We start from the raw sequence: 57671 nt of genomic DNA, 5'->3' as shown, positions 1-57671 counted from the left end.
TGATTACTTCGGCTGCAGATACGTTTTCTTCTGGGTGCAATTCTGTTGGAATACCACGGCCGTCATCGCTCACAGACACAGAACTATCTTCATGGATAGTTACAATGATGTCATTACAGTGACCAGCTAGCGCTTCATCAATAGAGTTATCTACCACCTCAAAAACCATGTGGTGCAGACCGGTACCATCATCCGTGTCGCCAATGTACATTCCAGGACGCTTACGTACCGCATCCAGACCCTTCAGTACTTTAATACTCGATGAATCGTAATTATCTGACATAGTTACTCTCTGACTAATTATCCTTGCTCTATTTTGCCATGTTCCACATGAAACATCCTGCTATTTTCGTCATGCATATCTGCAATCTGATCAGCGGTAATAGAGCTTACAAAAACTTGAGCCTGGGTCGCCTTTAAACACTCAGCAAGACGTGCTCGGCGTTGGCTATCTAATTCGGAAGCGAAGTCATCTATCAAATAGATGCACTGCTTACCTGTCATTTGAGTGAGGTGTTGCCCTTGTGCTACTCGTAGCGCGCACACCATCAACTTCAATTGACCTCGTGACAAGACATCTTCCACTGGAGTGCCGTTCACTTTTATCTTCAGATCCGCTTTGTTTGGCCCACTAAAGGTGTAACCAAGCTGCTGATCCCTTTCAAAATTCTTTTCTAATATATCGGCGTACGGGGTGTCTTTGTCCCAGCCACGATAGTAGTTAATCTTTATCTCAAACTCAGGAAGGAAGGTCGCACAGATTTCTTCGGCGACTTCTTTGAGCTGATCAACGTAGGTGGCACGCCACTGACTGATGCTTTCTGCTAAACGGGCCAATTCTTGGTCCCAATAGCTCAGCTCTCGATAGTGCGTTGCCGTTTTCAATAAGGCGTTTCGCTGCTTATTGAGGCGCTTTACCCTGCCCCACGCATCATAAAAGCCCGACTCACTGTGGAAGACTCCCCAATCAATGAATGCTCGGCGATGCTTAGGTCCATCGGTTAGTAAATCAAACCCTTCAGGGTGAATCAACTGCAAAGGTAAGACTTGAGCTAACTGAGCCAACTTTTGCCCAGTTTGACCGCTTATTTTAACCTCTGTCGTGCCATCGCGCTGCTTATTAATGCCAATTGGCAGCTCAAATTGATCCGAGGTCATAAAACGGCCATGTACAAACAGCTCACTACACTCGTTTTGTATGATACGACCGGTAAGTGAACTCTTGAATGAGCGACCATGTCCGAGCAGATACACAGCTTCAAGGACACTGGTTTTGCCGCTTCCGTTAGCCCCTATAAGAAAGTTAAAGCCTGATGACGGTTGAATGTCACAGGCTTCAATATTTCTAAACTGCTTAACGATTAAGCGCGATAAAGGCATAACGTCTTCATATTAATCTTCAATCACGACTCGGTAGGTCAACATAGGGCTGCTTATAAGCGAATTGGCATAACAACGTACATCGCGCTGTCATCTTGTGCGTTCTCGATAAGAGCACTCGCATTGGCGTCTGACATTGAGATGCGAACCTGTTCACAACGCAGTGTGTTCAGAACATCCAATACGTAGCTTACGTTGAAGCCAATCTCTAGCGCGTCACCGTCGAAGTTAACATCGAGTACTTCTTCTGCTTCTTCTTGCTCTGGGTTGTTCGCGGTAATGCGCATCTCGCTATCCGCAAGGTTAACGCGAACACCACGGAATTTTTCATTCGATAGAATCGCAGCACGAGAAAATGCTGAACGTAATTCATCACAGCCAGCTTCAAGTGTCTTGGTGGTATTTTGCGGCATTACGCGGCGATAATCAGGGAAACGACCATCAACCAGCTTAGAAGTGAAGACATAGTTGTTCACTTCAGCTCGCACGTTAGAGTTACCAATTTGCAGTGTTACTGGCTGTTCAGGTGCATCCAATAGCTTCACTAGCTCTTGAACACCTTTACGAGGAACAATGATCTGCTTCTGAGCAAAATCCGCACCCAGTTGTGCTTGAGATACTGCCATACGGTGACCATCGGTCGCCACGCTGCGCAGGATAGAGCCTTCAATCTCAAACAACATACCGTTGAGGTAATAACGAACATCTTGGTTCGCCATTGAGAATTGTGTTTTCTCGATAAGACCGCGAAGTTCAGCTTGTGTCACTGACACTTCAACTTCACTGCTCCAGTCTTCAATATTTGGAAAATCTGCCGCAGGTAATGTTGCTAAAGAAAAGCGGCTACGACCAGAGCGAACCTGAATACGGTCACCATCCAATACCACAGTGATCACTGAGTTATCTGGCAATCCACGGCAGATATCTAGGAATTTACGTGAAGGTACGGTAATGCTGCCCGCTTCGAAATCACCTTCAAGCGTTACACGGCTGATCAGTTCAACTTCTAGATCCGTCGCTGTCATCGACAACACGTTATCTTCTACTTTAATCAGTAGGTTTCCTAGAATTGGAAGCGTTGGCCTGCCACCGAGTGCGCCAGATACTTGTTGTAATGGCTTAATCAGGTGACTACGTTCAATGGTAAATTTCATATCTTGCTCTTACGGTCTAAATGGCACTGCGTAATAGTACGTGGCCAAGATTCTGCTTATTAAGGTTAAGAATACTGTGTATTAAGAAGAAAGGGTACGAATCAAGTTCGAATAATCTTCTTTAATGTCGTGGCTCTCTTCACGCAGCTGAGCAATCTTACGACAAGCATGTAGTACCGTCGTGTGGTCACGACCACCGAATGCATCGCCAATCTCAGGCAAGCTGTGGTTTGTTAGCTCTTTCGCCAGTGCCATCGCCAATTGACGTGGACGAGCAACAGAACGAGAACGACGCTTAGACAATAGATCAGCGACTTTGATTTTGTAGTACTCGGCTACTGTCTTTTGAATGTTATCAATAGTGACCAGTTTTTCTTGCAGTGCAAGTAGGTCACGCAGTGCTTCACGCACGAAGTCGATCGTGATCGGGCGGCCAGTGAAGTTTGCATTCGCAATAACACGGTTCAATGCGCCTTCCAGTTCACGAACGTTAGAGCGTAGACGCTTGGCAATAAAGAACGCCACTTCATCCGCAAGGTGAATTTGGTGGTCTTCGGCTTTCTTCATCAAGATCGCAACACGTGTCTCAAGCTCTGGTGGCTCAATCGCTACCGTCAAACCCCAGCCGAAACGAGATTTAAGACGATCTTCTACCCCGTTGATCTCTTTTGGATAACGGTCAGACGTTAGGATGATCTGTTGATTGCCTTCAAGCAGCGCGTTAAAGGTATGGAAGAACTCTTCTTGAGAACGCTCTTTATTAGCAAAGAATTGGATGTCATCGATAAGCAATGCATCAACACTACGGTAGTAGCGCTTAAATTCTTCGATCGCGTTGTTTTGCAGAGCCTTTACCATATCCTGAACAAAACGCTCTGAGTGCATGTAAACCACTTTCGCATTCGGCTTATTATCAACAATGGCGTTACCCACCGCATGCAACAAGTGCGTTTTACCTAAACCAGTGCCGCCGTATAGGAACAACGGGTTGTAGGCTGTACCTGGGTTATCAGAAACCTGACGTGCCGCAGCCAAACCGAGTTGGTTCGACTTACCTTCAACAAAGTTATTGAACTTATGTTTTGGGTTCACGTTTGAGCGGTGATTCAAGTCAACCGCGACAGGCTCTTCATCACGCCAGATATTATGGACAGGTTTGCGAGCTTGTAATTGCGCAGGTGCTGATGACTCAGCGGCCACATCAGCTGCAGTGCGAGTCTGAGTTGGTGTCGGTGTCGCAGGCTTTGGTGCAATCACACGCTTGCTTCCCACTTCAAAATGAAGATGTGGGATATCGTTACCGCAATATTCTTGCAGCAGACGGTTAATGCTATTTAGATACTTATCACGAACCCAATCGAGTACGAAACGGTTCGGTGCAAATAGAGTTAGAGTATTGTCATTGAGTTCCGCTTGTAACGGACGAACCCACATACTGAATTCTGTAGCTGGTAACTCTTCTTGAAGCTGTTGCAAACACTGCAACCAAAGCGAAGATGACACGGTGCCCTCACTCTATTTAAAGTAATATGAAATGACCGCTAATTTTACCTGTTGATAAGTCAGATCACCAGCAATTGATCACAGATCCAGTGAATAAGATCCAAGTTATTCACAATAAATTTGTAATTTATCGGTGGATCCACACATCTTGCCCCTAATTTACTCACACAATGATCCACTTATGCCCGGATCCTTGCTAGTTATCCCCAAATCGGGAATTCAATCTGGTTATGGTTAATAACATCTGGTTATTTATTCTAGTGAGCATTTTCCCAGTAACATCCAAACCCATAAATATAAGGAGTTACCAAATGAATAACTGGATTAAGGCTGCAATTGCGGCTATCGCACTCTCTGCTGCTACTGTTCAAGCTGCGACTGAAGTTAAAGTCGGCATGTCTGGTCGCTATTTCCCGTTTACGTTCGTTAAACAAGACCAGCTACAGGGTTTTGAAGTGGATTTATGGGATGAGATCGGTAAGCGTAACGATTACAAGGTTGAATACGTAACGGCAAACTTCTCTGGTCTGTTTGGTCTTCTTGAAACGGGTCGCATCGATACCATTTCAAACCAAATTACAATGACGGATGCACGTAAAGCGAAATACCTATTCGCAGACCCATACGTAGTAGACGGCGCACAAATTACCGTTCGTAAAGGTAATGACAGCATTAAAGGCATCGAAGACCTTGATGGCAAGACGGTTGCGGTAAACCTAGGCTCAAACTTTGAACAACTGCTTCGCAGCTACGACAAAGATGGCAAGATCAATGTAAAAACCTACGATACAGGTATTGAACATGACGTGGCACTGGGTCGTGCCGATGCATTCGTAATGGATCGCCTATCAGCACTAGAGCTTATCAAGAAGACAGGTCTACCATTACAACTAGCAGGTCAGCCATTCGAAACAATTGAAAACGCTTGGCCTTTCGTCGACAACGATAACGGCAAAAAACTGCAAGCAGAAGTAAATGAAGCATTAGCAGCAATGCGCGCAGATGGTACGCTAGAAAGTATCTCTCAGAAATGGTTTGGTGCGGACATTACTCAGAAGTAATTACTCACTTTCTCCATTCAAGGCCCACTGCTTTATACAGCGGTGGGCTTTTTGCTTTTGTGCACTGATTAAAAAACCTGATACAACAGTACTTACATATAGAACAACACTGCCAATAAAAATACGAGATAGATTATGGGATTTGACTTTAATTACATGCTAGAGCTGTTGCCAATACTACTGAAGTATTTAGGCACCACGATGGAGATGGCGACCTGGGGCTTGTTCTTTGCTCTGATCCTGTCTCTGATACTGGCGAATATTCGTGTATTCAAAATCCCAGTGCTCGACCAACTGAGCCAGCTGTACATTAGCTTCTTCCGAGGCACACCACTGTTGGTGCAGCTGTTCCTCCTTTATTACGGCTTACCACAAGTCTTCCCGTGGATGGTTGGGTTGGATGCCTTCAGCGCCGCTGTGATTGGCTTAACCCTGCACTTTGCCGCGTATATGGCAGAAAGTATTCGTGCCGCGATTATCGGTATTGATCGCAGCCAGATGGAAGCCAGCCTTTCGGTCGGTATGACAACCAGCCAAGCGATGCGCCGAGTGATCTTACCGCAAGCAACTCGCGTGGCACTGCCGTCGTTGATGAACTACTTCATCGATATGATCAAGTCGACTTCACTTGCCTTCACCCTAGGTGTCGCCGAAATCATGGCTAAAGCTCAGATGGAGGCTTCTTCAAGTTTCCGCTTCTTCGAGGCTTTCTTAGCAGTCGCACTGATTTACTGGGGCGTGGTGGTTATCCTCACTCGTATTCAAATTTGGGCCGAAGTGAAACTGAATAAGGCGTATGTACGATGATCAAATTACAAAGTATCCACAAGCAGTTTGGTGACACCGAAGTTTTGAAAGGGATCGACCTAGAAATCAAACAAGGTGAGATAATTGTCATCATAGGTTCAAGTGGTACGGGTAAATCTACCCTACTGCGTTGTGTGAATTTTCTAGAGCAAGCCGATCAAGGCACGATTTCGATTGATGATATCAAGGTTGATACTCAGAAACACACTAAGGCAGAGGTGCTTGCACTGCGTCGTAAGACCGGTTTTGTGTTCCAAAACTATGCACTGTTCGCTCACCAAACCGCGAGACAGAATATTGCTGAAGGTTTAATTACCGTTCGTGGTTGGAAAAAACAGCAAGCCCATGAAAAAGCACAACAAATACTTGATGATATTGGCTTAGGTGACAAAGGTGATAGCTACCCAGCCGCGCTCTCTGGTGGCCAGCAACAACGGGTGGGTATTGGCCGTGCAATGGCACTACAACCCGAGCTTTTACTGTTTGATGAGCCGACTTCAGCGCTCGATCCTGAGTGGGTTGGCGAAGTGCTTAACCTAATGAAAAAACTGGCAAATCAGCATCAAACCATGCTGGTGGTTACCCATGAAATGCAGTTCGCGAGAGAGGTCGCAGACCGAGTGATCTTCATGGCTGACGGTCATATTATCGAGCAGGGATCTCCACAGGATATTTTTGGTAATCCACAGGATCCTAAATTAAAAAAATTCTTAAATAAGGTTGGGATCGACTAAGGATCCTTGTGATTTTAGTTATTCTACGTATAATCCCCCGACCGGAATTTTAGTTAACCCAATCATTGACACTTTTTGTGACAGTGATTACAATTCCGCCTCTTTGTTGAGAGGCGTCGGTTTTCCTTTCTTATATAAAGAAGAGAAAAAATGCCCACGCCGGGTTTAACAAAAACCTAAAACTACTGATCAGTAAGGTAATTACAATGAAACGCACTTTTCAACCTACAGTTCTAAAGCGTAAGCGTACTCACGGTTTCCGTGCTCGCATGGCTACTAAGAACGGTCGCGCAACAATCAATGCACGTCGTGCAAAAGGCCGTAAGCGTCTTTCTAAGTAATCTTTGATTATTTTGAATAAGCTAGCCTTCGGTCGGGAGTTACGCTTGTTAACTCCCGAACATTATCAAAATGTCTTCAAGCAAGCTCATCGAGCTGGCTCCCCTCATTTCACCATCATTGCCCGAAATAACTCTCTTTCAAATCCTCGTCTTGGATTAGCCGTTCCGAAAAAGCAGATTAAAACCGCCGTGGGTCGTAACCGATTCAAGCGTCTTACTCGTGAAAGCTTTCGTAACACTCAACACAAACTTCCTAACAAAGATTTTGTTGTAATCGCTAAGAAGAGCGCGCAAGATTTAAGCAATGAAGAAATGTTCAAGCTACTCGACAAATTATGGCTTCGCCTGTCTCGCCCTTCGCGTGGATAGCGCTAATACCCATCTATTTTTATAGATGGTTTATTAGTCCACTCATCGGCCCACGCTGCCGATTTACTCCAACCTGCTCTTTATATGCGATAGAAGCGTTGAAAGCTCACGGTTTTGTAAAAGGGTGTTGGTTATCAGGCAAACGTCTATTAAAATGCCATCCTTTGAACGAAGGGGGCTTTGACCCCGTTCCACCAGTCCAAAAACAAGACAGAGATAAATAACGATGGATTCTCAACGTAATATCCTGTTAATCGCATTGGCTTTGGTTTCTTTCCTACTGTTCCAACAATGGAACGTAGCTCAGAATCCAGCACCACAAGCGGTTGAGCAGGCACAATCTGGCAGCACCCTACCAGCGCCATCTTATGCAGATGATCTAGACCCGGCTCCTGGTCAAGTTGCTTCTTCTGCTAAAACTATCACAGTAACAACTGATGTACTGACTCTGTCAATTGATACGGTTGGTGGTGATGTCGTTAAAGCAAACCTAAACGATTACTCTGCTGAGTTCGATTCTGAAGATACGTTTGTTCTTCTTAAAAACGAACCAGGTCACCAATTTATCGCACAAAGCGGTCTAGTGGGTCCTCAAGGTATCGATTTAAGCAGCACAAACCGCCCAAGCTACACAGTTTCAGCAGACAGCTTCACGCTTGCTGATGGTCAGGATGAACTACGCATCCCGATGACTTACCAAGCGAACGGCCTTGATTACACGAAAACATTCATCCTTAAGCGTGGCAGCTACGCAATGGATGTTGAATACGATGTAGTCAACAACTCTGGTAACAACGCGACATTCGGCATGTACGCTCACCTGCGTCAGAACGTAATGGATGACGGCGGTAGCCTAACAATGCCAACTTACCGTGGTGGTGCTTACTCTACGGAAGATACGCGTTACAAAAAATACAGCTTCGACGACATGCAAGATCGCAACCTGTCTCTTAACCTAGCAAACGGTCAAGGTTGGGCAGCGATGATTCAGCACTACTTTGCAAGTGCATGGATCCCACGCGACGAAGCAGGCAGCAACCTTTACACTCGTGTAATTGGTAACCTTGGCGACATCGGTGTTCGCATGCCGAACAAAACCATCGCTACTGGCGACGAAGCAAACTTCAAAGCAACGCTTTGGGTTGGTCCTAAACTTCAAGACCAAATGGCTGCTGTTGCACCTAACCTAGACCTAGTAGTTGACTACGGTTGGTTATGGTTCATTGCTAAACCACTTCATACTCTGCTTTCGTTCATTCAAGGCATCGTTGTGAACTGGGGTCTGGCAATCATCTGTCTAACTTTCATCGTTCGTGGTGCTATGTACCCACTAACGAAAGCTCAGTACACGTCTATGGCGAAAATGCGTATGCTTCAGCCTAAGCTGACTGCAATGCGTGAGCGTATCGGCGACGACCGTCAACGCATGAGCCAAGAAATGATGGAGCTTTACAAGAAAGAGAAAGTAAACCCACTAGGTGGCTGTTTACCTATCCTTCTGCAAATGCCTATCTTCATTTCGCTATACTGGGCACTAATGGAGTCTGTTGAACTGCGTCACTCACCGTTCTTCGGTTGGATTACTGACCTTTCAGCACAAGACCCATACTACATCTTGCCACTTCTGATGGGTGCTTCAATGTTCCTAATCCAGAAGATGAGCCCGACAACTGTAACGGATCCAATGCAGCAGAAGATCATGACCTTTATGCCGGTTATGTTCACATTCTTCTTCCTGTTCTTCCCTTCAGGTCTGGTTCTATACTGGCTAGTATCGAACATCGTAACTCTGATTCAGCAAACGCTTATCTACCGCGCGCTGGAAAAGAAAGGCTTACATTCTAAGTAAGTTCGATAATAGAAAGAGACAAAGAAAGGCGACCAAAAGGTCGCCTTTTTGTTTTTAGCTGATTACAATTCAGCTAATTGATTAATCGTGAGCGCCCCTTTTTGGCTTTCACATGCTAGCAGGCACAACTATGACTACAGATACGATTGTTGCTCAAGCGACTGCACCCGGCCGTGGCGGCGTCGGTATTATTCGCGTTTCAGGCCCACAAGCAGCCCAAGTTGCGCTTGAAGTTACCGGCAAAGTACTGAAACCACGTTACGCTGAGTACACCCCTTTTAAATCTCACGATGGTTTAGAGCTAGACCAAGGCATCGCGCTTTACTTTCCTAACCCGCACTCGTTTACCGGTGAAGACGTTTTAGAGCTGCAAGGCCACGGTGGTCCTGTGGTAATGGATATGCTCATCAAGCGCATCCTCGCTATTCCAGGGCTACGCGCAGCACGCCCAGGTGAGTTCTCGGAGCGTGCCTTCTTGAACGACAAGATGGATTTAACCCAAGCAGAAGCGATTGCTGACCTCATTGATGCCAGTTCAGAAGAAGCGGCGAAATCAGCTCTGCAATCGTTACAAGGCGAGTTTTCAAAACGCATTAATACGCTGGTGGATTCTCTGATTCACTTACGCATCTATGTTGAAGCCGCTATCGACTTCCCAGAAGAAGAGATTGATTTCCTTGCTGACGGTAAAGTAAGTGCTGACTTACAAGCTATCATCGACAACCTCGAAGCGGTTCGCCAAGAAGCCAATCAAGGTGCCATCATGCGTGAAGGTATGAAGGTGGTGATTGCAGGTCGTCCTAATGCCGGTAAGTCGAGCTTACTGAATGCATTATCGGGTAAAGACTCCGCGATTGTGACTGATATTGCAGGTACAACCCGTGATGTACTTCGTGAACATATCCATATTGATGGTATGCCACTGCACATTATTGATACCGCAGGCCTGCGTGAAGCCTCGGATGAAGTCGAAAAAATCGGTATTGAACGCGCTTGGGAAGAAATTGCTCAAGCCGATCGCGTTTTATTTATGGTCGATGGCACCACTACCGATGCAACCGACCCGAAAGATATCTGGCCAGATTTCGTTGATCGTCTGCCGAATAACATCGGAATGACCGTGATTCGTAACAAAGCCGATCAAACCGGTGAAGATCTCGGGATTTGCCATGTTAATGATCCAACTCTGATTCGACTATCAGCAAAGACGGGACAAGGCGTTGATGCACTACGTAATCACTTAAAAGATTGCATGGGCTTTGCTGGTGGCAATGAAGGTGGCTTCATGGCACGTCGTCGCCACTTAGATGCCCTAGAACGCGCATCTGAGCATCTAGATATTGGCCAGCAACAGCTCGAAGGCTATATGGCAGGGGAAATCTTGGCAGAAGAACTGCGTATAACGCAGCAACACCTTAACGAGATTACTGGTGAATTCAGTTCCGATGACCTACTCGGCCGTATCTTCACCTCTTTCTGTATTGGTAAATAACCTTTAAAGGCCGGCTCATGCTGGCCTTTTTCTTTAGTAAGGACAGCTTAATGATCCACATTATTACAGGCAGCACCTTAGGTGGTGCAGAGTACGTTGGCGATCACCTTAATGATCTTCTTGAAGAGCAAGGCCACGAGATCACCCTTCATAATCAGCCTGAATTCGATGATATTCCCCAACAAGGCTTTTGGTTGCTGGTGACTTCAACTCATGGTGCGGGTGAATTTCCAGATAATATTAAGCCGTTTATCGACGCATTGACCCAGCAATCTCCAGATTTAAGCCCGGTTCGCTTTGCTGTCGTGGCGCTTGGTGATTCGAGTTACGATACCTTCTGTTTGGCGGGAAAATCAGTCCACAGCCAGATGAAAGAGCTCGGTGCTCAGCCTATTTCTGACTGTTTTACCATCGATGTATTGGAAACTCCGGTACCAGAAGACGCAGCAGAAGCTTGGTTCAACGATCATAGCGACCAGTTTTAACCTCTCTCCTCTCTCAAAAAGCGGCTTATGCCGCTTTTTTTGTCTCTGAACATCGTGATTGTGAATAACTTTTTTTCAAAAACATCGAAAATTAGCGATCTATTTTCAATTTCTGCTGTGGATAAGATCATACATATACGGTGATTAACCTATAGTTATCCAAATAACAAGTTTTAGGCTAATTTCCTCCTGTGAATAAGTAGCCATTTTGATCCCAGTTAATCCTCATCCTGATCAAAGTTAGATCACATCATTTGATCCAAAAAAGATCCATGATCTCGTTGATCATTTCCGACTTATCCACAGATACCCTCGATCCTAATAATAGATCTAATAAAAGATCTCCTTAAAGATCTTATCTATATTAATTAAAAACAGCTTTTTCGAAAAATCCCAAAAACGTTTTCTCAGGCTATGAAAACAGGTAGAATATCGCTCCTTTTTATCAATCTAGAAAACGTTTGAATACCTGAGGTCGGTTCATGCTTTATCACGAAAAATTTGACGTCATCGTTGTTGGTGGTGGCCATGCAGGAACGGAAGCCGCACTCGCATCTGCACGTACTGGTCAAAGTACGTTATTACTTACTCATAATATCGATACACTAGGACAAATGTCTTGTAACCCAGCCATTGGCGGGATCGGTAAGGGCCACTTGGTAAAAGAGGTCGATGCAATGGGTGGATTAATGGCGCAAGCTATTGATCATGCAGGTATTCAGTTCAGAACATTGAACGCATCAAAAGGCCCTGCGGTTCGTGCTACTCGTGCACAAGCTGACCGCGCACTGTACAAAGCCTTTGTTCGTAACGTTCTTGAAAACACGCCAAACCTGACTTTGTTCCAACAGTCGGTTGATGACTTGATCGTTGAGCAGGATCAAGTGGTAGGTGTGGTAACGCAGATGGGCCTTAAGTTCCGCGCAAGCGCTGTGGTTCTGACTGTGGGCACATTCCTAGGCGGCAAGATCCATATTGGTATGGAAAGTTCTTCAGGTGGCCGTGCTGGTGATCCACCATCGATCGCACTGGCTGACCGTCTTCGTGATCTTCCATTCCGAGTTGATCGCCTGAAAACAGGTACTCCTCCTCGTATCGATGCGCGTAGCGTTGATTTTTCTGAGCTTGAGGTTCAGCACGGTGATAACCCGACGCCTGTTTTCTCGTTCATGGGCAGCCGAGCTCAACAACCTCGTCAAATTCCATGTTACATCACGCATACCAATGAAAATACGCATGACGTAATTCGTGCCAACCTTGATCGCAGCCCTATGTACGCGGGTGTGATTGAAGGCATTGGCCCTCGTTACTGCCCTTCGATTGAAGACAAAGTAATGCGTTTTGCTGACAAGAACAGTCACCAAATTTTTATTGAGCCAGAAGGTCTAACGACTCACGAGCTATACCCGAATGGTATCTCTACCAGTCTGCCGTTTGATGTACAGGTTCAAATTGTTCGTTCGATGAAGGGCTTTGAAAATGCTCATATCGTTCGCCCTGGCTATGCGATTGAGTACGATTTCTTTGATCCTCGCGACCTTAAGCTGACTTACGAAACTAAGTTTATCAAAGGTCTATTCTTTGCGGGTCAAATCAACGGTACCACTGGCTATGAAGAAGCGGCTGCACAAGGCTTGATGGCCGGTCTGAATGCAAGTTTGTTTACTCAAGGCAAAGAAGGCTGGAGTCCACGTCGTGACCAAGCTTACATGGGCGTGCTTATCGACGACCTATCTACCATGGGTACCAAAGAACCTTACCGCATGTTTACGTCTCGCGCGGAATACCGTCTGCTGCTTCGTGAAGACAACGCCGATATCCGCTTGACTGAAAAGTCGCGTGAACTTGGCCTTGTTGATGACGCTCGTTGGGCTCGTTTCAACGAGAAGATGGAAAACATGGAGAAGGAGCGTCAACGTCTGAAAGAGACTTGGATTAATCCAAAATCTGAAGATATTGATCAACTGAACCAAATTCTGAAAACACCAATGTCTCGTGAAGCGAGCGGTGAAGATCTTCTTCGTCGCCCTGAAATGACTTATTCACAGTTAACCGCATTGGATCGTTTTGGTCCTGCACTGGAAGATCAACAAGCGTCTGAGCAAGTTGAGATCCAAGTGAAGTACGATGGTTACATTCAGCGTCAACAAGACGAAATTGAAAAATCACTGCGTCATGAAAACACCAAACTGCCTGCTGATATCGATTACAGCAAGGTAAAAGGACTTTCTAACGAAGTGGTTCTTAAACTAACGACAGCTAAGCCTGACTCAATTGGTATTGCTTCGCGAATTTCAGGTATCACACCTGCAGCAATCTCAATTCTGTTGGTTTACTTGAAAAAACACGGCCTGTTGAAAAAAGGTGAGGAAGCATAATGAGCGCATTACGCGAAAAACTGGATCACCTTATTGGCCAGACTGAACTTGAAGTATCTGAAAAACAACGTGGCCAGTTGGTTGGCTACGTTGAGTTACTGAACAAGTGGAACAAAGCTTATAACCTAACATCAGTTCGTGACCCACAAGAAATGATGGTGAAACATATCTTAGATAGCATCATTGTTAGCACTCACTTACAAGGTAAGCGCTTTATCGATGTGGGTACGGGACCTGGTCTTCCTGGGATTCCGCTCTCAATCATGAATCCAGACTGCGAGTTTTACTTGCTAGACAGCCTAGGTAAGCGTATTCGTTTTATCAAACAGGTGATTCATGAGCTGGGTATCGACAACGTGGTACCGGTTCAAAGTCGCGTTGAAGAATTTCAACCAGAAGAAAAGTTTGATGCAGTGCTCAGTCGTGCATTTGCGTCAATGACAGACATGGTAGAGTGGTGTCACCATTTACCTAAAGAGCAATCCGGTGTATTTTTGGCTCTTAAGGGACAACATCCTAGAGACGAAATCGACCTGTTACCTGAATGGTGTTCAGTGACAGACATTAAAGCTTTGCAAGTGCCAGAGCTTGATGGAGAGCGTCATCTAGTTACTTTATCGCGTCAGGGATAATCAGCGAGGCCATAGTGGGTAGAATCGTAGCAATTGCCAACCAGAAGGGTGGCGTAGGAAAAACAACAACTTGCATTAATTTAGCAGCATCAATGGCGGCAACAAAACGCAAGATATTGGTTGTTGACCTCGATCCTCAAGGTAATGCCACTATGGCGAGCGGTGTCGACAAGTATCAAGTTGAAGCAACAGCTTACGATTTGTTGGTTGAAGACACCCCATTTGATGAGGTGGTTTGCCGGAGTACATCTGGCAATTATGACCTCATCGCCGCGAACGGTGATGTTACTGCGGCAGAAATCAAGCTGATGGAAGTGTTTGCTCGTGAAGTTCGTTTAAAAAATGCACTCGAACCCATTCGTAATAACTATGATTTCATCTTTATTGATTGCCCGCCCTCATTAAACCTTCTTACAATCAACGCGATGGCTGCGGCCGACTCCGTATTGGTTCCTATGCAATGTGAATACTTTGCTTTGGAAGGTTTGACTGCATTGATGGATACCATCAGTAAGCTAGCGGCTGTTGTAAACGAGAACCTGAAGATCGAAGGTCTTCTGCGTACTATGTACGATCCTCGCAACCGCTTATCGAACGAAGTATCTGATCAACTCAAAAAACACTTTGGTAGCAAAGTCTACCGAACTGTGATCCCTAGAAATGTGCGTCTGGCAGAAGCCCCGAGTCACGGCAAGCCAGCAATGTACTACGACAAATATTCCGCAGGAGCTAAGGCTTACCTTGCTCTTGCTGGCGAAATGTTGCGTCGTGAAGAAGTCCCAGTATAGGTCCAACCAAAGGAATTCGCTCAATGTCTAAGCGTGGTTTAGGAAAAGGGCTAGATGCATTGCTTGCAACTAGCTCATTGGCTCGTGAAAAACAGCAAGTTGCTTCTCATAGTCAGGCGTTGTCGGCTGATGGTGAGCTTATTGAACTGGCTGTTGGTTGCTTGAAGCCTGGTGTATATCAACCGCGTAAGGATATTGCGCCGGAAGCGCTAGAAGAGTTAGCGGCATCTATACAATCTCAAGGCATTATCCAACCGATCGTTGTACGCCCTTTAGCGCACGACCAATTTGAGATTATTGCTGGTGAACGTCGTTGGAGAGCGGCTCGTCAAGCTGGTCTTAAACAAGTTCCATGCTTGATCAAGAGAGTAGAAGACAAGGCCGCGATTGCGATGGCATTGATCGAGAACATTCAACGTGAAGATCTGAATGTTATCGAAGAATCACAAGCGCTAGAGCGCTTGCAGAACGAGTTTTTACTGACACATCAGCAGGTCGCCGATGTGATTGGTAAATCCAGAGCTACCGTTAGTAACTTATTACGTCTAAATCAGCTCGAAAATGAAGTAAAAGGTTTAGTTTCCAGTAAACAACTAGAAATGGGGCATGCTAGAGCACTGCTTGCGCTTGAAGGTGTTACCCAGGTTGAGGCAGCGAATACCGCAGCAACCAAAAAAATGACCGTGCGTCAAACTGAGCAACTTGTCAAAAAGTGCTTAAAACCAGACGTTGAAGCGGAATCGAAGCCCGAAGACACTGAGGCCATCGAACTTTCACGAAGACTCACGGAAAAATTGCAAGCAAACGTTTCAGTTACTCGTTCTGTTAGCGGTAAGTCAAAAGTGACAATTACTCTTGATGAGCCTCACAAATTAGAGCAACTTATTGCTAAACTAGAGTACTAAATGAGATAATTGATTTAGGTCAATTATGTAATAAACAAGTAATTTCTTACAAAAGTTGTCGGTTTGTATACAGAAATGTAAATGATTGCTGCATTCTTATTGCAATCAATTTGGCTGAACGTATAATTTTCGCCAATTTCTCAGCACGCTTTTAAGCGAGTGGTAAAGTGGGCTTAAAGAGGAACGAATACATGGTAGCGGCGTTAGCAAGACCAGGACGAGTGCTTGCAAAGCAAATGTTATTGATCGAGCTTAGCGCGGTTATATTAGTGGCGATAGGGTTAGGTTTAGCTGTTAATCCTGATTGGGGTTTTGCTGCATTGGTTGGTGGCGGTATTTTTGTCATCGCGAATGTGGTTTTTTGTGTGTGTGCTTTCCTATTTTGTGGAGCTCGCGCAACTAAGTTAGTTGCGGCGTCGTTCTATGCAGGTGAAGCACTAAAGATCCTTATCACAGTTCTACTATTCTCTATTGTCTACATGTATATGCAGGTGGAATTAATTCCCCTCAAACTGACCTATTTACTGGTTCTAGGTATTAATATCTTTGCGCCAGTGCTTTTCATTAACAATAAAAAATAGGATGAGTTATGGCTGCGCCAACAGCATCCGGATACATTGAACACCATTTACAAAACCTTTCTTTAGCTAAGTTTGGTCTTGTAGAGGAGACAAGTTTCTGGAACGTACATATAGACAGTCTGTTTTTTTCGGTGTTGACAGGGATGTTATTCCTTTGGGTTTTTCGCTCAGTCGCTAAGAAAGCAACAGTAGGTGTACCTGGTAAGCTTCAGTGTTTTGTTGAAATGGTAGTGGAATTCGTTGGCGACAACGTTAAAGAAACTTTCCATGGTCGCAACCCTCTGATTGCCCCACTAGCACTGACTATATTCTGCTGGATTATCATTATGAACTTGATGGACTTAGTGCCTATCGATTTCTTACCATATCCTGCAGAGCATTGGCTAGGTATCCCTTACTTGAAAGTGGTTCCTACAGCTGATGTAAATATAACCATGGCAATGGCTTTGGGTGTTTTTGCTCTGATGATCTACTACAGCATCAAAGTGAAAGGCCTAGGCGGATTTGCTAAAGAATTGGCACTGCATCCATTTAATCACCCAATCATGATCCCATTTAACTTGGTACTTGAGGTAATTTCGTTATTAGCGAAGCCACTATCTCTAGGTATGCGTTTATTTGGTAATATGTTTGCGGGTGAGGTGGTGTTTATTCTTATCGCGGCAATGCTACCGTGGTACTTACAATGGGTAGGTGCACTACCTTGGGCTATCTTCCATATCTTAGTTATATTGATTCAAGCGTTTGTTTTCATGATGTTGACAATCGTTTACTTATCAATGGCTCATGAAGATAGTGATCACTAAAAAATTTTTAAGCTTTATTCTAACTATTAATGTTAATCGGAGAACGTAAATGGAAACTGTACTAAGTTTTTCAGCAATCGCTGTTGCTATTATTGTTGGTCTTTGTGCCGTAGGTACTGCAATTGGTTTTGCTATTCTTGGTGGTAAATTCCTAGAAGGCGCTGCGCGTCAACCTGAAATGGCTCCAATGCTACAAGTTAAGATGTTCATCATCGCTGGTCTACTGGATGCTGTTCCAATGATCGGTATCGTAATCGCACTACTATTCACGTTTGCTAACCCATTTGTTGGTCAACTAGCAGGCTAATTAACTCTTTAATAGTTAATTAAATTTTTGTAGTTGATTCTTAACGAGGGGTAGCTGTTGTGAATATGAACGCAACTCTGCTAGGTCAAGCAATTGCTTTTTCACTGTTTGTTTGGTTCTGCATGAAATATGTATGGCCACCAATCATGCAAGCAATTGAAGAACGTCAGAAAAAAATTGCTGACGGTCTTGTAGCCGCTGAACGCGCTGCTAAAGACTTGAACCTGGCACAAGCCAACGCTTCTGAGCAAATGAAAGAAGCAAAGCGCACTGCAACTGAGGTTATTGATCAGGCAAACAAACGTAAAGCTCAAATTATTGATGAAGCACGCGAAGAAGCTCAGGCAGAACGCCAGAAAATCTTAGCGCAAGCTGAAGCAGAAATTGAAGCAGAGCGTACACGTGCCCGTGATGACCTGCGCAAACAAGTCGCAACTCTGGCTATAGCTGGTGCTGAGAAAATCCTTGAGCGTACAATCGATAAAGATGTACACGATGATCTTCTTAACAACATTACTGCAAAACTTTAAAGCAAGGGGCTGTATATGTCTGATTTGACTACAATCGCACGCCCCTATGCTAAAGCAGCGTTTGACTTTGCGGTAGATAAAGGTGAGCTAGACCAATGGGGTCAAATGCTTACTTTTGCTGCCGAAGTGGCACAAAATGATGATGTTCACAATTTATTAAGCGGCTCTATGACTGCTGAAAAATTAGCTGAAGTATTCATTGTAATTTGTGGCGAACAATTTGATGAATTCGGCCAGAACTTAATTAAAGTGATGGCAGAGAATGGCCGCTTAATGGCTTTTCCTGATGTTTGTAAAGAGTTCTTTATACTCAAAAAAGAGTATGAGAAAGAGATCGACGTTGAAGTTACTTCAGCTGTTGAACTTTCTGAAGAACAACGCACAAGCATTATCAGCAAATTGGAACTGCGCCTTGCGCGCAAAGTTCAGCTGAATTGCAGTATAGATGAGACTCTACTTAGTGGAGTTATTATTCGAGCCGGAGACCTAGTCATCGATAACTCAGCGCGCAGTCGTTTAGACCGCCTGAGCGATGCATTGCAGTCTTAATGGGGATTGGAGCATGCAACTTAATTCCACTGAAATTAGCGATCTAATTAAACAACGTATTGAATCTTTCGACGTTGTTAGTGAAGCTCGCAATGAAGGTACTATCGTTTCTGTAAGCGATGGCATCCTTAGCATCCACGGCCTAGCGGACGTGATGCAAGGTGAAATGATCGAACTACCGGGTGGCCGTTACGCTCTAGCACTGAACTTGAACCGTGATTCGGTTGGTGCTGTTGTAATGGGCCCGTATGCTGACCTACAGGAAGGCATGAAAGTTACAGGTACTGGTCGTATTCTAGAAGTACCAGTAGGTCCTGAAATGCTTGGTCGTGTTGTAAACACGCTAGGTGAGCCAATTGATGGTAAAGGTCCAATCGAAGCTAAATTGACTTCGCCTGTAGAAATTATCGCACCAGGTGTAATCGACCGTAAATCGGTAGATCAACCTGTTCAAACTGGTTACAAGTCTGTTGACTCAATGATCCCTATCGGTCGTGGTCAACGTGAACTAGTAATCGGTGACCGTCAGACTGGTAAAACAGCAATGGCGATCGATGCGATTATTAACCAAAAAGATTCTGGTATTTTCTCTATCTACGTAGCTATCGGCCAAAAAGCGTCGACTATTGCTAACGTAGTTCGCAAACTAGAAGAGCACGGCGCACTAGCAAACACTGTTGTTGTTGTTGCATCGGCTTCTGAATCTGCAGCGCTGCAATACCTTGCACCGTATGCTGGTTGTGCGATGGGCGAATACTTCCGTGATCGCGGTGAAGATGCACTGATTGTTTATGATGACCTATCTAAGCAAGCTGTAGCTTACCGTCAAATCTCGCTACTACTTAAGCGTCCACCAGGTCGTGAAGCGTTCCCAGGTGATGTTTTCTACCTTCACTCTCGTCTACTAGAGCGTGCTGCTCGTGTAAGCGAACACTACGTAGAAGAATTCACTAAAGGCGAAGTGAAAGGCAAGACGGGTTCTTTAACTGCTCTTCCTATCATCGAAACGCAAGCTGGTGACGTATCTGCATTCGTACCGACGAACGTAATCTCGATTACCGATGGTCAGATCTTCCTACAAACTGAGCTATTCAACGCGGGCGTACGTCCAGCTGTTGACCCTGGTATCTCAGTTTCTCGTGTAGGTGGTTCGGCGCAGACTAAAATCATCAAGAAGCTATCTGGCGGTATCCGTACTGCTCTAGCTCAATACCGTGAACTTGCAGCATTTGCTCAGTTCTCTTCGGATCTTGATGAAGCGACTAAGAAGCAGCTAGACCACGGTCAAAAAGTTACAGAACTGATGAAGCAGAAGCAATACGCTCCTATGTCTGTATTTGACCAAGCTCTAGTAATCTTCGCTGCAGAGCGTGGATACCTTCAAGACGTTGAACTTTCTAAAGTTCTAGACTTTGAAGCTGCTTTACTGTCGTTTGCTCGTGGTCAATATGCCGATCTAGCAACACAGATCGACACAACGGGTGCTTTCAATAAAGAAATCGAAGCTGAGCTGAAGAAGCTTGTTGACGATTTCAAGGCAACCCAGACCTGGTAATTGGTAGGTGGTCTTAGGGCCACCTCATACCATTAACGGAGAGTAACGATGGCCGGCGCAAAAGAGATACGTAATAAAATCGGTAGTGTTAAAAGCACACAGAAGATTACGAAAGCAATGGAAATGGTAGCAGCTTCAAAAATGCGTCGTTCTCAAGACGCAATGGAAGCTACTCGTCCATATGCAGAAACAATGCGTAAAGTGATCGGTCATTTGGCTAATGGTAGCCTCGAGTATAAGCATCCTTATCTTGAGGAACGTGAAGCCAAACGTGTTGGTTACATCATCGTTTCTACAGACCGTGGTCTTTGTGGTGGTTTGAACATTAACTTGTTCAAAAAAGCCATGAACGACATGAAAGATTGGTCTGAGAAAGGTGCTGACGTTGAACTTGCAATTGTAGGTTCAAAAGCGACAGCATTTTTCAACAACAGCGGCGCGAAAGTAGCAGCTCAAGTTTCTGGTCTGGGCGATCGCCCAAGCCTTGAAGACTTGATTGGCTCTGTAAGCGTTATGCTGAAGAAATATGATGAAGGCGAATTGGATCGCCTGTTCGTAGTGTTCAACAAGTTTGAAAACACTATGGTACAAGAACCAACGATCGATCAATTACTTCCTTTGCCTAAATCAGACAGCGAAGACATGAAACGCGATCATGCTTGGGACTACATTTATGAGCCTGAGCCAAAACCACTACTAGATGCACTACTGGTTCGCTACGTCGAATCTCAAGTATATCAAGGTGTGGTCGAGAACCTTGCTTGTGAGCAAGCGGCTCGAATGATTGCTATGAAATCAGCAACAGATAACGCTGGTGACATTATTGATGACTTAGAACTTGTGTACAACAAAGCGCGTCAAGCGGCAATTACACAAGAACTTTCTGAGATCGTTTCAGGCGCAGCTGCGGTTTAAGCTTAGGTAAAACTAAATAGTTAGAGGATTAACGATGGCTACAGGTAAGATCGTACAGATCATCGGTGCGGTAGTCGACGTAGAGTTCCCACAGGGTGAAGTACCTCGTGTATACGACGCTCTGAATGTTAATGAAGTACAAGAACGTCTAGTTCTTGAAGTTCAGCAACAACTTGGCGGTGGCGTAGTTCGCGCAATCGTAATGGGTAGCTCTGATGGTTTACGTCGTGGTTTGACAGTTGAAAATACTGGCGCTCCAATCTCAGTACCAGTAGGTACTAAGACATTGGGTCGTATCATGAATGTCCTAGGTGACGCGATTGATGAGTGTGGCGAGATTGGTGCTGAAGAGCATTACGCCATTCACCGTGAAGCTCCAAGCTACGAAGAGCAGTCTAACGAGACAGCTCTTCTAGAAACTGGTGTTAAAGTAATCGACTTGATTTGTCCATTCGCTAAGGGTGGTAAAATCGGTCTATTCGGTGGTGCTGGTGTAGGTAAGACCGTTAACATGATGGAACTTATCAACAACATCGCACTTCAACACTCAGGCCTATCTGTATTTGCAGGTGTAGGTGAGCGTACTCGTGAAGGTAACGATTTCTACTTTGAGATGCAGGAAGCAGGTGTTGTAAACATCGAAAAACCTGAAGAATCAAAAGTAGCGATGGTTTACGGTCAGATGAACGAGCCACCAGGTAACCGTCTACGTGTTGCCCTGACTGGCCTAACAATGGCAGAGCGCTTCCGTGACGAAGGTCGTGACGTTCTACTGTTCGTTGATAACATCTACCGTTACACACTAGCAGGTACTGAAGTATCAGCACTTCTAGGTCGTATGCCTTCTGCGGTAGGTTACCAACCTACACTGGCTGAAGAAATGGGTGTTCTACAAGAGCGTATCACGTCAACTAAAGCTGGTTCTATCACGTCTGTACAGGCGGTATACGTACCTGCGGATGACTTGACTGACCCGTCTCCAGCAACAACGTTCGCTCACTTGGATGCAACGGTTGTACTTAACCGTAACATCGCATCTATGGGTCTATACCCTGCGATCGACCCGCTAGATTCTACTTCACGTCAACTGGATCCATTGGTAGTTGGACAAGAGCACTACGACATCGCTCGTGGCGTTCAGTCTACTCTTCAGCGCTATAAAGAGCTGAAAGATATCATTGCTATCCTAGGTATGGACGAGCTATCTGAAGAAGATAAGCAAGTTGTATCTCGTGCTCGTAAGATTGAGAAGTTCCTAACTCAGCCTTACCACGTAGCGGAAGTATTTACAGGTGACCCAGGCATTTACGTACCTCTTAAAGAGACTCTACGTGGCTTCCAAGGTCTTCTATCTGGTGAATACGATGACATTCCAGAGCAAGCGTTCATGTACTGTGGTGCAATTGACGAAGCTATCGAGAATGCTAAGAAGCTATAAGGCTAACTAGGAGGCGATATGGCAGCAATAACCTTTCACCTAGACGTTGTAAGTGCAGAGAAACAAATTTTCTCAGGCCTTGTTGAGACGTTTCAGGTGACCGGTAGTGAGGGTGAACTTGGTATTTTCCATGGTCACTGTCCACTGCTGACCGCTATCAAGCCTGGCATGGTGCGTATTGTTAAGCAGCACGGCCACGAAGAAATAATTTATGTTTCTGGTGGTATGGTAGAAGTTCAGCCTGGTACAGCAACTGTACTGGCTGATACAGCTATCCGTGGTGAAGAGCTAGACGCAGCAAAGGCGGAAGAAGCTAAGCGCAAGGCTGTGGAGAATATCCAAAATCAGCATGGCGACATAGACTTCGCACAAGCGGCCGGTGAACTGGCTAAAGCCATTGCTCAGTTACGAGTTATCGAACTGACAAAACAGCGTCGTTAATCTTTTTAAGATTACAGACTCTGAGATAAAGGCGACCTAAGGGTCGCCTTTTTGCATTTTTAGATTCTCAAAAATGCTTCTTTTACGTATCACTACCGGTTAAATGGTTATTGCGATTTAATTTTTTGCCCAAAAACGGTTACAATATCGGCTTAATAAAAATAACGTTGGATAGGTTTACAATGAAGTTTAGCGCGGTAATTCTCGCGGCGGGCAAAGGCACTCGCATGTATTCAAACACACCAAAGGTTCTGCACACACTTGCGGGTAAGCCAATGGTGAAACATGTTATCGATACATGTAATGGTCTAGGCGCTCAAAACATCAACCTGGTTTACGGCCACGGTGGTGATCAGATGAAGGCTACCTTAGCTGAAGAATCTGTAAACTGGGCACTGCAAGCTGAACAGCTCGGCACAGGTCACGCTGTGGATCAAGCATCTGCACATTTCGCTGATGATGAAAAAGTATTGGTGCTCTACGGTGATGTTCCACTAATCTCACCTGAAACCATTGAAAACCTATTAGACGCTCAACCAAACGGTGGCATCGCGCTACTTACTGTCGTGTTAGACAACCCGATGGGCTACGGACGTATTATTCGTCGTAATGGCCCTGTTGTGGCTATCGTTGAACAGAAAGATGCAACGGATGAGCAGAAGCTTATCAAAGAGATCAATACCGGCGTTATGGTGGCGACTGGTGGCGATCTGAAGCGCTGGTTGTCAGGTCTAAGCAACGACAACGCACAGGGTGAATATTACCTGACTGACGTTATCGCTGCGGCTCACGACGAAGGTCGTGCAGTTGAAGCGGTACACCCAGTAAGCCCAATTGAAGTGGAAGGCGTTAACGATCGTTCGCAACTGGCTCGCCTAGAGCGCGCTTACCAAGCTACGCAAGCCGATAAGCTATTGAAGCAAGGCGTGATGCTACGCGACCCTAGCCGCTTTGATCTACGCGGTGATCTGCAGTGCGGTATGGATGTCGAGATCGATACTAACGTTATCATTGAAGGCAGTGTCAGCATTGGTGATAATGTGGTTATTGGTACGGGATGTGTACTGAAAGACTGTGAGATTGACGACAACACCATCGTTCGTCCATACAGCGTTATTGAAGGGGCAACGGTGGGGGAAGACTGTACCGTTGGTCCATTCACTCGACTACGCCCTGGTGCAGACATGCGTAACGATTCGCACGTTGGTAACTTTGTTGAAGTGAAGAACACTCGCCTTGGTGAAGGTTCTAAAGCGAATCACCTAACGTACTTGGGCGATGCTGAAATTGGTCAGCGTGTAAACGTAGGGGCGGGTGCAATTACTTGTAATTATGATGGTGCGAATAAGTTTAAGACCATCATTGGCGACGACGTATTCGTTGGTTCAGACAGCCAATTAATCGCGCCTGTTACGATTGGTAATGGTGCTACCGTTGGAGCTGGCTCTACAGTGACGCGTGATGTGTTGGAAAATGAGCTGGTTATCAGCCGTGCGAAAGAACGTAAGATTGCTGACTGGCAGCGTCCGACTAAGAAAAAGTAGTCTCTTAATAAATAAGATGATTTAAATGAAAGTCAGTAGTACCGCTACTGGCTTTTTCTTATTTATCTAGATATAAAAAAAGAGCGAGTAATCTCGCTCTTTTTTGTTTTCGTTAACTTAGAAACTAGTCTTGTTTCTCGTCAGCGACTACTCGAGAGTTGTCAGGTGTCGCGAAGTGTTCAGAAAGCTCTTTGTTCGAAACAATATAGCCAACCCACAACGCACCCAAACAGATCACAACGGCAATACCCGTCGCGCTTAGTGCTTGGCTAGCCATTGCCGCGACCAATGCACTTGATAGGCCACTGATACTGATTTGCAGGCTGTTTTGTAGACCAGCAGCTGTTGCTGGGCTTTGTTTAGCGCTTGATAGAGCACGGTTTACTACGATTGGGTAAAGTGCGCCGTTTGCGACAGCAATCAAACAGAAAGGCGCAAGTAGAGGCCAGATTGACGTCAGTTCCCACTGTGATGCGATAAAGATAAGCATCGCCGCTACACTGAACAAACCGATAAGGTTTCTTAGTACAACGCCATCGCCATATTTCTTCACTGCTTGCTTACCGAAGTAACCACCCGCCATGAACGCGATTGTTTGTGGGATAAAGCTCAAACCGATGTCTTTTGCTTCATAACCTAGTTGAGCCATGATCTCTGGCATACCCGTTAGGTAAGCGAAGAACGCTGCAGATGCTGAAGCAAACATTAAGACATTACCCATGTAAGGCTTTGATTTAAGCAACATCTTGATGTCTGTCTTAATCGATGTCTGTTTTACTTCAGGCGCTTCTTTTGGTTGAGCCATTGTTGTCGCCACTAGCAGTGCACCCATCAAGGTTAATGTGATGAAGATGCTGTGCCAGCCAAAGCTATCCGCCAGTAACACACCTAGCTGAGGTGCTAATGCAGGAGATAGCGCAACCAAAGGCATGATGGTTGCAAAAATTTGTTGGCTACTGCTTTGTGAGTAACGCTTGATAACCATTGCTTGCCAGATTACCGCAGGAGCACATACGCCGATCGCTTGAATGAAGCGCAGTGTCAGTAGATGCCATACCTCGGTGCTGAATGCTAAGCCGAATGAAGCTGCAGTAAAGATAACAAGACCAACCGCCAGCGTATTACGGTGACCATACTTGTCACTCGCCAGACCCCAAAGAAGCTGACCCATTGCCATACCGCCAAGGAATACCGTTAAAGACAGGGCAATCTGCTCTGGGCCGGTTGCGAAATCAACTTCCATTGCCTTAAATGCAGGAAGGTACATATCGGTCGCAATAAAGCCAAGCATTGAAAGAACTGCAAGGTAGACCAATTGAAATTTAGAAATATTCATAAGATGCCATTAAGCTAAAGGTAGTGATGTTTTTATCATCAAAAAAATTGTTTGATATACAGAAGTGAAAGCCCCTGTTTATTTATGCTGACATTCTATTTTTCGAACCTGATAAAATAAAACGCTAAAATATGTGGTTATCAATCAAAAAATTTGAAGGCTTATGTTCTCTAAATCCTCTTTAGAAATGCTCGATACGGTAGCTCGCTTAGGCAGTTTTACTGCGGCGGCAGAACAATTGCACAAAGTACCATCGGCGATCAGCTACGGTGTTAGGCAGGTTGAGCAAGAACTGGATGTTCTACTTTTCAGACGTTTACCAAGAAAAGTAGAGCTGACACCGGCAGGTGAATTGTTCATTGAAGAGGCACGTGCGTTACTGAGACAGATGGAAGAGGTCAGTGCCCAGACTCGCCGAGCAGCGCGTGGCTGGAAGAAAACCTTGCGCCTAACGCTCGATAACGTGGTTAAGCTCGACAAAATGAAGCCGATGATTGAAGAGTTCTACCAAACCTTTGAGTTTGCAGAGCTTCAGATCAACATGGAGGTGTTTAATGGCTCTTGGGAGGCGATTGCACAGGGCAGAGCGGATATTGTGATTGGTGCGACCTCGGCGATTCCGGTCGGCGGCGACTTTGAGGTTAAAGATATGGGACGCCTAGATTGGGCGTTTGTGATGTCGCCAAGCCACCCGTGTGTGCGAGAGCAAAACCTCAATGAAGAGTTTGTTAGCCAGTATCCCGCAATATGTTTGGACGATACCTCTAGTGTGCTCCCTAAGCGACACACAGGCCACTACTCAAGTCAAAGACGCCTGTTGTTACCCAATTGGTATAGCGCAATTGAATGCCTTAAAAATGGAGTAGGGGTGGGTTATATGCCGAGGCACATTGCCGCGCCAATTATCGAACAAGGCTTGCTGGTGGAAAAAATACTGCCTGAACCGAGCCCGCAGAGTCATTGTTGTTTGGTCTGGCGAAAAGACGATAACCATAAACTGATCGAATGGATGGTGAAGTACCTAGGATCGAGTGAGCAACTTCACCAAGATTGGTTGGATCATCGCAAGGCGATCTAATGATCTGTTTACAAGAAGATCCTTTTCAAGCTTAAGCTGAATCAGCATCAATAAAAAGAGCGAGTAAAAACTCGCTCTTTTGGGTTTGATAGTTTAATTCTTAAGACAAGAAGAACTTGTAGGAAGGGTTATCGGTTTCATCTTTACACTGATAACCAAGCTCTCGTAAATGTGTTGAGAACTGAGCTAAATCATCATCGCCAAGTTCGAAGCCACACAATACGCGACCATAATCGGCACCGTGGTTACGATAGTTGAACAGGCTGATGTTCCAGTGGGTACCTAAGGTATCAAGGAACTTAATCAAGGCTCCTGGGTATTCAGGAAACTCGAAGCTGTATAGGCGCTCTTTCAATGGTTTTGATGGTTTGCCACCAATCATGTAACGAATGTGCAGTTTTGCCATCTCATCATCAGAGAGATCGACAACCGGGTAGCCGCCCTCACGTAAGTCATTGATGATGTGTTCGAGTTCTTCTTGACCACCTTGTAGGCGTACACCAACGAAGATATTCGCTAGGCTTTCGTCGTTGTGGCGGTAGTTAAACTCAGTTACCGCTCGACCACCAATAATATTACAGAACTCTAGGAATGCTCCTTGTCGCTCTGGAATCGTAACCGCAAGTAGACCTTCTCGCTTCTCACCTAGTTCACAACGTTCAGAGACATAACGCAGACCGTGGAAGTTGGTGTTAGCACCAGACAATACCGTTGCTAATTGCTTGTCTTGCAGTTGGTTCTGTTCAGCAAACTTTTTCAAACCAGCCAGAGCAAGCGCTCCTGAAGGTTCAGCAATCGCACGAGTGTCTTCAAAGATGTCTTTCACCGCAGAACATATCTCATCGCTAGAGACTGCAATGTGACCGTCAATGTACTGTTGGCAAAGACGGAATGTCTCTTCACCAATGCGTTTAACCGCAACACCATCAGCAAACATACTGACCTGATCCAGTACCACAGGTTCACCGGCATCGAGGGCCGCTTTTAAGCAAGACGAATCTTCTGGTTCTACTGCAATGACTTTAATCTCTGGCATCAGCTGTTTTACTAATACAGCAACACCCGCAGCTAAGCCACCACCACCAACCGGCACAAAGATGTAATCCATATGACCATTCTGCTGCAGCATCTCCATACCCATGGTGCCCTGTCCTGCAATCACCAGTGGGTGATCGAAAGGCGGCACAAAGGTAAAGCCATGTTCAGCAGAAAGACGCTCGGCTTCTGCCTTGGCCTCATCAAAGTTGCTGCCGTGCAGAACCACGTTACCGCCAAAGCCACGTACCGCATCAACCTTGATGTCTGGCGTGGTTTTTGGCATCACAATCGTAGTCTGAATGCCCAGCTTAGAGCCAGACAGAGCCATACCTTGAGCATGATTACCCGCCGATGCAGCAATCACACCTGCGGCTTTTTGCTGCTCAGAAAGGCTTGATACCATGTTGTAGGCACCACGTAGCTTGAACGAGTGGACCGGCTGACGGTCTTCACGCTTTAGCTGAACCTGATTACCAATGCGAGCACTTAAGCGAGGCATCTCTTGCAGAGGTGTCACGATTGCGGCTTCGTAAACTGGCGCTCTCAGGATCTGACGCAGATAATCTGCGCCAGTTTGTTTTTGGGGACTGACCGTGTCATCACTCATAGACTAGCCCTCTAGCTTAGACTTATCACGCACGGCGCCTTTGTCGGCACTGGTTGCCATGCTTGCGTAAGCTTTCAGTGCGAATGAAACTTCACGCTGACGGTTTTCTGGTTTCCAGCCTAGTGCGTCTTGCTTAACACGACGCGCTTCTAGCTCGGCTTCAGGCACATCAAGTGTGATTGAACGGCTAGGGATGTCGATAGTGATGATATCGCCAGTGTTTACTAGACCAATCACACCGCCACTTGCTGCTTCTGGAGAAGCGTGACCGATAGACAAACCGGATGTACCGCCAGAGAAGCGTCCGTCAGTTAGAAGAGCACAAGACTTGCCTAGACCCATTGATTTTAGGTAAGTGGTTGGGTAAAGCATTTCTTGCATGCCCGGACCACCTTTAGGACCTTCGTAACGAATAACAACCACTTCGCCCGCTTTCACTTTGCCACCTAAGATGCCATCAACAGCACTATCTTGGCTTTCAAATACGATAGCTGGGCCTTGGAATTTCAGGTTTTCTTCATCAACGCCTGCTGTCTTAACGATACAGCCATCAACCGCGATGTTGCCCGAAAGAACCGCCAGGCCGCCTTCTTGGCTGAATGCGTTCTCTTTAGTACGGATACAACCTTCTTTACGGTCGTCATCAAGACGATCCCAACGGCAATCTTGTGAAAATGCTTTGGTAGTACGAATGCCTGCAGGGCCAGCACGGAAGAACTTAAGCACTGCTTCGTCTTCTGTCTGCATGATGTCGTATTGAGCTAGCTGCTCTTGCATGCTTAGACCAAGCACTGTGCGAGTCTGGTTGTTCAGTAGGCCAGCACGATCTAATTCACCTAGGATAGCCATTACACCACCAGCGCGGTGAACGTCTTCCATGTGGTATTTAGGCGTTGAAGGTGCAACCTTACATAGGTGTGGAACGCGGCGAGACATCTCGTCGATATCACCCATATCAAAGTCGACTTCACCTTCTTGAGCTGCTGCCAATAGGTGAAGAACGGTGTTACTCGAGCCACCCATTGCGATATCTAGAGCCATTGCATTTTCAAAGGCTGCGCGGTTCGCGATGTTACGAGGCAGTGCTGATGCGTCATCTTGCTCGTAGTAACGCTTGGTTAGGTCAACGATGCGCTTACCAGCATTGATGAATAGCTCTTCACGGTCTGCGTGGGTTGCTAGCATAGAACCGTTACCTGGCTGAGATAGACCAAGCGCTTCTGTTAGACAGTTCATTGAGTTCGCTGTGAACATACCTGAACATGAACCACATGTCGGACATGCAGAACGCTCTACTTGCTCACTTTGCTCATCAGAAATGGTTGGATCGGCACCTTGGATCATTGCGTCAACAAGGTCTAGCTTGATGATTTGATCGGAAAGCTTAGTTTTACCCGCTTCCATTGGGCCGCCTGATACAAAGATCACTGGGATGTTAAGGCGCATTGCTGCCATCATCATTCCCGGAGTGATTTTGTCACAGTTAGAGATACACACCATCGCATCCGCACAGTGTGCATTGACCATGTATTCTACTGAATCCGCGATAAGCTCACGTGATGGCAGTGAGTACAGCATGCCGCCGTGGCCCATTGCGATACCATCATCGACTGCGATGGTGTTGAATTCTTTAGCGATACCGCCCGCTTTCTCGATTTCACCCGCAACCAGTTGACCCATATCTTTAAGGTGAACGTGGCCTGGTACGAATTGAGTGAACGAGTTTACAACTGCGATGATTGGCTTACCGAAGTCATCATCTTTAACGCCAGTTGCACGCCATAAAGCGCGCGCACCAGCCATGTTGCGTCCGTGGGTAGTCGTTGCTGAACGATAGATTGGCATTGCTTAAATCCTTATAAAATATTTGGCTGTTGCTTACTTAGTTGTTTGCGTTTGGTTTTCTGAAGTTTGGCCTGCTGGATAAACGTAGTCTAACCAGCCCCACTTATCTTCAGTGGTGCCATTGAATAGACCAAAGTAAGCCGCTTGAACTTTTTCAGTGATAGGACCGCGTTTGCCTTCACCTACTGTAATTTTGTCTACGCTACGAACCGGAACGATTTCCGCCGCTGTGCCTGTCATGAATACTTCATCAGCAAGGTATAGCGCTTCACGAGCAATGTTCTCTTCACGGATCTCATAACCCATGTCTTTTGCTAGTGTCATGATCGAATCACGCGTGATACCCGGCAGAATCGCACTGGTCGCTGGTGGTGTCGATAGCACGCCGTTACGTACCACAAAGATGTTCTCACCAGCCCCTTCAGAAAGGTAACCATCAACACTCAGTGCGATGCCTTCATCGTAACCATGACGGCGAGCTTCGCCACCAACTAATAGTGAAGATAGGTAGTTACCACCGGCTTTTGCTGCGGTTGGGATCGTGTTTGGAGCGGCACGGTTCCAGCTAGAAATCATTGCATCAACGCCGTTTTCTAGTGCTTCTTCGCCTAGGTAAGACCCCCAAGGGAAAGCAGCGATGATCAGTTCCATCTCAGTATTTTCTGGCGGGCAGACACCCAAACCAACGTTACCTACGAAACCTAGAGGGCGGATGTACGCTGACTCTAGCTTATTTTGGCGTAGCGTTTCGCGAGTCGCTTCCATAATTTCTTCCTCAGTGTAAGGAATAGGGAAGCGATAGATTTTTGCTGAGTCTTTTAGGCGCTTAGCATGTTCAGGGTGACGGAAGATAACCGGCCCTTTTGGTGTGTTGTAACAACGAACACCTTCAAACACAGAAGTACCGTAGTGCATTGCGTGAGTCAGGACGTGAACGTTCGCCTCTGCCCAAGGAACCATCTCACCGTTAAACCAAATATAGTCTGCTGTTTTAGCTGTCATGTTTGCGGTTCCTTATGCGTTTATCTTTTGTTGTAAGTTGTTGTTTGGCAGTTCATTACGGCTGATCGAGATAACGTCAACGGTACGCACATCCCACAGCTTTTCGATTTGATTGACCAAAAAAGAGATTGGACGGTCACTGTCTACAATGATCTCTACACTCGCCACTTTACTTTCGTGGTTTTGAGTGCCCGCGACTTGCTTAACAATAAAGCCACGGTGGCGGATAACACGAAGAACACGCTCTAGTAGTACAGGCTTATCATCGGCTTTGATGTCTAATAGGTATCTTTTCATGTTATGTGTTCTCCAACATCTCACTGTTTGAAGCACCTGGCGGTACTAGTGGCCATACGTTCTCTTCTTCATCGATAAGAACATGAAGTAGGTAAGCGGTTTTGCTTTCTAGCATCTCTTTCAGTGCTGGCTCTACTTCTTCTTTGCGCGTGATGGTTTTACCCGGGATATCGAACGCTTTCGCTAGCATCACGAAGTCTGGGTTGTCATCTAGGATGGTTTCACTGTGGCGGCCATCGAAGAACAACGATTGCCATTGGCGAACCATACCCAAGCGAGAGTTGTTTAGAAGCACCATCTTCACTGGGATTTGGCGGCGTTTCAGTGTGCCAAGCTCTTGCACGTTCATCATGAACGAGCCATCACCAGAGATTAGAATAGATTGGTCATCAGGACGCCCAACCGAAGCACCCATTGCAGCTGGCAAGCCAAAGCCCATGGTGCCTAAACCGGCAGAGGTAATGAAGTTCTGTGGATCGCGAGGCTGAATGTGCTGAGCTGCCCACATTTGGTGTTGGCCCACATCAGTCGATACGATAGAGCTTGCTGGCATCATGTCTGACAGTTGCTTCAACAGCAGTGGAGCAAAAATCAGATCACCAGGGTGGTCGTAACGCCATTTGAATGAGCTACGAAGACCTTCAGAGTGATGAACCCAAGAGGAGATGTCTTGGCTTAGCTCTAGTTGAGGCATGATCTTGTTGATGTCACCGCGAATTGGCGCATTGGCAAGACGCAGTTTGCTGAACTCAGCGGCATCGATATCGATATGGATAACCTTAGCATGCGGCGCAAAGGTATCGAGTTTGCCAGTTACTCGGTCATCAAAACGAGCACCGACAACAATCAACAGGTCACTCTCTTGAACCACAAGGTTAGCGGCTTTAGTGCCGTGCATACCCAGCATGCCAAGGTAGTGTGGGTCGTCACGTTCGATAGTGCCCAAGCCTTTCAGTGTGCTTACTGCTGGCATTGGGTTTAGGCGTAAAAACTCACGAACCGCATCGGTTGCTTTAGCAAGTTGAACACCACCACCTACGTATAAAACAGGACGGGTCGCTTGAGACAAAAAGTACTGTGCCTGTTCAATGGCATCAGTTGTCGCAACAGGAATTGCGGGTGGAGTAAATTCAGGAAGAGCGTTAACAGGTGCTTCTGCTAGTTGAACGTCTTTAGCGATATCGACGATAACCGGGCCAGGGCGGCCAGACTTTGCTACCACAAAGGCTTCAGCGAGGGTTGGAGCTAGCTCTTCAATATCAGTTACTAGGTAGCTGTGTTTAGTACATGACAGAGACATACCAATCACATCCATTTCTTGGAATGCATCGGTACCAATGTGGGAACTTGCAACCTGACCTGTGATAGCAACCAATGGGATTGAATCCATAAAGGCATCAGCAAGGCCAGTGACTAGGTTGGTTGCACCTGGTCCCGAGGTTGCCATACAAACAGCGACATCTTGTGTTGCTCTAGCCATGCCGATCGCGGCCATAGCGGCGCCTTGCTCATGGCGACATAGGATATGTTCAACCCCGCCGTCATAGAGTGCATCGTAGATTGGCATGATGGCACCACCGGGGTAACCAAATACGGTCTCAATTCCTTGTTGCTTGAGTGCGGATACGACTAGTTCTGCGCCTTTCATCGGAATTCTCCCGTATTACCTTTATTTTGGTAACTGTTTCCTTTGTCTCTGCACATCTTGTGCTCCCATTCTTCCTGTAAATCGGCAAAGCCGAAAATGCTCAAAAATATAAAAATCGAATGTTTAAATTAGAAAAAACCCCCGGACTTGTCAGTGCGGGGGTTTTTTCTAATTCGTGGTTACTTTCTTCCCACTCGCCCCCGCGCAGTCTTAATAATGACTACGATAATCAGGTTAATCAGTGCGTAAATGCGAGCGTTAAAAATCATAATATTCGAGTTTTCTCGTTTATTGTCTTCAGTAAATGTCTACATCTCTAGTGTTATCACACAAATCTGCCGCATGACAAGGGAAATGTCATTCTTTTTTCACATTAAAATACCATTCCACCAAGCTATATAACAACCTTATCGCTTTGGTGAGCAACGAATATCCAGAGCGAATACTTTTAAATCAAAGACAAAGGAAAGTTATGGGACTCGCGATAATTCATAGCCGAGCTAGTGTGGGTGTAGAGGCGCCAGAAGTGACCGTTGAGGTGCATATAAGCAACGGAATGCCTGGCTTCACGCTGGTGGGTCTACCTGAAACAACGGTCAAGGAATCTAAAGACCGAGTGAGAAGCGCGATCATCAATTCTCGCTTTGAGTTTCCATCGAAAAGAATCACGGTCAATCTCGCCCCAGCCGATTTGCCCAAAGAAGGTGGCCGTTTTGACCTGCCCATCGCGCTTGGGATTTTGGTGGCGTCAGATCAGCTTCCGACATCAAAAATAGCTCAACATGAATTTATCGGTGAGTTGGCATTGTCAGGAGAACTTCGCTCGGTAAAGGGCGTTTTGCCTGCGACGTTAGCCGCCGACAGTGTAGAGCGATGCTTAGTTGTCCCACATCATAACGGTGATCAGGCTGCGCTGGTGGGCAAGGGAGCGCATAAATCTGCACAAACCTTGTTGGAGGTTTGTGCTGACATGTGTGGACAGGCTCAGCTTGGGCTATATAGAACGGAACATCATCAGGCTGATGTTTCAGTGCTTCGCGACCTACAAGATATTATCGGCCAACAACAAGGCAAGCGAGCTCTAGAGATAGCCGCTGCTGGGAATCATAACTTATTGTTTCTTGGCCCACCCGGAACCGGAAAAACTATGCTCGCTTCTCGACTGCGTGACCTATTACCTGAAATGAGTGATGACGAAGCGATGGAAACCGCGTCGGTGGCCTCGTTAACGCAACAAGAAATCAATCAATACAACTGGAAGCAACGACCTTTTCGCTCTCCTCACCATTCCAGTTCAATGGCGGCATTAGTGGGTGGTGGTTCGGTGCCTCGCCCCGGAGAGATCTCTTTAGCGCATAACGGCTTATTGTTCTTAGATGAGATGCCGGAGTTTGAGCGCAAGGTGCTTGATTCATTACGAGAGCCACTAGAGTCGGGCGAGATCATTATCTCCCGTGCTGCGGGCAAGACTCGTTTTCCTGCGCGTTTTCAATTGGTCGGTGCACTTAACCCAAGTCCAACGGGTTATTACGAAGGTAACCAGGCGCGCGCCAACCCACAGATCATCCTGCGTTACCTCAATCGCTTATCTGGGCCCTTGCTGGATAGGTTCGATATGTCATTGGAGATACCTCTGTTGCCAAAAGGAATGTTGGCCGAAGGCGGTGATCGCGGTGAAACCACTCAAGTAGTTAAGCAAAGGGTTAGGCAGGCGCGAGAGTTAATGCTATCTCGCAACCATAAATCGAATGCACTGTTAGGTAGCCGAGAAATTGAGAAGTATTGCCCACTGCGACGCGAAGATGCAGAGTTTCTTGAGACAGCACTACATCGCTTGGGTTTATCGATTCGTGCTTATCATCGAATTATTAAGGTGGCACGAACCATTGCCGACCTTGACGGTAACGAGCAGATCGAAAAGAAACATCTATCAGAAGCGCTAGGCTATCGCGCGATGGATCGCTTGCTGAAACAACTCACGGCTCAAGCTGTCTAGCAAGCAGAAAAAGCCTGCTTAGATGCAGGCTTTCGTTGGATTGCAGTTCATACTCGCTAAGGTTAGAACTTGTAGTTCAAGCCAACTGAAACTATATATTGAGACTCGTCGTAGAAGGTAATGTTCGAGTCGCTGGTGCCGTAGCCTGCCAGTGAAATAAACGACCAGTTTTCCCAATCCATGAATTGATCATACTCATAGGCGGCGAATAGGTTGATATTGTCGTCGCTGCGTTTCTTGTCGTAGATCGGGTTGCTCGCATCGTAAGAGCGTTGGCTGTAACCCGCTGTTAGTGCGTACTGGTGACGCCCCATGCCACCAAACAAGCTTACCTCACCACCGAATTGGTCGTAAGATTCAGCTTTACCATCAGCATCACGTGTTTGATAGATGACGGATGGAATAAGCATCATGGTACGACTGAGTGGCAGGCGATATTGACCTTTCAAGTAGAGAGTATTGGCATCTCGTTTGAGCTCTTGATCTTGAATATCATCCTTGTCGACATCTTTGGTTGCATAGGCCATGTCTAGCGAGAAAGCTGAGCCCGCAATGTTGCTTAGCTTCAAACGAAACGCATTGCCAGTTTCATCGGTCTTGGTGCGAGCTGATGTGGTGTTGTATGGATCAGCCCAAGTTTCACCAGACATAATGGTTGGCAGCAGTGAAGCGTCGATCACCATGCCTGACTCAAGTTGGTATTTGTAACCGACTTCGAGAACTACAGTACCTGTTGCTACATCATCTCGCGCGGTACCTGTGTATACCTGATGGTTTAGCTTTTCACCAAAGGTATAAGCAACACTACCTAAAGGAGCAACCAGAAAAGAGCTTTCCGAAGAAGCCTTCTGATCTGTGGATGAAAGATTGCTATCAGCATCGGTATTAAAGTTCGAGGTGGAAGAGGTAACCCCGGTATTGAGAGAGATTTCACCACTGAAACCTTGTTGGTCTGCAAGCTTGGCAAAAGCGGGAGAAGCCGCAACGCTCAATGCCAAGAGAGTTATTTTTATTTTCATTCAAGGGCTCCTTGCCCACCGGTTCTTAGGACGGGTTATTAATAGCAGTAAAGCTTTAAACTTCCAGGTTAATTATTTATCAATAATGATTTTTGAACTAGCAAAAAAAAGGAAGCCGAAGCTTCCTTTCATCAATGGCTTACTTCTTTAATAAGAAGTTCACGAGCTCGAAGTACTCATCAAGAGAGTTGATACCCTGAGCTTCTACTAGGTAGCGGTTGTTAACCACAACAGCGGGTACACCTGAAAGGCCGCTGTCTTTGAATGCTTTGTCGAAGCGACGAACCATAGAATCTACAGCAAAGCCGTTATACGCAGCATCGAATTTCTTCGCATCAACGCCTTCGTCTAGGAAGATTTGACGCAGTTCTTCTTCATCACGTGGTGGCTTGTTCATTGTGTGGATGCGGTTAAACATCACTGGCACCATTTTATCTTCAACTTTCAGTGCAATCATTGTCGCGTAAGCTTTGCTCATTGGCAGACCCATGTTGCCACCCATGAATGAAACATGGTTCTTCTGTAGCTTAGCGTCTTTAGGTAGCTGTTGTTTTAGCTGCTGGATGATTGGCTCAAAGCTATTACAGTGTGGGCAGTAAAAAGAGAAGAACTCTGTCACCATTGGTTTTTTTGATGCTTCTAGGTCGAGAACTTTGTAGTGTTCACCTTCGTTAAATTTCGCAGCGTGAGCGGTAAGGCTCAACATGATCAATGAGAAAAATGCGAATAGCTTTTTCATTTATCCAATCTCCATTATGTTTGAATTTTTATCTAGTTGTATGTTGCGATTGCTGTTACCACTGAGGCATTAACGAAAGTGGTGGCTCTTGCAGGGTAGCAATTTGCTCTTTACAAGCAAGTACTTGTTGCTCCCAATATTTCGGATCATTAAACCACGGGAAGGCCAGAGGAAACGCAGGATCGTGCCATCGTTTCGCCAACCATGCCATGTAATGCACCATACGTAGACCGCGTAGTGATTCGATTAGTTTCAGTTGTGCGGTATTAAAATCGCAAAACTCTTGGTAACTCTCTAGCAAAATATCCAGTTGCATCAGCTTATCTTGGCGCTCGCCATTGAGCAGCATCCACAGATCTTGTATCGCAGGGCCGTTACGTGCGTCATCAAGATCGACGAACATTGGCCCATCGCGCCACAAAATATTGCCAGGGTGGCAGTCACCGTGCAGGCGGATATTCTCAATGTTGCTCGGCCACTGGCTCTCTAGCTCTTTGATCAGAAGGTCAACGTCATTGAAGAAGGCATTTTCTAGGTGCGTCGGGATAAACTGAGAGTTCTCTAGAATCTTACGTGGCTGATAAAGGTATTCATCTAAGCTGATGGTCGGGCGATGCTGGAATGTTCTTCCCGCGCTGGCTTTATGAATACGACCAAGAAAGCGTCCTACGCCTTCCAATTGATCTAGATTGTCAACTTCATACTGTCTGCCGCCAACACTTTCAAATAGTGCAAATAGGTAGCCTTGGTATTCATGTAAGGTTGCATCGTTGATTCGCATTGGAGGCGCAACCGGCATCTCTTGTTCGATAAGCTCGAGTGCGAAGTCATGCTCTTCTTGGATCTGTGCCTTGTTCCAGCGTTGTGGACGGTAAAACTTAACGACGTAGCGCTTACGGTCTTCATCGGTGAACTGATAGACACGGTTTTCGTAACTGTTGAGAGCGAGAAGCCCGGATTCAGCGCGAACTCCGATGCTCTCCAGTGCGTACCACATGAAGTCAGGAGTCAGGTTATCAAAGTTAAAGGCTTGCATCGTCATAGAATAAAAAAGGCTCATTACTGAGCCTTTTTCCATTTATTGGGTTGTTATACCAAGCACTACGGTGCGGGTATCAGAGCTTCTTGATAAAGCGGCTTTCGACTTCCATCGTAAACTCTTCATTATCCGAGAGTATAAACTGAATTGTCGAAACTGGTGAGCTCAGTTTTTCTGGGTCGGCGCCCAAACTGATAGGTAGGTTCAAAACCTCGCCTGGATCGACAGTAATCGTCTGTTTACCATACCAGATAGAATCGGGCAGTCCGCTAACATCGAGTTTGTACTCTTGCTCTTGTTGAGTCTTGTTGATCACTTTCAAGGTGTAGGTGTTTTCAACCAACCCTTGGTTATTGACTCTAAACAGTTGGTTTCGGTCACGCAGAACACTTAGGCCGGCAGGATCAACGCTCGCGATTTGGGCGAAGAACAAGCCCAGCATCACGATCAAGATAGCGCCATAGCCCAACAGCTTGGGACGCATTACCTTGGTCGAGTGACCTTCAAGTCTGTGCTCGGTGGTGTAATTGATCAGGCCTTTCTCATAGCCCATACGCTCCATCGTGTTGTCACAGGCATCAATACACGCGCCGCAGTTAATACACTCGTATTGCAGGCCGTCACGGATATCGATACCCGTAGGGCACACTTGTACACACAGATTACAGTCAATACAGTCGCCTAGACCAAGCTCTTTTGGATCGGCTTTACGAGAGCGAGGGCCACGGCTTTCACCACGTTCTGTGTTGTAACCCACGATGAAGGTGTCTTTATCGAACATTGCCGACTGGAAACGCGCGTAAGGACACATGTGCAGACAAACAATTGAACGCATCCAACCCGCATTGGCATAAGTACATCCAGCAAAGAACAGTACCCAAAACACCGGCCAGAAAGACGAGTTAAAGGTAAAGAAGCCAACCACTAACTCTTTGATTGGGATGAAGTAACCAACAAAGGTTAAGCCCGTCGCAATGGCAATCGCCCACCACGCAATGTGTTTGAGGGTTTTTCTGAGGATTAAATTGCTCGTCAGTTTGCCCGAGTCTTGTTTTCTTCGCTTATTGGCAGCGCCTTCTAGCTTCTCTTCGAACCAGATATACATGAAGGTCCAGACGGTTTGCGGGCATAAATAGCCACACCAGACGCGGCCTAAGAAGGTGGTTATGAAAAACAGGCCAAACGCGGCAATCATAAATAGGATCGCGAGTAGGGTCAGATCTTGCGGGTATAAGGTGGTGCCAAAGAAGTTGAACTGTTGGCTGCCGATATCGAGCAAGATCGCTTGACGTTCACCAAAGGGAATCCATGGGATAAGCGCAAAAAGTAAAAGTAAGAACCAACCGCCATAGCGACGCAGTTGTTGGAATTTACCTTTGCTTTCTCGAACATAGATTCGGTTACTTGGGTTAAATCGATCTCCATTACCTTTATGTGTTTTCGGGTTAAAGGTTTTAGGAGTCACATCTTTGATATCGATTTTATCCTGACTCATGGACTATCCTTTTTGTGGCTTGTTTGCCCGGTTAAGTCGGGCATGACGACATTACTTGAAAGTATGGTTTAGAGAACCTGTTGAAATTGAGCTTGGTGCATTTGTTGTTATCGCACTCACTCTTATTATTTTAGAAGATTCTTATGGATGGCGATTATAACGACAATCTTGTTCTCATTTCTTTAACGCTATCAACCTTTAACAACAAAAGTCATAACAGTTGTGACGAAAAAATAGCGAACAGAAACAAAAAAGCGACCTGGTGGTCGCTTTTTAAAATTGAGTGTTTTATCTATACGGCAATTGAGCTCTAAACAAACGGGCGACTAAAGAAGGCCACGTGCTTTTAGAATTGCGGTTTTGAAATCATCTTCTTGGTCTTTTTTCAGGCCCGGGATCATTTCATCTTTTTCGCTGTTGCGCATTTTTAGGTGGTAGATAAGAACATCGTCAGTCAGTTCTTCAAGCTTGCCTTGGTAGCCCGCTTCTTTTGATAGCTTAATGATGAACTCTAATAGGTTAAGCTCTTGATCTTTCTGCCACTCAGGCTCCATCAGTTCAAGCAGTTCTTCAATGCGGTGACACTTCATACTTTATTTCTCCACAAATTTTATAATGATTTGTGGCTAAGGTATCAAATCGGGTAGGGAATACCAATGTGTAAACACATTTCAAGATGGGAGCGGGCAAGAAAAAAGCGCAGTAAAAACTGCGCTTTTTGTTAAGCGGCTTTAATCACTTTCGTTGTAGTCGGTGCTAATAAAGCAGTCTTCTCAACTAGAGTCATTGTAGGAGCCAATTTCTTAGCCGTTGGAGCAGCAACAAAGCCACTACGACGACGCATCGCACTACGGTTGGTGTGCGAGAACCTGACAGCTGTTGGGCGCATTAATTTACCTAACGGTCAGGCATATCCATTGCCAATCTAATGGCCTGATTTACCATGAGCTCCACCTCAATTGCTTGAAGCGTCACTCGTCTGGCTTTCGCCAATCCGAAGAATAAATCAGGATAATGATATGCATGCATATCAAGGCTTAGATTATCACTATCTAAGTTATCGATCGACGCCTGAGTGATAAATAGACGATATTAGAGCTAAAATAGTGTGAGCAGTATATTTGAGTTTGAACCTCTTTCAGGCTTAAGATGATGCTTTAAAGGAGGTGCATATGTCGTTCTTAAAGAAAACGTTAGCAAGTTTTGGAATTGGATCTGCCAAGGTGGATTCTGTATTGCAACAGGAAGTGCTTTATCCAGGCAAGAAGGCGAGCATTATTGTGCATGTCTATGGTGGCGCTCAGCCACAAGAGATCGACAATATCGATCTCAACTTGTGCTGTCGTTACGTCAAAGAAATTACTATGAATTCGCAAAGGCAAGAGGGCGGTCAAACACGTCGAATGCACCAGACATACTCGTTGGCCAAATGGAGCCTGCCGTATGCCTTTGTTATTCAGCCGGGTGAAACCCGTGATTTTGAATGTGAGTTTGATGTCCCGCTGAACACACCTGTCACGATTGGTGATTCAAAGGTGTGGCTAGAAACCGGGCTCGATATTGCGATGGCGATTGATCCATCGGATAAGGATATTTTAACGGTTCGCCCAGATGCACTTCTTGATGGTATTTTTAATGAACTAGAAGCTCAAGGTTTACGCATTCGCCAAGTTGAGTGCGAAGCAGTAGAGGGCTTTGAACTGCCATTTGTTCAAGAGTTTGAGTTTGTCCCTACCACTGGTCCATATCATGGCCGCTGGCGTGAACTGGAAGTGGTTGCTCATCGTGATGAAACCGAGCTTAAGTTGTGGTTTGAGATAGACCGTAATCGCGATGGTGCAAAAGGCATGTTGGCGAGCTTGTTAGGCATTGGCCAACTGCAGCGTCAATTGAGTGTGCCATTGGATACGTCACCACAAGATGCGGGCAAGATGGTACTTGAGTATCTAGACAACGCATCTTAGTTAGCTCTTTGGTTCTGTAGCTTTAGAGACCTTAGCTTCATCACACCGTTTAGGCGTTATTAATGTCATAAAAGATGTCATAAAAATTTAAGCTTACACGTGTAAGCTTAATGTGCAATACTAGGCAAATCGAACATTTACTCTAGTAGGATAATCATGTCTGCATCATCGGCGAGCGAATACAGTGACATCGAAGAACGCGCCAATGCGATAACCCATGGCTTGGGTGTTGTGCTTGGCGTGGTTGGTTTAATCCTGCTGCTGATTCGTGCGTTTGACCATCAAGCCGACATACTGACTATTGCGAGTATGGCGGTATATGGCAGCAGTATTATCCTACTCTTTCTCGCTTCCACGCTTTATCACTCGATCACCACAGAAAAGACCAAGCGATTACTGAAAACTCTCGATCACTGTGCGATCTACTTATTGATCGCTGGCAGTTACACGCCATTTTTATTGGTGAGTTTAAGAACACCATTGGCGATGGGTTTGATGGCAGTGATTTGGGGTATCGCGCTAGTCGGAATCATTATGAAGATTGCCTTCGTCTACCGATTTAAGCGTTTGTCATTGGTGACTTACTTGGCGATGGGTTGGTTATCGCTGATTGTGGTTTATCAACTGGCGATGAATATCGAGATGGGTGGTTTGGTGCTACTAGCACTCGGTGGCGTGATTTACTCGTTGGGTGTGATTTTCTATGTGGCAAAACGCATCCCTTACAATCATGCCATCTGGCATTTGTTTGTGTTGGCGGGCTGCGCTTGCCATTTCTTCGCTATTTATTTGTACGTGACTCCGGTTTAGCGAGCCAGTACCTCAGTAATCTCAGCTTTAATCTGATATTCAGGGTGTTGTTCTAGGTCGAGCTTGATGAGCTTGCCTTCTTCACCCGTCTTTGGTCGTAGGTATGTGTCGGCCATTCGTTTGATTGATTTCCACACAGCAACTTCTTCTTCTGCCAACAACTCACCTTCTGCAGTAAATACGCTGATGTTAAGTGATACCAAAATGACCGCTTGAGTGCCTTGGTTAGTGATGGCTGTCGGAATGATAAGCTCACCATCTTCATAGCGACTTGCACCCAGTACAACATCCACTCCTGACTGAGACAGCTGTAAGCTTGGCTTTTTACTATTAACCACAATCGTAGTGCCACGCGTGTTCGTTGCGACAGGTACGGCTACGACAGGGGCTGCTGCAATAGGCGCTTCGATCTCTGATGTTGTCGCTGCTGTTTCCGTTTGCTTCGGTGCCACGTATTGCCAAGTAAAATCATCTTTGAGTAACACTTGTTTTCCATCAGGCAGTGTGACCATTTGATCAGCAAAGGCAGAACTTACGAATACTGAGTTTGCGAGCAATGCGCTAGCGAGAAGTACGTATGATTTCATCTGTGTTTCCTTGATTTTGTGCTTGGTTAACGTCGCCAAAAGGCTGGGAAAAATAGAACAATGAGCGTCAATATCTCGAGTCGCCCCATCAGCATTCCTAAGCTTAGCAACCATTTAGCGGCGTCGGGCAGTGGAGCAAAGTTCCCGGTTGGACCGATAACGCTGCCCATACCAGGACCAACGTTGGCAACGGCTGTGATAGCGCCAGATATACTGGTCACGGGATCAAGCCCCATCGCGCTCAAGCCACCTGCAATTAAGATAATCGTAATAAAGAACATCAAACCAAATGCGACTAGTGAACGCACAATATCGTCATTCACCGGTCGCTGATTGTAGCGTTGAACAAACACGCCCGACGGGTGAATCAGTTTCATCATCTGCTTATGAAGCATGGTCATCGCGATCTGGAAGCGGAAGATCTTGATACCACCAGAGGTTGAACCTGAGCACGCGCCCGCCATCATTAAAAAGGCAAACAGCGTGGTAGGCAAAGCGCCCCACGCGGTGAAATCTTCTAAGCCAAAACCGGTTGTGGTTACGACTGACACAATGTTGAACATCGAAACACGCATCGCATCCATGACTGTGTAGCCATCTCTAACCACCAACCATGTCGATATCACGGCACTGGTGACCAAGAATAGATAGGTGAAACCTCTCACTTGCGCGTCTTTGTAGAGGATAGAGAGCTTTCTACCGCGCAGCGCGCTAACAAAGAGTAGGAATGGTAGGCCACCTAAGAACATGAACACGGTGCCCACCCAGTGAGCGCTGTTAGAGAAGTGGTTCATTGAGCCATCTGATGTTGAGTAACCACCCGTAGACAGTGTTGTGAAGGCATGATTGATTGCGTCAAAGATACCCATGCCTGCAAACAGGTAGCTAATGATGCACAACCCAGTCAGAACCAGATAAACCGCCACGATGTTCTTGGCGACGGTTTTTGCTCGTGGGCTGCTTTTATCTGACCAATCGGATGATTCGGTTTGGAACAGGCGCATACCACCAACGTTGAGCATTGGTAGAACTGCTACCGCCATAACGATAAAGCCGATGCCGCCTAACCATTGCAGTATAGAACGCCACAACAGAATGCTTGGTGCCATGCTGTCTAAGCCGCTTAATACGGTTGAGCCTGTCGTGGTGATACCTGACATGGTTTCGAAGTAGGCGTCCGTAAAGCTGATGTGGTTAATGAAGACAAAGGGCAGGGCGGCAAAGGCGCTGGCAATTGTCCAAACCAAAGAGGTGATAAGGAACATGTCCCGCACCCCAAGTCGGAACTTAGCGGAGCGGCCCAAGCTCAAGCAGATGAACGCCACAATGTGCGTGATCACAACCGATTGACCAAACTCGAGGAAGCCACCGGTGCCAGTAAAAAAGGCAACCAATGTGGGGATGTACATGAAAAGGGCGAGTTTTGATAACACTAACCCTATCACTAATAATATCGGACGAAAGTTGACCATAGCTTAATAGACCATAGCTTTAATTGATTACAGCTTTGTGCCGGAGCGCCGTTCTCACAAAAGAAAGTTGCGAGAAGAAGCTCACGAGAACAAGGCTATAAGAAGAACGGGCTCGGTTGGAATAGAGACTCAACATCCGGTACGTATTTCTTGTCCACTAGGAACATCACTACGTGGTCATCCTGTTCGATTACGGTTCTATCGTGCGCGATAAGTACTTCTTCTCCGCGAACAATCGCACCAATAGTGGTGCCCGGTGGTAACTTGATGTCGCCAATCGCTCGGCCAACCACTTTCGATGTGGTTTCGTCACCGTGAGCAATGGCTTCGATCGCCTCTGCAGCGCCGCGACGTAGAGATGATACGTTAACAATATCAGCACGACGAACGTGAGTAAGCAGCGCAGAAATGGTCGCTTGCTGTGGAGAGATAGCAATATCAATCACGCCACCCTGAACAAGGTCTACGTAAGCACCACGCTGAATCAGTACCATTACCTTCTTGGCACCCATTCGCTTCGCCAGCATTGCTGACATGATGTTGGTTTCATCTTCATTGGTTAGGGCAATGAACACGTCCACTTGATCGATGTTCTCTTCGGTTAGCAGCTCTTGGTCTGCCGCATCGCCACAGAAGACGATGGTGTTTTCTAATTCTTCAGACAGCTTTTCGGCACGAGTGTAGCTGCGCTCGATAAGCTTGATGCTGTAGCTCTGCTCAAGGCGTTTTGCCAAGCTTGCACCAATGTTACCACCACCGACAATCATGATGCGGCGGTACGGTTTCTCTAGGCGTTGTAGCTCACTCATTACTGAGCGGATATGGTTACTCGCTGCCACAAAGAAAACCTCATCATCGGCTTCAATGATGGTGGTGCCTTGTGGGCGAATAGGGCGACCTTGACGGAAAATAGCGGCAACACGGGTATCAATGTGCGGCATGTGCTCACGCAAAGCAGACAGTGCGTTACCCACCAGTGGACCACCGTAGTAGGCTTTTACTGCTACTAGGCTAACCTTCTGTTCAGCAAAGCTCACAACCTGCAGTGCGCCTGGGTATTGAATCAGGCGCTCGATGTAGCTGGTCACTAGTTCTTCGGGTGCGATCAGGTGATCGACTGGGATGGCACCTGATTTGAATAGCGCTTCTTTCTCTTCTAGGTATTGAGGAGAACGAATACGAGCAATTCGGTTCGGCGTATTGAAAAGAGAGAAAGCAACCTGACACGCAGCCATGTTGGTTTCATCCATGTTAGTTACGGCAACTAACATGTCGGCATCTTGCGCACCCGCTTCACGTAGTGTGTTTGGGTGGCTGGCATAACCGTTTACAACCCTAAGGTCGTACTTATCCTGAAGTTCACGAAGTCGGTCAGCATTACGGTCGACAATGGTGATGTCGTTGTTTTCACCAACCAGGTTTTCAGCAAGGGTACCGCCAACTTGTCCAGCACCTAGGATAATGATCTTCATAGCCTTTCTCTTTTCTTTACCGTGGTAATTCTAGTTATCTAACTTTGTTTTGATAATGCACTAGAAAGAAACAGCGGCTAAGAAATAAATTCTTAGCCGCTGTTAGTTGTTATGCCTGTTTTACTAGAACTGCGTAGTAGAAGCCATCCATATCTTCTTCTCCAGGTAGTATTTGACGACCCGGATTTTCGATATCAGACCCAACCAGCGTTGCGTTTTCAGTACGTGCTAGGAATGCTTTCACTTGCAGCACGTTTTCTTGCGGCGTGATAGAACATGTCGCATAAACCATGGTGCCGCCTTCTTTCAGCTGACGCCACATTGCATCCATAATTTCGCTTTGCAGTTCAGCCAGCGCATCAATGTCAGATGCACGACGTAGCCACTTGATGTCAGGGTGACGGCGAATTACGCCAGTCGCTGAACAAGGTGCATCAAGTAGGATACGGTCGAACTTATCGCCCATCCACCACTCTTCAGGGTAGCGAGCATCACCACAAATTACGTCGGCACGCAGTTGTAGGCGCTCAAGGTTATCGTAAACACGGTCTAGACGTTTGATGTCGCAGTCAATCGCAACCACTTCAGTATCTTGAGTGTGCTCAAGAATGTGTGCCGTTTTACCACCTGGTGCAGCACAACAATCTAAGATCAGCTCACCATCTTTTGGTGTTAGGTAATCAACCGAAAGCTGAGCGGCAGCATCTTGCACTGATACCCAACCCCTGTCGAAGCCAGGAAGCAAAGTAACATCACAAGGTGCAGCTAATTTTATGGCATCAGCTGCTTCTGGGTGCAATGTGTATTCAATGTTTTCGTTTTTAAGCAGTTCTACATACTCGTCACGAGTGTGGTGTTGGCGGTTAACGCGCAGCCACATTGGTGCCTTGCTGTTGTTTGCTTCAACCAGTTGCTCCCATTGATCTGGGTAGCTCTCTTGAAGCATTTTTAGAATCCAGCTTGGGTGGCCGTATTTGCCTGCATTGTGGCTAACGGCTTTCTCGTCTAGTTCTTCTTGGTCACGTAGGTAGCTACGTAACACAGCGTTGATCAAACCACTCAGGCTTGGACCGCGCAGTGTCTTAGTACCCTCAACCGTTTCAGCAACCGCGGCATGCGAAGGGATACGCATGAAGCTTAGTTGGTAAATGCCCACCAAGATTAGGTGGTGGAATACACGCTTTTTACCTTTAAGCGGGTTTTCCATCAGTTCGTTAGCGATTGACTCTAAACGAGGCAGATAACGAAGTGCGCCGTAGCAAATCTCTTGCAGTAGAGCATGGTCTCGCGGACGGATCGTTTTTTGAGCCGCAGGGAGAGCGTGTGAAAGAGAGTGGCCTTTATCGACAACTTGGAATAGGACATTTGCAGCAGCAGCGCGAACATTCATGAGGGGTACCGAATATTTATTTGAATACATGAGGACATCTCTGCCCTCGTAAAGGTTTTCTAAGCTGTGTAATTAACAGCTTTAAAAGCAGATTAAGAAAGTTGAGTACCAACTTCAAACCAGCTTGCACGTGAGTTCAAGATATCCTGAACTGACATGGCTTTCTTACCTGGAACTTGTAGCTGTTCAAGAACAAGTACGCCTTGTCCTGTCGCTACGTAGATACCAGTTTTATCCGCTTGCAGAATTGTACCTGAAGGCTTATCAGAAGTTTGCTCTGCCACACGGCTTTGCCATACTTTGATGCTGTTCTCAGCAGCTTCAAAGTGGCTCATTGGCCATGGGTTGAAGGCACGAACGCAGCGTTCAATATGCGCAGCTTCATCACTCCAGTTGATACGCGCTTCTTCTTTGCTTAGCTTCTTCGCGTAGTTCGCAAGCTCATCGTCTTGCTTTTCTGCAACTGCTTTGCCAGAAGCGATGTCCGCTAGACATTCAACAAGCGCGTCAGGGCCAAGACCCGCTAACTTCTCGTACATTGATGCGCTAGTATCTGTCGCTTCGATAGGCAGCGTTGCGATGCTTAGCATGTCGCCAGTATCTAGGCCGATATCCATCTGCATGATCGTCACGCCTGTCTCTTTATCACCTGCCCAAATAGAGCGTTGAATCGGAGCAGCACCACGCCAGCGCGGTAGGATAGAGCCATGTACGTTGATACAACCTAAGCGAGGCGTATCTAATACAACCTGCGGAAGCAATAAGCCGTAAGCGACAACAACCATGATGTCAGCGTTCAACTCAGCTAGCTCTTGCTTGGCCTCATCTGACTTGAAGTTTTCTGGTTGGTAAACCGGAATATTGTTTTCAAGTGCGATGTTTTTTACTGGGCTCGCAGTCAGTTTTTTACCGCGGCCTGCTGGGCGATCTGGCTGTGTGTAAACAGCAACAACTTCATGCTCCGAAGACAACAACGCCGCCAAGTGACGGGCGGCGAAATCCGGAGTACCTGCAAAGACAATTCTTAAAGACTGACTCAAGGTAGGCTTCCTTCTAATTTAGTAATAGCAGCGGTTATTAACCTTGTTTCTCGTTGAAACGTTTAATCTTCGCTAGCTTATCTTGGATACGTTTACGCTTTAGTGGCGATAGGTAATCAACAAACAACTTGCCTTCTAGGTGGTCAAGTTCGTGCTGAACACAGATAGCCAGAAGGTCGTCAGCGTCGAATGTGAATTCGTTGCCGTCACGGTCTAGTGCTTTAACCGTTACTTCTGCAGCGCGAGGTACTAGAGCTCGAGCGCCTGGTACAGATAGGCAGCCTTCTTCGATTCCATCTTCGCCGCGCTTCTCAGTAATTTCAGGGTTGATAAGCACCATTGGCTCATCACGTGTTTCTGAAATATCGATAACAACGATGCGTTGGTGGAAATCTACTTGCGTTGCCGCAAGGCCGATACCTTCTTCGTCGTACATGGTTTCAATCATGTCATCAACGAACTTTTGAATCTCTGGGGTAACTTCTTTTACCGGTTTCGCCACGGTACGTAGACGATCATCTGGTAATGTTAATACTTGTAATACAGACATATACACTCGAAATATTGAACTGTGCCGAAACAGCTTAAACCTTGTTGGCTCAATTCTAGACATTTTAGAGGTCAAATGACAGCATCCTGAAGGTAATTCTCCAATCAGATGTCATATATTCAGACCAAGGAACCTAGGTCATGCGTCATTTATTGCCTGCTTTATCTCTTATTTGTGCCTCGATTTCGTTCGCCGCTACGGCTGAAAATAGTGAGCAACCTTTAACCATTAAACAGGGCGCACCTGAGGCGTATGTGGTGGTTAAGGGCGATACTTTGTGGGATATCTCTGCGATGTATCTCGATAGTCCATGGTTGTGGCCAAGGTTATGGCAGGTCAATCCAGAGATAGAAAACCCTCATCTCATTTATCCCGGAGATAAACTGTCTTTGGTTTGGATTAATGGCGAGCCTGTATTGAGCCTCAAGCCTGTTATCAAGCTTAGCCCTAAGATTCGTGTTTCTGAGAAGAAAGCAGTACCTACCGTCAACGAGGGACTGGTTCTACCTTATTTACAGTCTGATCGCTTGGTAGAGCAGCAAGATATCGAATCGGCACAACGAGTATTAGGAACCAGTGATGGTAAACGTTTCTTATCGGGTGCAGACCGGTTGTTTATCTCAGGTAACCAACAACATCAAAAGTGGGGTATCTACCGCGCAGTTGAAACCTACCAACGGCAGCAACCCCAAGCGAGTATTACCTCTTTGCGACTGGTCGCCACGGCGCGCTTGAGAGAGGTGGATGCTGAGTTCAGTAGTTTACAGATAGAGACTCAATTACAAGAAGTACTGCTCAACGACCTCGTGTTACCGGAACTTGGTGTTGATCAGGTGAAGCTCTCTACCACGTTTTATCCTGCACCTAGTGCGGCGGGTCAATTTGCTAATATCTTGGGCTCATTAGATGGCAGCCAATACAGCGCGAAGAATCAGGTGGTAGTGATCAACAAAGGTTCACAGGATAACCTTCGCCAAGGTTCTATGTTTACCCTCAGCGAAAGCGGTGCGGTGGTGTTTGGTAAGCAAGGTGAATACAGTTATAAAGAGTCTGCGGCGAGCGATAAGGTGCAATTGCCAAGTACCTCGCTGGGTAGCTTGATGGTCATTCGTCCTTATGAGTATTTTAGCCTCGCGTTGATCACTCAGAGCTCTAAGCCTGTTAGTAATGATATTCTGGCGGTATCGCCTTTGGACCTTGCTTTGACGGAAGAGATTAAGGGTACCGAGTGAATGAGCAACAACTGAGTGCTTGGTTAACTCTAAGTTTTGTTCCGCAATTGGGTGGAAAGCGTCTTGCTCGCCTACTCAGTGTTGATTCTCCTTTAAATATTGTTGGTTACTCAGGGCAACAGCTGCAAGCATTGGGTTTATCAACCAAACAAATCTCCTATCTAAGAGAACAGGCCCCAAGAGAGGTAGAGGCTTGTCTCGCTTGGCGAGCTAAACAATCCAACCATCACATCCTGACTCCGAGTTGCCCACATTATCCTAAATTGCTGAGTGAGATTGCTTCGGCGCCTACTGTGCTTTTCGTTAGAGGTAACGTTGAAAAGCTGATTGAACCTCAAATCGCGATGGTTGGCAGCCGTAATGCCAGTATCGAAGGTCTACAGACGGCGAAATCATTCGCTAAAGAGTTTGTACAAAATGGTTTGATTGTCACTAGCGGCTTAGCGCTTGGTATTGATGGTTATGCCCATGATGGCGCACTAGATAAAGGAGGCGAAACCTTTGCTGTATTGGGCTCTGGCTTGGATTCAATTTACCCTGCGCGGCACAGAAATTTAGCCGATAGGATCTGTGAAAATGGGGCGCTGATTTCAGAGTTTCGTCCAAGCGCCAAACCACGACCTGAACATTTCCCTCGCCGTAACCGTATTATAAGTGGGTTGTCGCTCGGAACTTTGGTGGTTGAGGCAGCTGAAAAGAGTGGTTCTTTGATTACGGCTCGCTATGCCATGGAGCAAGGCCGAGAGGTGTTTGCGCTGCCCGGTTCAATTCATAGCCCAACCAGTCGCGGAGGTAATAGCTTAATTAAAGCTGGAGCATGTTTAGTACAAAATGCTCAAGATGTTCTGATTGAAATAAAGAGTCTGTTAGACTGGTCTATAGATCAGCAGCCCAGTTTGTTCGAGCCTACGCCGAATGAGGGTGAAAATGAGCAATTGCCATTTCCACAGCTGTTAGCTAACGTAGGATTAGAGGCGACACCCGTTGATATTTTGGCACAGAGAACCCATATACCTGTGCATGAGGTCATGATGCAGCTTTTAGAGCTTGAGCTCTCAGGGCATGTTGTTGCAGTTTCCGGTGGCTATATTCGAAAGGGGAGAGGCTAAGCTATGATGATGGACATACTGATGTACTTGTTTGAAACCTACATCCATAGCGATTCTGAATTGCAGGTGGATCAAGATGAACTTGAAGATGAGCTTCTTCGAGCAGGGTTTCACCAAGATGATATTTATAAGGCCCTCCATTGGTTAGAAGATCTTGCGGCATTGCAAGATACCGAGAACCAAGCGGCGATTAGTGTGTGTTCTAATACTTCGATGCGTATTTATACCAGTCGAGAGATTTCACGTATTAATATGGAGTGTCGAGGTTTCTTGCTGTTCCTCGAACAGATCAACGTACTCACGACAGAGATTCGTGAAATGGTGATTGATCGTGTGATGGGGCTTGAGACAAACGAATTTGAATTGGATGATCTGAAATGGATTATCTTAATGGTGCTATTTAATGTGCCGGGTAATGAAAGTGCTTACACGCAAATGGAAGAGCTGTTGTACACCAAAGAGCAAGGTATCTTGCATTAATACAGGCTTGTCATGAGTAGTAAGATTGATAATCAGCTTTTTTCAGCACATGAACATGCATTAGAGCATGAACCATGTCCACAGTGTGGTGGAGAGATTCAGCTTCGCCACGGTAAGCACGGTCCATTTTTAGGCTGTAAACAGTATCCGAGCTGTGATTACATTAAGCCGTTGCATCAAAACGATGGCCACGTGGTGAAAGAGTTGGGTGTACCGTGTCCTAAATGCCAAAACGAATTGGTACTAAGACAAGGTCGCTTTGGGATGTTCATTGGCTGTAGCAGTTATCCAGAGTGTAATCACATCGAATCTTTGGATCAACCGAAAGAACAACCTGAAGAACAGCCACTTGTTGCCTGCCCTGAGTGTGGCAGAGGCCATTTGGTTGAGCGTAAATCTCGCTATGGCAAAACCTTCTATGCGTGTGATAACTACCCTAAGTGTAAGTTTGCCGTTAATCAGCCACCAGTTATAGGTCGCTGTGAAGAGTGCCAGTTCCCACTGTTACTGGAGAAGAAAACGGCCAGTGGTACCAAGAAGCAATGCGCAGATCGCAAGTGTCACCACATTCAATCTCAATAACTCGATATTATAGACACAAAAAAACGGCGCTCACTGAGCGCCGTTTTTGTGTCCAATAAACTTTTTATATCAATAAGCCAATGTAGGCTTACTTCATCTGCTCAGCAAACTCATGCACAGCAGGGTAGGCTTGTTTATCAAGAATCTCAGCCAATGAGCACAACGCTCTTTGTAATTCTGCGTTGTAATCAGCGCTCACGTTAATGTGGCCCATCTTACGACCTGCACGCTTCTCTTTACCATACCAATGAACATGACAACCACCTTGAGCAAGAATTGCTTCAGGTAGGGTATCTTCACCAAGGATGTTGATCATTGCGGTTGGACGAATCAGCTTAGTGCTGCCTAATGGCATGCCACATACGGCACGTAGATGGTTCTCAAACTGACAAGTTTCAGCGCCTTGTTGTGTCCAGTGGCCAGAGTTATGAACACGTGGTGCAATCTCATTCACCAGCAGTGAACCTTGAACATCAAAGAACTCTAGCGCGAGTACGCCAACGTAATCTAAACGCTCTGCAACTGCGGTGAACATGGTTTTCGCTTGTTCTTGCAGTTCAATGTCATCAATGGCTGTTGATAAGCTCAACACGCCATCGGTGTGAACATTCTCAGCCAGTGGATACACTTGAACCTCGCCATTGGTATCACGAGCACCAACCAGTGATACTTCGCGGTCAAACGGAACAAACTCTTCAGCCACAATCGCTTGGTTGTCGGTCGCGGTAATGCACTCAGCCATTTCTGCCCAAGTCGCGTCAACATTGTCTAATGTCTTTAAGCGCCATTGGCCCTTGCCGTCGTAGCCGCCAAGTGTGCTCTTCAACACCATTGGTAAGCCAACGTGAGCAATTGCAGCGTCAAAGTCTTCGCGAGAGTTAACCACGTAGTACTTAGCATTCTTCACGTTCGCTTCGTCTAACAGGGCTTTTTCAAGACGACGGTCACCGCCAGCTTTGATTGCTTCTGTTGTCGGTAAGAACTTACCGCTGCGCTCACACACCTCAAGTACATCGTGAGGAATATGTTCGAATTCAGCAGTAATGACGTCCGCACGCTCAATCGCATTTTCTAAGCCGTTACCTAGAATCGCTTGCGTTAATGGGTGAACAATATTTTTGCTGCCAACATCAAAAGCAGAAATTTCAATATTCAGCGGTGCCCCAGCTAGGGACATCATGCGAGCAAGTTGGCCCGCGCCTAACACAAGAACATGCATGGAAATTAGTCCTCTGCAGGGTTTGGATTAGCCAAAACCGTTTCTGTTTGCTCAGAACGGAATGCTTCTACTTTTGCCATTACTTCTTCATTGTGTGTACCAATGATTTGAGCCGCTAGGATGCCTGCATTGGCAGCGCCAGCTTCACCGATAGCCAAAGTACCTACCGCGATACCTTTTGGCATCTGCACGATAGAAAGCAGAGAGTCCATGCCTTTCAGTGCTTTAGACTGAACTGGAACACCCAGAACTGGTACGCTTGTGAAAGCAGCAGCCATGCCCGGAAGGTGCGCTGCACCGCCAGCACCAGCAATAATTACTTTAATACCGCGCTCTTTCGCACTGGTTGCGTAGTCTGCAAGCAACTGAGGTGTGCGGTGAGCAGAAACCACTTTTGTTTCGTACGCCACGCCAAACTGATCCAACATTTCTGCAGCTAGCTTCATTGTTGGCCAATCAGATTTAGAACCCATGATAATACCGACAGTCATCTCAAACTCCTTCAGGTACGATTTAATTAGTGATTAGATATTTTGCGCGCATTATACGGGTAAAATTGCTTAAGGAAAACGTTTGCGTCAGTCTGAGTTGTTAATTGATACATTTTATAAACAAATAGCTTTAGTCACAGTGAATGATAATTTGTACACTTAGTGAGTTAGATAACTGAATTAATGAGGCAACCCGTGGATAACTTTCAACATACTTTGCAGGCATTACAACAAGGTGAAGTCATTGCTTACCCGACTGAAGGCGTTTTTGGGGTCGGTTGTGATCCCGATAATCCACAAGCCATCAAGAAATTACTCGACTTAAAACAACGACCGATCGAGAAAGGGTTGATCTTAATTGCTGCAAGTTACGAGCAACTGTTACCTTACATTGATGAAAGCCAGTTGACGGAAGAACAGTTGGTAACAGTGAAAGCGACATGGCCAGGTCCGGTCACTTGGATTATGCCAACCAGCAGCAAAGTTACTGACTGGGTAAGTGGTCAATTTGATTCCATCGCGGTACGAGTGACTGATCACCCTTTGGTTCAAAGAATGTGTAATGAGTTTGGTAAGCCGTTAACCTCTACCAGTGCTAACCTGACCGGCGAGCCGCCTTGTATGACGACTGAAGAAGTTAAGCAGCAACTTGGCCAACATTTGGTGGCTATTTTAGAAGGTCAAACGGGTGGTCGTGAGAAGCCAAGCGAAATTAGAGATGCAAAAACGTCGAAAATATTAAGACAGGGCTAAACCCTGCAAAGGAAGTAAGATGTCAGCAATTGATAAAGAAGCAGTAAAACAGTTTTTACTGAGTCTACAAGATTCGATTTGCCAGCAGCTTGAGCAAGCTGATGGTACTGCACTGTTTGAAGAAGATGCATGGCAGCGTGAGCCTGGCGAGCGCCTTGGTGGCGGTGGTCGAACTCGTGTGATGACCAACGGTGCGGTATTTGAGCAAGGTGGGGTTAACTTCTCTCACGTAGCGGGTAAGGCTATGCCTGCCTCAGCTACAGCTCATCGACCTGAATTAGCCGGACGTAAGTTTGAGGCGATGGGGGTTTCATTAGTTATCCACCCTAAAAACCCATATATCCCAACCTCACACGCGAACGTTCGATTCTTCATTGCGGAAAAAGAAGGGGAAGACCCGATTTGGTGGTTTGGTGGTGGTTTTGACTTAACGCCATTTTATCCTGTCGATGAAGATTGCCAATCTTGGCACCAAACAGCCAAAGATCTTTGTGCGCCATTTGGAGATTATGTTTATCAAGAGCACAAAGAGTGGTGTGATAAGTACTTCTATCTTCCTCACCGAGACGAAACACGTGGTGTTGGTGGGTTGTTCTTTGATGATCTTAACGAGTGGGGCTTTGAAAAGAGCTTTGCTTATATGCAGGCGGTCGGTGAAGGTTTTGCAGCCGCATACTTACCAATTGTAGAACGACGCAAACAGACGCCTTATGGTGAGCGCGAGCGTGATTTCCAACTTTATCGTCGTGGTCGCTATGTTGAATTTAACTTAGTCTATGACCGTGGCACTCTATTTGGTTTACAAAGCGGCGGTCGTACAGAGTCTATATTAATGTCGATGCCGCCATTGGCTCGCTGGGAATACCGCTACGAACCACAAGCGGGTTCACCGGAAGCTCTGCTTTATAGCGACTACCTAAAGCCTCGAGTTTGGTAGTTCTTCCTTCCTTATAGGGATAGTGATAGGGTCATCTATATAGATGACCCTTTTTTATTTCTGTTAGGTAAGGATATGACACAGCAATTAGATCGTTATGCCGTTTTCGGTAACCCTATTGGGCAAAGCAAATCGCCATTCATTCACACATTATTTGCTCGCCAAACCAGACAACAACTTACCTATACAGCATTACAGCCAGAGCATGGTGAATTTATCACTGCGGCCAAAACATTTTTCAGTGAAGGTGGTCGAGGATGTAACGTCACAGCACCTTTTAAAGAAGATGCGTATCAGTTTGCCAATCGCCTAACTGAGAGAGCTGAACTAGCTGGTGCCGTAAATACCCTTAAGAAGTTAGATGATGGAGAGATCATTGGTGATAACACCGATGGTGAGGGCTTAGTTCAAGACCTGCTTCAACATCAAGTCACGCTAAAAGGAGCACGTGTTCTTCTTCTTGGCGCTGGTGGTGCTGCGAGAGGAGTGATTCAACCTCTTCTCGACCAAAAGCCACAACAGCTGGTGGTCGCTAATCGAACCAGCTCCAAGGCTGAACTTCTGGCTGAGATGTTTTCGTCGCATGGCAACATCAAGGGGATGGGGCTAAGTGATGTTAATGAAGGCTTTGATGTCATTATTAACTCTACCTCATCTGGTCTAAGCGGGCAGCTTCCTGAAGTGTCTGAGGTGATTTTCAATTCTACTAGCGCCGTTTATGACATGGTTTATGGATCTGGAACGACGGTATTCAATCAATGGGCATTAGATAATGGTGTTCATGCTGCTTATGATGGTTTGGGTATGCTAGTGGGGCAGGCAGCAGAAAGCTTTATGCTTTGGCGTGGTCTTCGTCCGGGAACAAAACAGATTTTAAGAGAATTACGTAAAAATCTAGAGATGTAATGGGGTGTTTATAAAAAATGAATCAATCAATTCTATTTCCTGATATCCAAGATTGGGATGAAGAGAGCCGAACAATCACGTTCCCAGCACAACAGTCGGGCGCATTGATTGAATGTGTCATGTCTATTGAGGAATTATCACGATTGGCAGGTAAAGATATAGAAGAAGGCGATCAAGCTTTAGTTATCTTTTCAGAGTTACGTTTCGATATTGAAGAGCTAGCGGAAGAGTTAATAGAAGAAGAGGAGTATGACTCCTCTAATCGGATTCAGATCAAAGCGCTTTAGACTGAAATTACAGAGTCTAGATAGTCATTTTTATTCTGAACGTAGTTGTCTGCAGACTTCTGTAGAAAGGCACGCTCTTTATCATTTAATGGACGAGCTTGTTTTACTGGGCTTCCTACATAGAGGTAACCGCTTTCAAGTACCTTGTTTGGTGGCACTAAGCTACCAGCACCAATCATCACTTCTTTTTGGATAATCACGCCATCCAACACGATCGCTCCCATACCAACAAGTACACGATCCTCAATAGTGCAGCCATGCAGCATTACTTTATGCCCGATAGTGACATCATTACCTATTAAGAGAGGATAACCGTCAGGGTTTTCAGCATTCTTATGGGTGACGTGCAAGACACTACCATCTTGGATATTCGTTCTCTCTCCAATATGAATGTGGTTCACATCCCCTCGAGCTGCAACCAAAGGCCACACGCTAGAGTCGTTACCGATTTTGATATCACCAACCAGTACTGAACTGGTATCTATATAGACACCTTGCCCAATCTGAGGGGATATTCCTTTATAACTGCGTATTGAACTCATAAATCCTCCTTTATATAGGCACCTTAAGCCCTTAATTAAGAGGAATACTAGTGAAAATGGGGTGTTTTGAACAAAAAACGCTCGAACAATCAAAAAAGTAAGAAAAACTTCAAAAAGGGCTTGCCAGTGTGATCGAAATCTCTATAATGCCACCTCGCTGACACG

Annotated in this window: 60 protein-coding genes (1 of these 60 running past the window's edge); 35 read left to right on the top strand and 25 right to left on the bottom strand. The window is 46.1% G+C overall.

The annotated features are described in order from the left end of the window. The 4 genes from gyrB to dnaA all read right to left on the bottom strand — a co-directional run. Positions 1–283: the 5' portion of a DNA topoisomerase (ATP-hydrolyzing) subunit B gene (gene gyrB / locus A6D97_RS08050; RefSeq protein WP_017058811.1), read on the bottom strand. The gene continues 2135 nt to the left of window position 1, outside the view; the window shows 283 of its 2418 coding nt (coding positions 1–283); the start codon lies at positions 281–283; its stop codon lies beyond the left edge, outside the window. 17 nt (positions 284–300) lie between these two features. Next, positions 301–1380 (bottom strand): DNA replication/repair protein RecF, encoded by a 1080-nt coding sequence (recF, locus tag A6D97_RS08045; protein WP_017058810.1) that lies wholly within the window; start codon positions 1378–1380, stop codon positions 301–303. Positions 1381–1433: 53 nt separating this feature from the next. After that, positions 1434–2534, bottom strand: a complete 1101-nt coding sequence (dnaN, locus tag A6D97_RS08040; RefSeq protein WP_017058809.1) for a DNA polymerase III subunit beta — start codon at positions 2532–2534, stop codon at positions 1434–1436. 81 nt (positions 2535–2615) lie between these two features. After that, positions 2616–4037: a chromosomal replication initiator protein DnaA gene (gene dnaA, locus A6D97_RS08035; protein WP_017058808.1), complete on the bottom strand. Its 1422-nt coding sequence runs from the start codon at positions 4035–4037 to the stop codon at positions 2616–2618. Between the two features lie 311 nt (positions 4038–4348). Between dnaA and A6D97_RS08030 the strand changes: the two genes are divergently transcribed. The 23 genes from A6D97_RS08030 to glmU all read left to right on the top strand — a co-directional run bounded on the left by A6D97_RS08030 (position 4349) and on the right by glmU (position 24544). Beyond that, entirely contained in the window at positions 4349–5098 is a 750-nt protein-coding gene (locus tag A6D97_RS08030) for an amino acid ABC transporter substrate-binding protein (protein ID WP_009848135.1), read from the top strand. Positions 5099–5233: 135 nt separating this feature from the next. Continuing rightward, entirely contained in the window at positions 5234–5905 is a 672-nt protein-coding gene (locus A6D97_RS08025) for an amino acid ABC transporter permease (RefSeq protein WP_009848134.1), read from the top strand. After that, positions 5902–6639: an amino acid ABC transporter ATP-binding protein gene (locus A6D97_RS08020; protein ID WP_017063027.1), complete on the top strand. Its 738-nt coding sequence runs from the start codon at positions 5902–5904 to the stop codon at positions 6637–6639. Before A6D97_RS08025 ends, A6D97_RS08020 begins: the two co-directional genes overlap by 4 nt. A 206-nt stretch (positions 6640–6845) precedes the next feature. Then, positions 6846–6980 carry a 50S ribosomal protein L34 gene (gene rpmH / locus A6D97_RS08015; RefSeq protein ID WP_004735800.1) on the top strand — a complete coding sequence of 45 codons (135 nt, stop codon included), beginning with the start codon at positions 6846–6848 and terminating at the stop codon, positions 6978–6980. A 45-nt stretch (positions 6981–7025) separates the two neighbouring features. After that, complete coding sequence (gene rnpA / locus A6D97_RS08010; RefSeq protein ID WP_017055478.1) at positions 7026–7349, top strand: ribonuclease P protein component; 324 nt, start codon at positions 7026–7028, stop codon at positions 7347–7349. Next, the gene (yidD, locus tag A6D97_RS21490; RefSeq protein ID WP_004735802.1) at positions 7316–7573 is read left to right on the top strand and encodes a membrane protein insertion efficiency factor YidD; all 258 of its coding nucleotides are present in this window, start codon (positions 7316–7318) and stop codon (positions 7571–7573) included. The genes rnpA and yidD overlap by 34 nt, the downstream gene beginning before the upstream one ends. Before the next feature lie 2 nt (positions 7574–7575). Then, a complete protein-coding gene (gene yidC, locus A6D97_RS08005; RefSeq protein ID WP_017058806.1) occupies positions 7576–9198 on the top strand; it encodes a membrane protein insertase YidC in 1623 nt (540 codons plus the stop codon). 130 nt (positions 9199–9328) lie between these two features. Then, complete coding sequence (mnmE, locus tag A6D97_RS08000) at positions 9329–10690, top strand: tRNA uridine-5-carboxymethylaminomethyl(34) synthesis GTPase MnmE (protein WP_029235098.1); 1362 nt, start codon at positions 9329–9331, stop codon at positions 10688–10690. Between the two features lie 50 nt (positions 10691–10740). Then, a complete protein-coding gene (mioC, locus tag A6D97_RS07995; protein ID WP_017058804.1) occupies positions 10741–11175 on the top strand; it encodes an FMN-binding protein MioC in 435 nt (144 codons plus the stop codon). A 482-nt stretch (positions 11176–11657) separates the two neighbouring features. Then, positions 11658–13553 (top strand): tRNA uridine-5-carboxymethylaminomethyl(34) synthesis enzyme MnmG, encoded by a 1896-nt coding sequence (gene mnmG, locus A6D97_RS07985; protein WP_017058802.1) that lies wholly within the window; start codon positions 11658–11660, stop codon positions 13551–13553. Then, positions 13553–14185 (top strand): 16S rRNA (guanine(527)-N(7))-methyltransferase RsmG, encoded by a 633-nt coding sequence (rsmG, locus tag A6D97_RS07980; protein WP_017058801.1) that lies wholly within the window; start codon positions 13553–13555, stop codon positions 14183–14185. Before mnmG ends, rsmG begins: the two co-directional genes overlap by 1 nt. A gap of 14 nt (positions 14186–14199) precedes the next feature. After that, positions 14200–14973, top strand: coding sequence for a ParA family protein (locus tag A6D97_RS07975; protein WP_029235097.1), 774 nt, complete (start codon positions 14200–14202; stop codon positions 14971–14973). Between the two features lie 23 nt (positions 14974–14996). Beyond that, positions 14997–15878 (top strand): ParB/RepB/Spo0J family partition protein, encoded by an 882-nt coding sequence (locus tag A6D97_RS07970; protein WP_065584158.1) that lies wholly within the window; start codon positions 14997–14999, stop codon positions 15876–15878. Between the two features lie 191 nt (positions 15879–16069). Next, positions 16070–16459, top strand: a complete 390-nt coding sequence (locus A6D97_RS07965; protein WP_010433210.1) for a F0F1 ATP synthase subunit I — start codon at positions 16070–16072, stop codon at positions 16457–16459. 8 nt (positions 16460–16467) lie between these two features. Beyond that, positions 16468–17265: a F0F1 ATP synthase subunit A gene (atpB, locus tag A6D97_RS07960; RefSeq protein WP_009848124.1), complete on the top strand. Its 798-nt coding sequence runs from the start codon at positions 16468–16470 to the stop codon at positions 17263–17265. 49 nt (positions 17266–17314) lie between these two features. Further along, complete coding sequence (atpE, locus tag A6D97_RS07955; RefSeq protein WP_004411110.1) at positions 17315–17572, top strand: F0F1 ATP synthase subunit C; 258 nt, start codon at positions 17315–17317, stop codon at positions 17570–17572. Positions 17573–17631: 59 nt separating this feature from the next. Continuing rightward, positions 17632–18102 carry a F0F1 ATP synthase subunit B gene (atpF, locus tag A6D97_RS07950; protein ID WP_010433231.1) on the top strand — a complete coding sequence of 157 codons (471 nt, stop codon included), beginning with the start codon at positions 17632–17634 and terminating at the stop codon, positions 18100–18102. A gap of 15 nt (positions 18103–18117) precedes the next feature. Beyond that, positions 18118–18651, top strand: a complete 534-nt coding sequence (gene atpH / locus A6D97_RS07945) for a F0F1 ATP synthase subunit delta (RefSeq protein ID WP_010433233.1) — start codon at positions 18118–18120, stop codon at positions 18649–18651. Between the two features lie 13 nt (positions 18652–18664). Continuing rightward, complete coding sequence (gene atpA / locus A6D97_RS07940) at positions 18665–20206, top strand: F0F1 ATP synthase subunit alpha (RefSeq protein WP_017063023.1); 1542 nt, start codon at positions 18665–18667, stop codon at positions 20204–20206. 48 nt (positions 20207–20254) lie between these two features. Further along, the gene (gene atpG, locus A6D97_RS07935) at positions 20255–21121 is read left to right on the top strand and encodes a F0F1 ATP synthase subunit gamma (protein WP_017058793.1); all 867 of its coding nucleotides are present in this window, start codon (positions 20255–20257) and stop codon (positions 21119–21121) included. 34 nt (positions 21122–21155) lie between these two features. Then, entirely contained in the window at positions 21156–22559 is a 1404-nt protein-coding gene (gene atpD / locus A6D97_RS07930; protein ID WP_017058792.1) for a F0F1 ATP synthase subunit beta, read from the top strand. Between the two features lie 18 nt (positions 22560–22577). Further along, on the top strand, positions 22578–23000 hold the full coding sequence (locus A6D97_RS07925) for a F0F1 ATP synthase subunit epsilon (protein ID WP_017058791.1): 423 nt from the start codon (positions 22578–22580) through the stop codon (positions 22998–23000). A gap of 182 nt (positions 23001–23182) precedes the next feature. Further along, positions 23183–24544, top strand: a complete 1362-nt coding sequence (gene glmU / locus A6D97_RS07920; RefSeq protein WP_065584157.1) for a bifunctional UDP-N-acetylglucosamine diphosphorylase/glucosamine-1-phosphate N-acetyltransferase GlmU — start codon at positions 23183–23185, stop codon at positions 24542–24544. A 124-nt stretch (positions 24545–24668) separates the two neighbouring features. Here glmU and punC read toward each other — a convergent pair whose 3' ends face one another. Further along, entirely contained in the window at positions 24669–25880 is a 1212-nt protein-coding gene (punC, locus tag A6D97_RS07915) for a purine nucleoside transporter PunC (RefSeq protein WP_017063021.1), read from the bottom strand. Between the two features lie 163 nt (positions 25881–26043). On the opposite strand from punC, the gene punR reads away from it, so the two are divergent. Continuing rightward, positions 26044–26958 (top strand): DNA-binding transcriptional activator PunR, encoded by a 915-nt coding sequence (gene punR, locus A6D97_RS07910; RefSeq protein WP_017067697.1) that lies wholly within the window; start codon positions 26044–26046, stop codon positions 26956–26958. 100 nt (positions 26959–27058) lie between these two features. Here the strand turns inward: punR and ilvA are convergent, their stop codons facing one another. Genes ilvA through ilvG form a run of 5 tightly spaced genes read right to left on the bottom strand, consistent with a single transcriptional unit; the run spans position 27059 to position 33395 of the window. Then, positions 27059–28603 carry a threonine ammonia-lyase, biosynthetic gene (gene ilvA, locus A6D97_RS07905; protein WP_065584156.1) on the bottom strand — a complete coding sequence of 515 codons (1545 nt, stop codon included), beginning with the start codon at positions 28601–28603 and terminating at the stop codon, positions 27059–27061. A 3-nt stretch (positions 28604–28606) separates the two neighbouring features. Next, positions 28607–30448, bottom strand: coding sequence for a dihydroxy-acid dehydratase (gene ilvD / locus A6D97_RS07900; RefSeq protein WP_065584155.1), 1842 nt, complete (start codon positions 30446–30448; stop codon positions 28607–28609). Positions 30449–30481: 33 nt separating this feature from the next. Then, complete coding sequence (locus A6D97_RS07895; protein WP_065584154.1) at positions 30482–31450, bottom strand: branched-chain amino acid transaminase; 969 nt, start codon at positions 31448–31450, stop codon at positions 30482–30484. Positions 31451–31462: 12 nt separating this feature from the next. After that, positions 31463–31747, bottom strand: coding sequence for an acetolactate synthase 2 small subunit (ilvM, locus tag A6D97_RS07890; RefSeq protein WP_017055442.1), 285 nt, complete (start codon positions 31745–31747; stop codon positions 31463–31465). Between the two features lies 1 nt (position 31748). Then, positions 31749–33395 carry an acetolactate synthase 2 catalytic subunit gene (gene ilvG, locus A6D97_RS07885; RefSeq protein ID WP_017058784.1) on the bottom strand — a complete coding sequence of 549 codons (1647 nt, stop codon included), beginning with the start codon at positions 33393–33395 and terminating at the stop codon, positions 31749–31751. Positions 33396–33867: 472 nt separating this feature from the next. Here ilvG and A6D97_RS07880 point away from each other — a divergent pair, with 472 nt between their 5' ends. Next, the gene (locus tag A6D97_RS07880) at positions 33868–35391 is read left to right on the top strand and encodes a YifB family Mg chelatase-like AAA ATPase (RefSeq protein ID WP_017058783.1); all 1524 of its coding nucleotides are present in this window, start codon (positions 33868–33870) and stop codon (positions 35389–35391) included. Between the two features lie 62 nt (positions 35392–35453). On the opposite strand, the gene A6D97_RS07875 is transcribed toward A6D97_RS07880, so the two are convergent. The 6 genes from A6D97_RS07875 to A6D97_RS22010 all read right to left on the bottom strand — a co-directional run bounded on the left by A6D97_RS07875 (position 35454) and on the right by A6D97_RS22010 (position 40572). After that, entirely contained in the window at positions 35454–36410 is a 957-nt protein-coding gene (locus A6D97_RS07875) for a DUF2860 domain-containing protein (RefSeq protein ID WP_065584153.1), read from the bottom strand. Positions 36411–36549: 139 nt separating this feature from the next. Beyond that, entirely contained in the window at positions 36550–37149 is a 600-nt protein-coding gene (locus A6D97_RS07870; RefSeq protein WP_017063015.1) for a thiol:disulfide interchange protein DsbA/DsbL, read from the bottom strand. A gap of 55 nt (positions 37150–37204) precedes the next feature. Further along, entirely contained in the window at positions 37205–38191 is a 987-nt protein-coding gene (locus tag A6D97_RS07865) for a serine/threonine protein kinase (protein WP_065584152.1), read from the bottom strand. A 73-nt stretch (positions 38192–38264) separates the two neighbouring features. After that, positions 38265–39683, bottom strand: coding sequence for a cytochrome c oxidase accessory protein CcoG (gene ccoG, locus A6D97_RS07860; RefSeq protein WP_065584151.1), 1419 nt, complete (start codon positions 39681–39683; stop codon positions 38265–38267). Positions 39684–40009: 326 nt separating this feature from the next. After that, positions 40010–40273, bottom strand: a complete 264-nt coding sequence (locus A6D97_RS07855) for a YihD family protein (protein ID WP_009848104.1) — start codon at positions 40271–40273, stop codon at positions 40010–40012. A 131-nt stretch (positions 40274–40404) separates the two neighbouring features. After that, positions 40405–40572: a hypothetical protein gene (locus tag A6D97_RS22010; protein ID WP_004739323.1), complete on the bottom strand. Its 168-nt coding sequence runs from the start codon at positions 40570–40572 to the stop codon at positions 40405–40407. Positions 40573–40855: 283 nt separating this feature from the next. Between A6D97_RS22010 and A6D97_RS07850 the strand changes: the two genes are divergently transcribed. Together A6D97_RS07850 and A6D97_RS07845 are read left to right on the top strand one after the other, a co-directional pair. After that, positions 40856–41647, top strand: coding sequence for a sporulation protein (locus tag A6D97_RS07850; protein WP_017058778.1), 792 nt, complete (start codon positions 40856–40858; stop codon positions 41645–41647). A gap of 156 nt (positions 41648–41803) precedes the next feature. Next, positions 41804–42457: a hemolysin III family protein gene (locus A6D97_RS07845; RefSeq protein ID WP_017063010.1), complete on the top strand. Its 654-nt coding sequence runs from the start codon at positions 41804–41806 to the stop codon at positions 42455–42457. Here the strand turns inward: A6D97_RS07845 and A6D97_RS07840 are convergent. From A6D97_RS07840 to def, 6 genes are all read right to left on the bottom strand, one after another. After that, positions 42454–43044, bottom strand: coding sequence for a DUF3157 family protein (locus A6D97_RS07840; RefSeq protein ID WP_065584150.1), 591 nt, complete (start codon positions 43042–43044; stop codon positions 42454–42456). The two genes, A6D97_RS07845 and A6D97_RS07840, sit on opposite strands and share 4 nt — an antisense overlap. A gap of 26 nt (positions 43045–43070) precedes the next feature. After that, positions 43071–44516, bottom strand: a complete 1446-nt coding sequence (locus A6D97_RS07835) for a TrkH family potassium uptake protein (RefSeq protein ID WP_065584149.1) — start codon at positions 44514–44516, stop codon at positions 43071–43073. A gap of 95 nt (positions 44517–44611) precedes the next feature. Then, on the bottom strand, positions 44612–45988 hold the full coding sequence (gene trkA, locus A6D97_RS07830; protein WP_004735766.1) for a Trk system potassium transporter TrkA: 1377 nt from the start codon (positions 45986–45988) through the stop codon (positions 44612–44614). A gap of 109 nt (positions 45989–46097) precedes the next feature. Further along, complete coding sequence (rsmB, locus tag A6D97_RS07825; protein WP_017058774.1) at positions 46098–47378, bottom strand: 16S rRNA (cytosine(967)-C(5))-methyltransferase RsmB; 1281 nt, start codon at positions 47376–47378, stop codon at positions 46098–46100. A gap of 92 nt (positions 47379–47470) precedes the next feature. Then, the gene (gene fmt / locus A6D97_RS07820; RefSeq protein ID WP_017063006.1) at positions 47471–48418 is read right to left on the bottom strand and encodes a methionyl-tRNA formyltransferase; all 948 of its coding nucleotides are present in this window, start codon (positions 48416–48418) and stop codon (positions 47471–47473) included. Between the two features lie 37 nt (positions 48419–48455). Continuing rightward, the gene (gene def / locus A6D97_RS07815) at positions 48456–48968 is read right to left on the bottom strand and encodes a peptide deformylase (protein ID WP_017058772.1); all 513 of its coding nucleotides are present in this window, start codon (positions 48966–48968) and stop codon (positions 48456–48458) included. Between the two features lie 140 nt (positions 48969–49108). On the opposite strand from def, the gene A6D97_RS07810 reads away from it, so the two are divergent. From A6D97_RS07810 to A6D97_RS07795, 4 genes are read left to right on the top strand one after another with little or no spacing between them, the layout of a single operon-like run. Then, positions 49109–50200: a LysM peptidoglycan-binding domain-containing protein gene (locus A6D97_RS07810; protein ID WP_065584148.1), complete on the top strand. Its 1092-nt coding sequence runs from the start codon at positions 49109–49111 to the stop codon at positions 50198–50200. After that, positions 50197–51309: a DNA-processing protein DprA gene (gene dprA / locus A6D97_RS07805; RefSeq protein WP_065584147.1), complete on the top strand. Its 1113-nt coding sequence runs from the start codon at positions 50197–50199 to the stop codon at positions 51307–51309. The genes A6D97_RS07810 and dprA overlap by 4 nt, the downstream gene beginning before the upstream one ends. A gap of 3 nt (positions 51310–51312) precedes the next feature. Then, positions 51313–51789 carry a DUF494 family protein gene (locus tag A6D97_RS07800; protein ID WP_009848094.1) on the top strand — a complete coding sequence of 159 codons (477 nt, stop codon included), beginning with the start codon at positions 51313–51315 and terminating at the stop codon, positions 51787–51789. Positions 51790–51801: 12 nt separating this feature from the next. Continuing rightward, positions 51802–52371: a topoisomerase DNA-binding C4 zinc finger domain-containing protein gene (locus A6D97_RS07795; RefSeq protein ID WP_065584146.1), complete on the top strand. Its 570-nt coding sequence runs from the start codon at positions 51802–51804 to the stop codon at positions 52369–52371. An 88-nt stretch (positions 52372–52459) separates the two neighbouring features. On the opposite strand, the gene A6D97_RS07790 is transcribed toward A6D97_RS07795, so the two are convergent. Continuing rightward, positions 52460–53590 carry a 5-(carboxyamino)imidazole ribonucleotide synthase gene (locus A6D97_RS07790; protein ID WP_065584145.1) on the bottom strand — a complete coding sequence of 377 codons (1131 nt, stop codon included), beginning with the start codon at positions 53588–53590 and terminating at the stop codon, positions 52460–52462. Between the two features lie 5 nt (positions 53591–53595). Then, positions 53596–54081 carry a 5-(carboxyamino)imidazole ribonucleotide mutase gene (gene purE, locus A6D97_RS07785; RefSeq protein WP_004735777.1) on the bottom strand — a complete coding sequence of 162 codons (486 nt, stop codon included), beginning with the start codon at positions 54079–54081 and terminating at the stop codon, positions 53596–53598. A gap of 195 nt (positions 54082–54276) precedes the next feature. Here purE and A6D97_RS07780 point away from each other — a divergent pair, with 195 nt between their 5' ends. The 4 genes from A6D97_RS07780 (at position 54277) to A6D97_RS07765 (ending at position 56964) form a co-directional block, all read left to right on the top strand. Next, positions 54277–54834 (top strand): L-threonylcarbamoyladenylate synthase, encoded by a 558-nt coding sequence (locus A6D97_RS07780; protein WP_065584144.1) that lies wholly within the window; start codon positions 54277–54279, stop codon positions 54832–54834. Between the two features lie 19 nt (positions 54835–54853). Further along, positions 54854–55771 carry an oxygen-dependent coproporphyrinogen oxidase gene (hemF, locus tag A6D97_RS07775; protein WP_065584143.1) on the top strand — a complete coding sequence of 306 codons (918 nt, stop codon included), beginning with the start codon at positions 54854–54856 and terminating at the stop codon, positions 55769–55771. Between the two features lie 75 nt (positions 55772–55846). Beyond that, on the top strand, positions 55847–56677 hold the full coding sequence (gene aroE / locus A6D97_RS07770; protein ID WP_065584142.1) for a shikimate dehydrogenase: 831 nt from the start codon (positions 55847–55849) through the stop codon (positions 56675–56677). 17 nt (positions 56678–56694) lie between these two features. Continuing rightward, on the top strand, positions 56695–56964 hold the full coding sequence (locus A6D97_RS07765) for a DUF1488 domain-containing protein (protein WP_017058764.1): 270 nt from the start codon (positions 56695–56697) through the stop codon (positions 56962–56964). Here A6D97_RS07765 and A6D97_RS07760 read toward each other — a convergent pair. Then, positions 56961–57506, bottom strand: a complete 546-nt coding sequence (locus A6D97_RS07760) for a gamma carbonic anhydrase family protein (protein WP_017058763.1) — start codon at positions 57504–57506, stop codon at positions 56961–56963. The two genes, A6D97_RS07765 and A6D97_RS07760, sit on opposite strands and share 4 nt — an antisense overlap. Between the last annotated feature and the right edge of the window lie 165 nt (positions 57507–57671).

The organism is Vibrio sp. ZF57 (assembly GCF_001691235.1).
Taxonomy (GTDB): Bacteria; Pseudomonadota; Gammaproteobacteria; order Enterobacterales; family Vibrionaceae; genus Vibrio; species Vibrio crassostreae_C.
The sequence above is the reverse complement of the archived record's forward strand: the minus strand, read 5'-3'. Positions and strand labels throughout refer to the sequence as shown.

What these genes read in the sequence shown, in the direction of transcription:
- recF (WP_017058810.1), bottom strand. Translation starts at nt 1,380, where the DNA reads ATGCCTTTATCGCGCTTAATCGTTAAGCAGTTTAGAAATATTGAAGCC.
- dnaN (WP_017058809.1), bottom strand. Translation starts at nt 2,534, where the DNA reads ATGAAATTTACCATTGAACGTAGTCACCTGATTAAGCCATTACAACAA.
- A6D97_RS08030 (WP_009848135.1), top strand. Translation starts at nt 4,349, where the DNA reads ATGAATAACTGGATTAAGGCTGCAATTGCGGCTATCGCACTCTCTGCT.
- A6D97_RS08025 (WP_009848134.1), top strand. Translation starts at nt 5,234, where the DNA reads ATGGGATTTGACTTTAATTACATGCTAGAGCTGTTGCCAATACTACTG.
- A6D97_RS08020 (WP_017063027.1), top strand. Translation starts at nt 5,902, where the DNA reads ATGATCAAATTACAAAGTATCCACAAGCAGTTTGGTGACACCGAAGTT.
- rpmH (WP_004735800.1), top strand. Translation starts at nt 6,846, where the DNA reads ATGAAACGCACTTTTCAACCTACAGTTCTAAAGCGTAAGCGTACTCAC.
- yidD (WP_004735802.1), top strand. Translation starts at nt 7,316, where the DNA reads ATGGCTTCGCCTGTCTCGCCCTTCGCGTGGATAGCGCTAATACCCATC.
- yidC (WP_017058806.1), top strand. Translation starts at nt 7,576, where the DNA reads ATGGATTCTCAACGTAATATCCTGTTAATCGCATTGGCTTTGGTTTCT.
- mnmE (WP_029235098.1), top strand. Translation starts at nt 9,329, where the DNA reads ATGACTACAGATACGATTGTTGCTCAAGCGACTGCACCCGGCCGTGGC.
- mioC (WP_017058804.1), top strand. Translation starts at nt 10,741, where the DNA reads ATGATCCACATTATTACAGGCAGCACCTTAGGTGGTGCAGAGTACGTT.
- mnmG (WP_017058802.1), top strand. Translation starts at nt 11,658, where the DNA reads ATGCTTTATCACGAAAAATTTGACGTCATCGTTGTTGGTGGTGGCCAT.
- rsmG (WP_017058801.1), top strand. Translation starts at nt 13,553, where the DNA reads ATGAGCGCATTACGCGAAAAACTGGATCACCTTATTGGCCAGACTGAA.
- A6D97_RS07970 (WP_065584158.1), top strand. Translation starts at nt 14,997, where the DNA reads ATGTCTAAGCGTGGTTTAGGAAAAGGGCTAGATGCATTGCTTGCAACT.
- A6D97_RS07965 (WP_010433210.1), top strand. Translation starts at nt 16,070, where the DNA reads ATGGTAGCGGCGTTAGCAAGACCAGGACGAGTGCTTGCAAAGCAAATG.
- atpB (WP_009848124.1), top strand. Translation starts at nt 16,468, where the DNA reads ATGGCTGCGCCAACAGCATCCGGATACATTGAACACCATTTACAAAAC.
- atpE (WP_004411110.1), top strand. Translation starts at nt 17,315, where the DNA reads ATGGAAACTGTACTAAGTTTTTCAGCAATCGCTGTTGCTATTATTGTT.
- atpH (WP_010433233.1), top strand. Translation starts at nt 18,118, where the DNA reads ATGTCTGATTTGACTACAATCGCACGCCCCTATGCTAAAGCAGCGTTT.
- atpA (WP_017063023.1), top strand. Translation starts at nt 18,665, where the DNA reads ATGCAACTTAATTCCACTGAAATTAGCGATCTAATTAAACAACGTATT.
- atpG (WP_017058793.1), top strand. Translation starts at nt 20,255, where the DNA reads ATGGCCGGCGCAAAAGAGATACGTAATAAAATCGGTAGTGTTAAAAGC.
- atpD (WP_017058792.1), top strand. Translation starts at nt 21,156, where the DNA reads ATGGCTACAGGTAAGATCGTACAGATCATCGGTGCGGTAGTCGACGTA.
- A6D97_RS07925 (WP_017058791.1), top strand. Translation starts at nt 22,578, where the DNA reads ATGGCAGCAATAACCTTTCACCTAGACGTTGTAAGTGCAGAGAAACAA.
- glmU (WP_065584157.1), top strand. Translation starts at nt 23,183, where the DNA reads ATGAAGTTTAGCGCGGTAATTCTCGCGGCGGGCAAAGGCACTCGCATG.
- punC (WP_017063021.1), bottom strand. Translation starts at nt 25,880, where the DNA reads ATGAATATTTCTAAATTTCAATTGGTCTACCTTGCAGTTCTTTCAATG.
- punR (WP_017067697.1), top strand. Translation starts at nt 26,044, where the DNA reads ATGTTCTCTAAATCCTCTTTAGAAATGCTCGATACGGTAGCTCGCTTA.
- ilvA (WP_065584156.1), bottom strand. Translation starts at nt 28,603, where the DNA reads ATGAGTGATGACACGGTCAGTCCCCAAAAACAAACTGGCGCAGATTAT.
- ilvD (WP_065584155.1), bottom strand. Translation starts at nt 30,448, where the DNA reads ATGCCAATCTATCGTTCAGCAACGACTACCCACGGACGCAACATGGCT.
- A6D97_RS07895 (WP_065584154.1), bottom strand. Translation starts at nt 31,450, where the DNA reads ATGACAGCTAAAACAGCAGACTATATTTGGTTTAACGGTGAGATGGTT.
- ilvM (WP_017055442.1), bottom strand. Translation starts at nt 31,747, where the DNA reads ATGAAAAGATACCTATTAGACATCAAAGCCGATGATAAGCCTGTACTA.
- ilvG (WP_017058784.1), bottom strand. Translation starts at nt 33,395, where the DNA reads ATGAAAGGCGCAGAACTAGTCGTATCCGCACTCAAGCAACAAGGAATT.
- A6D97_RS07880 (WP_017058783.1), top strand. Translation starts at nt 33,868, where the DNA reads ATGGGACTCGCGATAATTCATAGCCGAGCTAGTGTGGGTGTAGAGGCG.
- A6D97_RS07875 (WP_065584153.1), bottom strand. Translation starts at nt 36,410, where the DNA reads ATGAAAATAAAAATAACTCTCTTGGCATTGAGCGTTGCGGCTTCTCCC.
- A6D97_RS07870 (WP_017063015.1), bottom strand. Translation starts at nt 37,149, where the DNA reads ATGAAAAAGCTATTCGCATTTTTCTCATTGATCATGTTGAGCCTTACC.
- A6D97_RS07865 (WP_065584152.1), bottom strand. Translation starts at nt 38,191, where the DNA reads ATGACGATGCAAGCCTTTAACTTTGATAACCTGACTCCTGACTTCATG.
- ccoG (WP_065584151.1), bottom strand. Translation starts at nt 39,683, where the DNA reads ATGAGTCAGGATAAAATCGATATCAAAGATGTGACTCCTAAAACCTTT.
- A6D97_RS07855 (WP_009848104.1), bottom strand. Translation starts at nt 40,273, where the DNA reads ATGAAGTGTCACCGCATTGAAGAACTGCTTGAACTGATGGAGCCTGAG.
- A6D97_RS22010 (WP_004739323.1), bottom strand. Translation starts at nt 40,572, where the DNA reads ATGCGCCCAACAGCTGTCAGGTTCTCGCACACCAACCGTAGTGCGATG.
- A6D97_RS07850 (WP_017058778.1), top strand. Translation starts at nt 40,856, where the DNA reads ATGTCGTTCTTAAAGAAAACGTTAGCAAGTTTTGGAATTGGATCTGCC.
- A6D97_RS07845 (WP_017063010.1), top strand. Translation starts at nt 41,804, where the DNA reads ATGTCTGCATCATCGGCGAGCGAATACAGTGACATCGAAGAACGCGCC.
- A6D97_RS07840 (WP_065584150.1), bottom strand. Translation starts at nt 43,044, where the DNA reads ATGAAATCATACGTACTTCTCGCTAGCGCATTGCTCGCAAACTCAGTA.
- A6D97_RS07835 (WP_065584149.1), bottom strand. Translation starts at nt 44,516, where the DNA reads ATGGTCAACTTTCGTCCGATATTATTAGTGATAGGGTTAGTGTTATCA.
- trkA (WP_004735766.1), bottom strand. Translation starts at nt 45,988, where the DNA reads ATGAAGATCATTATCCTAGGTGCTGGACAAGTTGGCGGTACCCTTGCT.
- rsmB (WP_017058774.1), bottom strand. Translation starts at nt 47,378, where the DNA reads ATGAATGTTCGCGCTGCTGCTGCAAATGTCCTATTCCAAGTTGTCGAT.
- def (WP_017058772.1), bottom strand. Translation starts at nt 48,968, where the DNA reads ATGTCTGTATTACAAGTATTAACATTACCAGATGATCGTCTACGTACC.
- A6D97_RS07810 (WP_065584148.1), top strand. Translation starts at nt 49,109, where the DNA reads ATGCGTCATTTATTGCCTGCTTTATCTCTTATTTGTGCCTCGATTTCG.
- A6D97_RS07800 (WP_009848094.1), top strand. Translation starts at nt 51,313, where the DNA reads ATGATGATGGACATACTGATGTACTTGTTTGAAACCTACATCCATAGC.
- A6D97_RS07795 (WP_065584146.1), top strand. Translation starts at nt 51,802, where the DNA reads ATGAGTAGTAAGATTGATAATCAGCTTTTTTCAGCACATGAACATGCA.
- A6D97_RS07790 (WP_065584145.1), bottom strand. Translation starts at nt 53,590, where the DNA reads ATGCATGTTCTTGTGTTAGGCGCGGGCCAACTTGCTCGCATGATGTCC.
- purE (WP_004735777.1), bottom strand. Translation starts at nt 54,081, where the DNA reads ATGACTGTCGGTATTATCATGGGTTCTAAATCTGATTGGCCAACAATG.
- hemF (WP_065584143.1), top strand. Translation starts at nt 54,854, where the DNA reads ATGTCAGCAATTGATAAAGAAGCAGTAAAACAGTTTTTACTGAGTCTA.
- aroE (WP_065584142.1), top strand. Translation starts at nt 55,847, where the DNA reads ATGACACAGCAATTAGATCGTTATGCCGTTTTCGGTAACCCTATTGGG.
- A6D97_RS07765 (WP_017058764.1), top strand. Translation starts at nt 56,695, where the DNA reads ATGAATCAATCAATTCTATTTCCTGATATCCAAGATTGGGATGAAGAG.
- A6D97_RS07760 (WP_017058763.1), bottom strand. Translation starts at nt 57,506, where the DNA reads ATGAGTTCAATACGCAGTTATAAAGGAATATCCCCTCAGATTGGGCAA.